61 protein-coding genes, 1 tRNA gene and 1 pseudogene are annotated in these 53,571 nt (G+C 68.2%); 40 read left to right on the top strand and 23 right to left on the bottom strand.

The features are described from left to right. Positions 1–563: 563 nt before the first annotated feature. Positions 564–749, top strand: coding sequence for a hypothetical protein (locus tag B3D50_RS10900; RefSeq protein WP_286951208.1), 186 nt, complete (start codon positions 564–566; stop codon positions 747–749). A 113-nt stretch (positions 750–862) separates the two neighbouring features. After that, on the top strand, positions 863–1,189 hold the full coding sequence (locus tag B3D50_RS10895; RefSeq protein ID WP_003166105.1) for a hypothetical protein: 327 nt from the start codon (positions 863–865) through the stop codon (positions 1,187–1,189). A gap of 131 nt (positions 1,190–1,320) precedes the next feature. Here B3D50_RS10895 and B3D50_RS10890 read toward each other — a convergent pair whose 3' ends face one another. From B3D50_RS10890 to B3D50_RS10855, 8 genes are all read right to left on the bottom strand, one after another. After that, positions 1,321–1,611: a GNAT family N-acetyltransferase gene (locus tag B3D50_RS10890; RefSeq protein ID WP_003166106.1), complete on the bottom strand. Its 291-nt coding sequence runs from the start codon at positions 1,609–1,611 to the stop codon at positions 1,321–1,323. 25 nt (positions 1,612–1,636) lie between these two features. Then, positions 1,637–2,011 (bottom strand): hypothetical protein, encoded by a 375-nt coding sequence (locus B3D50_RS10885; protein ID WP_286951206.1) that lies wholly within the window; start codon positions 2,009–2,011, stop codon positions 1,637–1,639. Positions 2,012–2,024: 13 nt separating this feature from the next. Beyond that, positions 2,025–2,399, bottom strand: a complete 375-nt coding sequence (locus B3D50_RS10880) for a serine/threonine protein kinase (RefSeq protein ID WP_286951204.1) — start codon at positions 2,397–2,399, stop codon at positions 2,025–2,027. Between the two features lie 57 nt (positions 2,400–2,456). Beyond that, positions 2,457–2,846, bottom strand: a complete 390-nt coding sequence (gene folB, locus B3D50_RS10875; protein WP_286951203.1) for a dihydroneopterin aldolase — start codon at positions 2,844–2,846, stop codon at positions 2,457–2,459. Next, positions 2,843–3,379 (bottom strand): 6-pyruvoyl trahydropterin synthase family protein, encoded by a 537-nt coding sequence (locus B3D50_RS10870; RefSeq protein ID WP_286951201.1) that lies wholly within the window; start codon positions 3,377–3,379, stop codon positions 2,843–2,845. The genes folB and B3D50_RS10870 overlap by 4 nt, the downstream gene beginning before the upstream one ends. Positions 3,380–3,459: 80 nt before the next feature. Then, positions 3,460–4,197, bottom strand: coding sequence for an SDR family oxidoreductase (locus B3D50_RS10865; RefSeq protein ID WP_286951199.1), 738 nt, complete (start codon positions 4,195–4,197; stop codon positions 3,460–3,462). Between the two features lie 31 nt (positions 4,198–4,228). Beyond that, positions 4,229–4,360 carry a hypothetical protein gene (locus B3D50_RS10860; RefSeq protein ID WP_286951197.1) on the bottom strand — a complete coding sequence of 44 codons (132 nt, stop codon included), beginning with the start codon at positions 4,358–4,360 and terminating at the stop codon, positions 4,229–4,231. A gap of 8 nt (positions 4,361–4,368) precedes the next feature. Beyond that, entirely contained in the window at positions 4,369–5,076 is a 708-nt protein-coding gene (locus B3D50_RS10855) for a DUF6624 domain-containing protein (protein WP_286951195.1), read from the bottom strand. 79 nt (positions 5,077–5,155) lie between these two features. On the opposite strand from B3D50_RS10855, the gene B3D50_RS10850 reads away from it, so the two are divergent. The 5 genes from B3D50_RS10850 to pgsA all read left to right on the top strand — a co-directional run bounded on the left by B3D50_RS10850 (position 5,156) and on the right by pgsA (position 9,372). Beyond that, positions 5,156–5,629 carry an NUDIX domain-containing protein gene (locus B3D50_RS10850; protein WP_286951193.1) on the top strand — a complete coding sequence of 158 codons (474 nt, stop codon included), beginning with the start codon at positions 5,156–5,158 and terminating at the stop codon, positions 5,627–5,629. An 8-nt stretch (positions 5,630–5,637) separates the two neighbouring features. Continuing rightward, the gene (locus tag B3D50_RS10845; protein ID WP_003166115.1) at positions 5,638–6,084 is read left to right on the top strand and encodes a DMT family transporter; all 447 of its coding nucleotides are present in this window, start codon (positions 5,638–5,640) and stop codon (positions 6,082–6,084) included. Between the two features lie 16 nt (positions 6,085–6,100). Beyond that, positions 6,101–7,999 (top strand): excinuclease ABC subunit UvrC, encoded by a 1,899-nt coding sequence (uvrC, locus tag B3D50_RS10840; protein ID WP_286951191.1) that lies wholly within the window; start codon positions 6,101–6,103, stop codon positions 7,997–7,999. A 54-nt stretch (positions 8,000–8,053) separates the two neighbouring features. After that, entirely contained in the window at positions 8,054–8,668 is a 615-nt protein-coding gene (locus B3D50_RS10835; RefSeq protein WP_269298723.1) for a carbonic anhydrase, read from the top strand. Positions 8,669–8,745: 77 nt separating this feature from the next. Then, a complete protein-coding gene (pgsA, locus tag B3D50_RS10830) occupies positions 8,746–9,372 on the top strand; it encodes a CDP-diacylglycerol--glycerol-3-phosphate 3-phosphatidyltransferase (protein WP_003166118.1) in 627 nt (208 codons plus the stop codon). A gap of 175 nt (positions 9,373–9,547) precedes the next feature. Here pgsA and B3D50_RS10825 read toward each other — a convergent pair whose 3' ends face one another. Then, positions 9,548–10,075, bottom strand: coding sequence for a GNAT family N-acetyltransferase (locus B3D50_RS10825; RefSeq protein ID WP_286951185.1), 528 nt, complete (start codon positions 10,073–10,075; stop codon positions 9,548–9,550). Further along, positions 10,072–12,168: a S46 family peptidase gene (locus B3D50_RS10820; RefSeq protein WP_286951183.1), complete on the bottom strand. Its 2,097-nt coding sequence runs from the start codon at positions 12,166–12,168 to the stop codon at positions 10,072–10,074. The genes B3D50_RS10825 and B3D50_RS10820 overlap by 4 nt, the downstream gene beginning before the upstream one ends. Positions 12,169–12,356: 188 nt before the next feature. Between B3D50_RS10820 and B3D50_RS10815 the strand changes: the two genes are divergently transcribed. Next, a complete protein-coding gene (locus tag B3D50_RS10815; protein ID WP_286951182.1) occupies positions 12,357–12,668 on the top strand; it encodes a YdeI/OmpD-associated family protein in 312 nt (103 codons plus the stop codon). A gap of 69 nt (positions 12,669–12,737) precedes the next feature. Here B3D50_RS10815 and B3D50_RS10810 read toward each other — a convergent pair whose 3' ends face one another. Beyond that, positions 12,738–14,831: a S46 family peptidase gene (locus B3D50_RS10810; protein ID WP_286951181.1), complete on the bottom strand. Its 2,094-nt coding sequence runs from the start codon at positions 14,829–14,831 to the stop codon at positions 12,738–12,740. Between the two features lie 183 nt (positions 14,832–15,014). Here B3D50_RS10810 and B3D50_RS10805 point away from each other — a divergent pair, with 183 nt between their 5' ends. The 3 genes from B3D50_RS10805 to B3D50_RS10795 are packed head-to-tail and all read left to right on the top strand — an operon-like array spanning position 15,015 to position 17,993. Then, positions 15,015–16,187 carry an ABC transporter permease gene (locus tag B3D50_RS10805; RefSeq protein ID WP_269298712.1) on the top strand — a complete coding sequence of 391 codons (1,173 nt, stop codon included), beginning with the start codon at positions 15,015–15,017 and terminating at the stop codon, positions 16,185–16,187. Between the two features lie 5 nt (positions 16,188–16,192). Then, on the top strand, positions 16,193–16,951 hold the full coding sequence (locus tag B3D50_RS10800) for an ABC transporter ATP-binding protein (RefSeq protein ID WP_003166124.1): 759 nt from the start codon (positions 16,193–16,195) through the stop codon (positions 16,949–16,951). A 25-nt stretch (positions 16,952–16,976) separates the two neighbouring features. Next, positions 16,977–17,993 carry an HlyD family secretion protein gene (locus tag B3D50_RS10795; RefSeq protein WP_003166125.1) on the top strand — a complete coding sequence of 339 codons (1,017 nt, stop codon included), beginning with the start codon at positions 16,977–16,979 and terminating at the stop codon, positions 17,991–17,993. 98 nt (positions 17,994–18,091) lie between these two features. On the opposite strand, the gene B3D50_RS10790 is transcribed toward B3D50_RS10795, so the two are convergent. After that, on the bottom strand, positions 18,092–18,889 hold the full coding sequence (locus B3D50_RS10790; protein ID WP_286951179.1) for a crotonase/enoyl-CoA hydratase family protein: 798 nt from the start codon (positions 18,887–18,889) through the stop codon (positions 18,092–18,094). A gap of 126 nt (positions 18,890–19,015) precedes the next feature. Next, entirely contained in the window at positions 19,016–19,177 is a 162-nt protein-coding gene (locus B3D50_RS10785) for a hypothetical protein (protein ID WP_162938831.1), read from the bottom strand. A 165-nt stretch (positions 19,178–19,342) separates the two neighbouring features. Here B3D50_RS10785 and B3D50_RS10780 point away from each other — a divergent pair, with 165 nt between their 5' ends. Together B3D50_RS10780 and B3D50_RS10775 are read left to right on the top strand one after the other, a co-directional pair. Next, positions 19,343–19,561 carry a DUF1289 domain-containing protein gene (locus B3D50_RS10780; RefSeq protein ID WP_046652252.1) on the top strand — a complete coding sequence of 73 codons (219 nt, stop codon included), beginning with the start codon at positions 19,343–19,345 and terminating at the stop codon, positions 19,559–19,561. A 75-nt stretch (positions 19,562–19,636) separates the two neighbouring features. Continuing rightward, on the top strand, positions 19,637–20,128 hold the full coding sequence (locus B3D50_RS10775; RefSeq protein WP_286951177.1) for a retropepsin-like aspartic protease family protein: 492 nt from the start codon (positions 19,637–19,639) through the stop codon (positions 20,126–20,128). A 7-nt stretch (positions 20,129–20,135) separates the two neighbouring features. Here B3D50_RS10775 and B3D50_RS10770 read toward each other — a convergent pair whose 3' ends face one another. Continuing rightward, entirely contained in the window at positions 20,136–20,975 is an 840-nt protein-coding gene (locus B3D50_RS10770) for an LD-carboxypeptidase (RefSeq protein WP_286951176.1), read from the bottom strand. 79 nt (positions 20,976–21,054) lie between these two features. Between B3D50_RS10770 and B3D50_RS10765 the strand changes: the two genes are divergently transcribed. The 5 genes from B3D50_RS10765 to B3D50_RS10745 all read left to right on the top strand — a co-directional run bounded on the left by B3D50_RS10765 (position 21,055) and on the right by B3D50_RS10745 (position 26,326). Beyond that, positions 21,055–22,443, top strand: a complete 1,389-nt coding sequence (locus tag B3D50_RS10765) for a UDP-N-acetylmuramate--L-alanine ligase (protein ID WP_286951175.1) — start codon at positions 21,055–21,057, stop codon at positions 22,441–22,443. Between the two features lie 117 nt (positions 22,444–22,560). Beyond that, a complete protein-coding gene (locus B3D50_RS10760; protein WP_286951174.1) occupies positions 22,561–24,162 on the top strand; it encodes an ATP-binding protein in 1,602 nt (533 codons plus the stop codon). Between the two features lie 64 nt (positions 24,163–24,226). Continuing rightward, the gene (locus B3D50_RS10755) at positions 24,227–24,676 is read left to right on the top strand and encodes a PepSY-associated TM helix domain-containing protein (RefSeq protein WP_409516075.1); all 450 of its coding nucleotides are present in this window, start codon (positions 24,227–24,229) and stop codon (positions 24,674–24,676) included. A gap of 11 nt (positions 24,677–24,687) precedes the next feature. Then, positions 24,688–25,203, top strand: a complete 516-nt coding sequence (locus B3D50_RS10750) for a DUF2271 domain-containing protein (RefSeq protein WP_286951173.1) — start codon at positions 24,688–24,690, stop codon at positions 25,201–25,203. A gap of 55 nt (positions 25,204–25,258) precedes the next feature. Then, positions 25,259–26,326, top strand: a complete 1,068-nt coding sequence (locus B3D50_RS10745; protein ID WP_286951172.1) for an FAD:protein FMN transferase — start codon at positions 25,259–25,261, stop codon at positions 26,324–26,326. A gap of 7 nt (positions 26,327–26,333) precedes the next feature. Here B3D50_RS10745 and B3D50_RS10740 read toward each other — a convergent pair whose 3' ends face one another. From B3D50_RS10740 to B3D50_RS10730, 3 genes are all read right to left on the bottom strand, one after another. Further along, entirely contained in the window at positions 26,334–27,011 is a 678-nt protein-coding gene (locus B3D50_RS10740) for a Fe2+-dependent dioxygenase (protein WP_286951171.1), read from the bottom strand. An 83-nt stretch (positions 27,012–27,094) separates the two neighbouring features. Then, positions 27,095–29,359, bottom strand: a complete 2,265-nt coding sequence (locus tag B3D50_RS10735; protein WP_286951170.1) for a TonB-dependent receptor — start codon at positions 29,357–29,359, stop codon at positions 27,095–27,097. Between the two features lie 111 nt (positions 29,360–29,470). Then, positions 29,471–30,685, bottom strand: a complete 1,215-nt coding sequence (locus tag B3D50_RS10730) for an NAD(P)/FAD-dependent oxidoreductase (protein ID WP_286951169.1) — start codon at positions 30,683–30,685, stop codon at positions 29,471–29,473. Positions 30,686–30,789: 104 nt separating this feature from the next. On the opposite strand from B3D50_RS10730, the gene B3D50_RS10725 reads away from it, so the two are divergent. From B3D50_RS10725 to B3D50_RS10665, 13 genes are all read left to right on the top strand, one after another. Continuing rightward, positions 30,790–31,086 carry a YerC/YecD family TrpR-related protein gene (locus B3D50_RS10725; RefSeq protein ID WP_376784140.1) on the top strand — a complete coding sequence of 99 codons (297 nt, stop codon included), beginning with the start codon at positions 30,790–30,792 and terminating at the stop codon, positions 31,084–31,086. A gap of 9 nt (positions 31,087–31,095) precedes the next feature. Beyond that, the gene (gene hisG / locus B3D50_RS10720; protein ID WP_286951167.1) at positions 31,096–31,977 is read left to right on the top strand and encodes an ATP phosphoribosyltransferase; all 882 of its coding nucleotides are present in this window, start codon (positions 31,096–31,098) and stop codon (positions 31,975–31,977) included. Next, the gene (hisD, locus tag B3D50_RS10715) at positions 31,977–33,284 is read left to right on the top strand and encodes a histidinol dehydrogenase (RefSeq protein ID WP_286951166.1); all 1,308 of its coding nucleotides are present in this window, start codon (positions 31,977–31,979) and stop codon (positions 33,282–33,284) included. The genes hisG and hisD overlap by 1 nt, the downstream gene beginning before the upstream one ends. Positions 33,285–33,444: 160 nt before the next feature. After that, positions 33,445–34,878 carry an imidazoleglycerol-phosphate dehydratase HisB gene (gene hisB / locus B3D50_RS10710; RefSeq protein WP_286951165.1) on the top strand — a complete coding sequence of 478 codons (1,434 nt, stop codon included), beginning with the start codon at positions 33,445–33,447 and terminating at the stop codon, positions 34,876–34,878. Then, a complete protein-coding gene (gene hisH / locus B3D50_RS10705; RefSeq protein WP_286951164.1) occupies positions 34,875–35,474 on the top strand; it encodes an imidazole glycerol phosphate synthase subunit HisH in 600 nt (199 codons plus the stop codon). Before hisB ends, hisH begins: the two co-directional genes overlap by 4 nt. Further along, positions 35,471–36,205 carry a 1-(5-phosphoribosyl)-5-[(5-phosphoribosylamino)methylideneamino]imidazole-4-carboxamide isomerase gene (hisA, locus tag B3D50_RS10700; protein ID WP_286951162.1) on the top strand — a complete coding sequence of 245 codons (735 nt, stop codon included), beginning with the start codon at positions 35,471–35,473 and terminating at the stop codon, positions 36,203–36,205. The genes hisH and hisA overlap by 4 nt, the downstream gene beginning before the upstream one ends. Further along, on the top strand, positions 36,202–36,969 hold the full coding sequence (gene hisF / locus B3D50_RS10695) for an imidazole glycerol phosphate synthase subunit HisF (RefSeq protein ID WP_286951160.1): 768 nt from the start codon (positions 36,202–36,204) through the stop codon (positions 36,967–36,969). Before hisA ends, hisF begins: the two co-directional genes overlap by 4 nt. 166 nt (positions 36,970–37,135) lie before the next feature. Continuing rightward, a complete protein-coding gene (hisIE, locus tag B3D50_RS10690) occupies positions 37,136–37,762 on the top strand; it encodes a bifunctional phosphoribosyl-AMP cyclohydrolase/phosphoribosyl-ATP diphosphatase HisIE (protein WP_286951158.1) in 627 nt (208 codons plus the stop codon). Positions 37,763–37,809: 47 nt separating this feature from the next. Then, complete coding sequence (gene zwf / locus B3D50_RS10685) at positions 37,810–39,264, top strand: glucose-6-phosphate dehydrogenase (RefSeq protein ID WP_286951157.1); 1,455 nt, start codon at positions 37,810–37,812, stop codon at positions 39,262–39,264. 178 nt (positions 39,265–39,442) lie between these two features. After that, complete coding sequence (gene pgl, locus B3D50_RS10680; RefSeq protein ID WP_286951156.1) at positions 39,443–40,165, top strand: 6-phosphogluconolactonase; 723 nt, start codon at positions 39,443–39,445, stop codon at positions 40,163–40,165. Beyond that, positions 40,165–42,054, top strand: coding sequence for a phosphogluconate dehydratase (gene edd, locus B3D50_RS10675; protein WP_286951155.1), 1,890 nt, complete (start codon positions 40,165–40,167; stop codon positions 42,052–42,054). The genes pgl and edd overlap by 1 nt, the downstream gene beginning before the upstream one ends. Positions 42,055–42,065: 11 nt before the next feature. Beyond that, positions 42,066–43,034 (top strand): glucokinase, encoded by a 969-nt coding sequence (gene glk / locus B3D50_RS10670; RefSeq protein ID WP_286951154.1) that lies wholly within the window; start codon positions 42,066–42,068, stop codon positions 43,032–43,034. 74 nt (positions 43,035–43,108) lie between these two features. Next, complete coding sequence (locus B3D50_RS10665) at positions 43,109–43,411, top strand: hypothetical protein (protein WP_040346192.1); 303 nt, start codon at positions 43,109–43,111, stop codon at positions 43,409–43,411. Between the two features lie 74 nt (positions 43,412–43,485). Here B3D50_RS10665 and hmgA read toward each other — a convergent pair whose 3' ends face one another. From hmgA to B3D50_RS10645, 4 genes are all read right to left on the bottom strand, one after another. Further along, complete coding sequence (hmgA, locus tag B3D50_RS10660) at positions 43,486–44,778, bottom strand: homogentisate 1,2-dioxygenase (RefSeq protein WP_286951153.1); 1,293 nt, start codon at positions 44,776–44,778, stop codon at positions 43,486–43,488. Positions 44,779–44,868: 90 nt separating this feature from the next. Further along, positions 44,869–45,987, bottom strand: coding sequence for an acyl-CoA dehydrogenase family protein (locus tag B3D50_RS10655; protein WP_286951151.1), 1,119 nt, complete (start codon positions 45,985–45,987; stop codon positions 44,869–44,871). 4 nt (positions 45,988–45,991) lie between these two features. Beyond that, positions 45,992–47,176: an acyl-CoA dehydrogenase family protein gene (locus B3D50_RS10650; RefSeq protein ID WP_286951149.1), complete on the bottom strand. Its 1,185-nt coding sequence runs from the start codon at positions 47,174–47,176 to the stop codon at positions 45,992–45,994. Positions 47,177–47,240: 64 nt separating this feature from the next. Further along, entirely contained in the window at positions 47,241–47,498 is a 258-nt protein-coding gene (locus B3D50_RS10645; RefSeq protein WP_040347054.1) for an Lrp/AsnC ligand binding domain-containing protein, read from the bottom strand. Positions 47,499–47,548: 50 nt separating this feature from the next. Here B3D50_RS10645 and B3D50_RS10640 point away from each other — a divergent pair, with 50 nt between their 5' ends. Together B3D50_RS10640 and B3D50_RS10635 are read left to right on the top strand one after the other, a co-directional pair. After that, the gene (locus B3D50_RS10640; RefSeq protein ID WP_286951148.1) at positions 47,549–48,388 is read left to right on the top strand and encodes an alpha/beta hydrolase; all 840 of its coding nucleotides are present in this window, start codon (positions 47,549–47,551) and stop codon (positions 48,386–48,388) included. Between the two features lie 31 nt (positions 48,389–48,419). Continuing rightward, the gene (locus B3D50_RS10635) at positions 48,420–49,091 is read left to right on the top strand and encodes a bifunctional 4-hydroxy-2-oxoglutarate aldolase/2-dehydro-3-deoxy-phosphogluconate aldolase (protein WP_286951147.1); all 672 of its coding nucleotides are present in this window, start codon (positions 48,420–48,422) and stop codon (positions 49,089–49,091) included. Positions 49,092–49,362: 271 nt separating this feature from the next. Here the strand turns inward: B3D50_RS10635 and ppa are convergent, their stop codons facing one another. After that, entirely contained in the window at positions 49,363–49,920 is a 558-nt protein-coding gene (gene ppa, locus B3D50_RS10630) for an inorganic diphosphatase (protein ID WP_003166163.1), read from the bottom strand. 125 nt (positions 49,921–50,045) lie between these two features. On the opposite strand from ppa, the gene B3D50_RS10625 reads away from it, so the two are divergent. After that, positions 50,046–50,732: a DUF599 domain-containing protein gene (locus B3D50_RS10625; RefSeq protein ID WP_286951146.1), complete on the top strand. Its 687-nt coding sequence runs from the start codon at positions 50,046–50,048 to the stop codon at positions 50,730–50,732. 241 nt (positions 50,733–50,973) lie between these two features. On the opposite strand, the gene B3D50_RS10620 is transcribed toward B3D50_RS10625, so the two are convergent. Further along, positions 50,974–51,795: an N-formylglutamate amidohydrolase gene (locus B3D50_RS10620; RefSeq protein WP_286951145.1), complete on the bottom strand. Its 822-nt coding sequence runs from the start codon at positions 51,793–51,795 to the stop codon at positions 50,974–50,976. A gap of 130 nt (positions 51,796–51,925) precedes the next feature. Between B3D50_RS10620 and cpdR the strand changes: the two genes are divergently transcribed. The 6 genes and pseudogenes from cpdR to B3D50_RS10590 form a co-directional block, all read left to right on the top strand. Continuing rightward, positions 51,926–52,282 carry a cell cycle two-component system response regulator CpdR gene (gene cpdR / locus B3D50_RS10615; protein WP_003166166.1) on the top strand — a complete coding sequence of 119 codons (357 nt, stop codon included), beginning with the start codon at positions 51,926–51,928 and terminating at the stop codon, positions 52,280–52,282. Positions 52,283–52,397: 115 nt separating this feature from the next. Continuing rightward, positions 52,398–52,472: transfer RNA gene (locus B3D50_RS10610), tRNA-Val, on the top strand. Between the two features lie 226 nt (positions 52,473–52,698). Next, entirely contained in the window at positions 52,699–52,860 is a 162-nt protein-coding gene (locus tag B3D50_RS10605) for a hypothetical protein (protein WP_286950477.1), read from the top strand. After that, the gene (locus B3D50_RS10600; RefSeq protein WP_286951143.1) at positions 52,857–53,087 is read left to right on the top strand and encodes a hypothetical protein; all 231 of its coding nucleotides are present in this window, start codon (positions 52,857–52,859) and stop codon (positions 53,085–53,087) included. The genes B3D50_RS10605 and B3D50_RS10600 overlap by 4 nt, the downstream gene beginning before the upstream one ends. Next, a complete protein-coding gene (locus B3D50_RS10595; RefSeq protein WP_286950479.1) occupies positions 53,084–53,362 on the top strand; it encodes a hypothetical protein in 279 nt (92 codons plus the stop codon). Before B3D50_RS10600 ends, B3D50_RS10595 begins: the two co-directional genes overlap by 4 nt. 20 nt (positions 53,363–53,382) lie before the next feature. Continuing rightward, a pseudogene (locus tag B3D50_RS10590) lies at positions 53,383–53,571 on the top strand (SOS response-associated peptidase); the annotation flags it as partial.

Here is a 53,571-nt window from a genome sequence, read left to right as displayed (position 1 = left end):
CGGGAGCGGATGGAGCGGGGTTCTTGTCGGACCGCGCGGCGTCCGTCGCGGTCTCCGGTCAAGGGCAGAGCCCAGCGGACAGGTCGCGGCGGGCTCTGGCGCGCGGTTCACAGATGCAGCGGACGGAGCCAGGGCGAACGCCTGAACCTTCGCCCCGTGGTCTCAAGTAGCGCGCAAGCGCGATAGACCACAGCAGCAAGACAAGAAGCCGACGGGGCCTAGCGACGGGGCGTTCGACCCGTCCGTCAGAGAGGTTCCGGCCAGGGTCGCGGGGGTTACGCGGACCGTTCCGGGAGGCCTGTCGCAAGCAGGCCCCCGCCCGCCGCGGGCGCCGGGGGTAGCCGATAAGACCGGCGCCTGCCCCGAGCTCGTGGAAGCCCGTCCGCGCGGAGCGTCTGTCGGCGTCGAAACGGTAATACACATCACACTCCGGGCGTCGGCCCGGCGCTCCGCCCAGCCCTCCAACCGCCCGCCGAAAGGCGCGGCGGCCATCCGCGTTCCTTCTCCTCTTGTGGGAGAAGGAACGCCTGCGCCGACTGTTCAGCAAAGAGAAAGAGACCCCCATGACCCGTCCCCGACCGCCGCGCGCCGCTGCGCCCCCGCCTGTCCCCGACGACGACCGCCCCCTGCATCCGGCCGAGGAGCGTCGGCTGCGACGCGAGCTGGCCAGCCGCATCGACCACCTGTGGGCCATCGCCGAGCGGCGTCGCGCGCGCTGGGCGACGCCGCCCTTCATCCCCGATTCATGAGGCCCGGATCATGAGGCTTACGGGCAACATGGCCGCGCGCCCTCGAGCTTGGCCGCAAAATGGGATGCGACCTTGCGGCGAAAATGCGGCATGATGCGTTCAGGAGAGACTCGATGACCAAGTCCAGCAATGAATCCGACGCCCGCGCCGCCCTGCGCGTGGTCTCCTCGCCGGAAGCCGAGGTCTATGACCTGATGCGCGCGCCCGAAACCACCGCCGAACGGGTCAAGCGCCTGCAGGCCGAAGCCCGCGCCCTGGCGCTCGAACAGGTCGAGGCCCTCGAAGCCGCCCTGTGCAAGGCCGCCGACATGGCCAAGGAGATCGCCGACGGCGGCGACGCCTATCCCGTCGGCGCCCGCGAACTGGCCGCCCGCCTGGTCCAGGATCTGCCCGCCAAGGCCGAGACCATGAAGGCCATCGTGGCGAAAAGTCATCCTTAATTTAGGGGCGCTATCGCTCGCGACGCGGTCGCTCGCTACTTGAGCGCCTGCGCGAAGCGCCGGGCCGCGTCGGGTCGACCCGCAGGGCGGCGCGAAGCAGCCACAAGGCGCAGCCTTCTGACCGCGGCCCGCTAAGAACCGAGGACGTCCTCGTACTCGGGATGGCGCTTCAGCCAGGCCACGGCGTAGCTGCAATGGGGAATCAGGGTCAGCCCCTCGGCGCGGGCGTGCTCGGCCAGGGCCTGCATGAAACGGCCCGCCGCCCCCGCGCCGCGCAGGGCCGGGTGGGCCTCGACGTGCAGGATGACGCGGGCGCGGCCGCGCACCGCATACTCGGCCCAGACCGGATGCTCGGTCCCGTCCGCGTCGGCGAACATCTGCTGGAAGCGGCGGTCGGCCGCATGGTCTTTAAAGGCGGGCACGGCGGCTCCTCCCGAATGGATCAGTTCAGGCCGGCCGGTCGCTCAGCAGGGCCAGCAGCCCCAGAACGCTTTTCACCGTGAACCAGATCGACACCAGCAGCAAAAGAAGTCCGGAGACCAGGAGAACCGGGAGGCCGATCAAGAAAGGCGACGTGACGAGGCCGATGATGAACAACACCCACAGGACGGCGCTGATCCAGAACACCGACCAGAACAGCCTGATCTGCGCCTCGACGTGCTGGGCCGCCAGCCCTGTCGCCGAACCCCGGTTCACATAGGCCAGCACCAGCCCGACCAGCACCAGCACGTTCGCGCTGGGGATCGACAGGATGTAGAGGATCCACGCCACCACGGCGCCGTCTCGGCCCGCGACCGGCGCGGCGGTGTTCTGATCGCTCATGACGGCGGGCCTTTCAGTAGAAGAGACGACGCGGCTCGGCGATGGGCCGCCCGGTCAGCAGATCCTTCAGCCCCAGAGCGCCGCGCACGATGGTCCAGACCGCCATGACGAACAGGACGAAGACCCCGACGTTGACCAGAATCAGCACTGCGCCGGCGATGATGGCGCACACCGCCGCCAACAGGGTCCGCTGCTGGAAGACGAAGTGGCTGCGCAGCATGGGATCGGCGGGCGCGGCCCGGCGCCACACGCGCAGAAGGCCGATCGCCGCCGCCGCCCCGAAGGTCGGCGCCGCCAGCAGGATCAAGGCGTAACCCGCATAGAGGCCCGCCAGATCGGCCGTGACCTCGCCGCCGCTGTTGCTGCTGTAATCGCCGGACTGGACCATCGGAACCTCTTGTCAGGCTGGGATGATGGCGGGACGGACGATCCCGCGCAACCGGCCTCAGCGGGAATAGGCGACTTCGCAGGCGGCGGCCGCCGCATCGGGAATGGCGCCAGGCTTCTCGACCCGCACGACGACGCTCTGCACGCGGGGATCGGCCAGGCAGGCGACGGCGACGCGCTCGGCGAAGGTCTCGATCAGGGCGATGTGCGGCCCCGCCGCCAGTTCGCGCACGATGCGGGCCACGCCGTCGTAATCCAGCGTATCGGCCAGCCGCTCGACCGGGGCGGCGCCCAGGTCCAATGCGACGTCCACCACCAGGGGCTGCAGCCGCCCATGCTCATGATCGTAGAAGCCGATGGAGGCCTCGACCTTCAGGGCGCGGACCATGACCTTCAGGCCCAGGCGGCGCGGCTCGACGGACGGCAGGGGGGTGACGACGGCGCTCAAGACCAGGTCTCCGACGGCAGAAGATCATTGATGCTGAAATCGGCCCGGTCGCACCAGGCGCCCAGTTCCCAGGCCCGCTCCGCCTCGGTCAGGCCGCGCGTCAGGACGGTGTTGGTCGGCGTCTCCTCGATGGCCAGCTCGGCCAGGCGGAAGGGCAGGCCTTCGGCTTTGAGGATGGCTTCCAGCTTGCGCCACAGGGCGATGACCAGGGCCTCGGTCGTCGGATCGCCGTCCACGGTCAGCACCTGGTTCAGGCGGTGCGGCTCATGCTGCTGGAACCAGGCCAGCAGGGGGTCGGCGCGGTTCAGCTGGAAGGCGTGGTCCAGACTGCGGTCGACGAAGCCGTGCCAGCGCGCCTTCAGCCGCTCGAACGAAGCCGCGTAATTGGCTCCGCCGAAATCGATCTCGGCCGTCGGCTCCAGCGTCACCGTCACGAACTCATTGTGCCCATGCGGCACGGCGCATTTCGACCCCGCATCGGCGATCAGCCGGTGCGCCATCGAGAAGCGGCGAGTGAAACGGACAACGGGCATGAAGGTCTCAGAATGAACGGCGGCAGCTAAGGCGCCAACTTATCGGCAAATAAAGGTCATGTGGCGGCGAACGCCCTCCCTCAGGCGAACTCCAGATCGCGGTCGCGGCGGGTCAGGCCGGCGCCGGCGTCCACCACCAGGTTCTGCCCCGTCAGGCTGGGCGCCGTCAGGATGAAGGTCAGGGCGGCCGCCAGATCCTCGACCGCCACCGGCCGCTTCAACGGCGTGGCCTCAGCCCCGGCCTCATAATCGGCCTCGGGCCAGCCGGCCGAGGGCAGGGTCAGACCCGGCGCGATGCCGCAGACGCGGATGCGCGGCGCCAGGGCCAGCGCCAGGGCTCCGGTCATATGGGCGATGCCCACGCGGCTGACGGTATAGGAGAAGAAGTCGGGGTTCGGCGCCGTGACCTTATAGTCCAGCATATTGACCACCACGCCTTCGTCCCCTTCAGGCAGACGCGCGGCGAAGTCGCGGATCAGGGCCAGGGGCGCCAGGACGTTGACCTCGTGATGGAGGCGCAGATCCGCCTCCAGGAAGGTCTCCAACTGGTCATAAACAAACAGGGAGGCGTTGTTGACCAGCACCCGCAACGGCCCGAAGGCGGCGGCCTGATCCATCAGGGCGGTCCGCGCCCCGGCGTCCGTCAGCTCGGCCTGGACGGCGACGGCGCGCCGCCCCATGGCCTCGATGGCATGGACCACGGCCTGCGCGCCTTGCGCGTCCGAGCGATAGTGGACGACGACGTCATGGCCCGCCTGGGCCGCCGCCTTCGCCAGCACCGCCCCGATCCGGCGCGAGGCGGCCGTGACCAGCGCCACGCCCTTCGAAGGGGCGTCAGCCGACCTCGGCTCAGTCAACCCGGCCGAACTCGAAGTAGTTGAAGGCGGCGACGACGGCGATGAAGGCGAAGATGGTGGCGATGGCCAGCATGATGGGTCTCCTGTTCCGCCCCCGAATAGGGGCAAGCGCGCCCCCGTTCAAGCCATGGCTCAGTCGTCAACGACCATGCCGGGCGGAGGGGGCGTCAAGGTCTGCGGACATTGCGGCTGACTTTCAAAGTGCGCGCGATAGTCGGCGAAGGGGACGGGGAAGGCCATCTCCTCGCGGCGAGCCTCCAAGTCTTCGACACTCTCGATCGGATAGGGCCGCCATTTGCCGTTGTCGCAACGAAACTGCGTCCCATAGCGCTGGGGCCGTCCCTCGGATGTCGCCAAGCGATCAAACATCATGGCGTAGCTCTGACCGTCGATTTCGCCCGTCGCGACCAGCGGCTCCAGTACGGGAAGGAAACGCCGCCACAGACCCTCGTCCGAGTGCTGGATAATGTGGAAAGCAGCCGCAGAGGCTTTGTCGCCATATCGACTTTTCAAAAACCAGCCTTCGGGCGGCGTCATCGCCAGCAGCGCCTGCTGATTTTCCTGGTCCACCGCTTCGATCACTGCTCCCGCAGCTCGAACCGCCGCCATGCGCTCCGTGTCCGGTATGCGCGAGAAATCCAAGCGGGTAATGACCTGCCGTCCCGCCTGATCCAACTCCCCCATCCGCTCCAGGCGCGCCCTGTCGTCAAGCGCCGTCCCAAGGAGGGCGTGCCGCGCGCGCACCTCTTCAATCGCCATGCTCACTGGCGCGATGATTTCCTGCGTCTCAGGCGAAAGCGCCTGAAGTTGAAGCCCCAACATGACCGCCGCCAGCAACATCGTCGCCCCCCGTTCTTCTTCATAGCAGACTACCACAAGCCATGGTGCGCCTTACCATCCGCCATGCCATGCTTGCCGAATGACCACCTGGCGCACTCGCATCGAACCCTTCACCCGGCCGCTGTTCTTCGCTTGGTCGCGGATCAGCCGGGGCATGACGCTGGGCGTGCGCGGCGTCGCGGTCGACGCAGGGGGTTGCGTCCTGCTGGTCAAGCACACCTATCTGGCGGGCTGGTGGCTGCCCGGCGGCGGGGTGGACAAGGGCGAGACGACGCAAGGCGCCGTCATCCGCGAACTGCGCGAGGAGGCCGGACTGATCGTCAGGAGCGAACCGCGCCTGCTGTCGGTTCACTCCAACGAACGCTTCTTTCCCGGGGATCACGTCCTGGTCTTCCGCATCGACGCCTTCGACCTGACCGAGCGGACCAGCCACGGCGAGATCGCCGAGATCGGTTGGTTCCGTCCGGACGCCCTGCCCGAGGACACGACCCGCGCCACCCGCGATCGCCTGGCCGAAATCTTCGGCGGCGCCGCGCCCGATCCGAACTGGTGAGACCATCAATGCAGCTTCCCGTCCTCGCCCTGCTGGCCATGATCCTGGGCGGCGCCGCCACCGCCCTGCAGGGACCGACCAATGCGCGGCTGGCCAGCGCCGTGGGATCGCCGGTCAATGCGGCGCTCGTCTCCTTCTTCGTGGGAACCGTCGCCCTGGCCCTCGTCGCCGTGACGCTGCAGGCGCGGCCGGACGTGCAGGCGATGAAGGCCCTGCCCGCCTGGGCCTGGCTGGGCGGCCTGTACGGCTGCGTCTTCGTGGTGGCCGCCGCCTGGGGCGTGCCCAAGATCGGCGTGGCGCTGACCATCACCCTGATGGTGGCGGGCCAGTTGGCGTTGAGCCTGATCCTCGACCATTTCGGCGTGATGGGCGTGCCGCAGCAGCCGATCAGCCTGACCCGCATCGCCGGGGTGCTGCTGGTGATCGGCGGGGTGCTTCTGGTCCGGCGCGGCTGAGCCTATATCCCGCCTGATGACCGACCCGACGCCCGACATCCCGGGGACGCCCGACTCGCAGGCGAACGCCCTTCCGCTTCAGGCCGCCGAACTGATCGCGGACGAGGCCCGGCGCGCGCCCGACAAGCCCGGCGTCTATCGCATGTACGGCGAGGACGGCGCCTGCCTCTATGTCGGCAAGGCCAAGTCGCTGAAGAAGCGGGTGGTCCAGTATGCGCAAGGGCGTTTCCACACCCAGCGCATCGGCCTGATGGTGTCGCTGACCCGCTCGGTGGAGCTGGTGGTCACGGCGTCCGAGACCGAGGCCCTGCTGCTCGAATCGAACTTCATCAAGAAGCTGAAGCCGCGCTTTAATGTCCTGTTGCGCGACGACAAGTCCTTCGCCGAGCTGATGATCCGCCGCGACCACCGCGCGCCCCAGGTCCGCAAGCATCGCGGCGCCCACACCATTCCCGGCGACTATTTCGGCCCCTTCGCCTCGACCTGGGCGGTCAATCACACGCTGAACACGCTACAGAAAGCCTTCCTGCTGCGCTCCTGTTCGGACAGCGTCTATGAGACGCGCACCCGCCCCTGCATGCTGCACCAGATCAAGCGCTGCTCGGCGCCCTGCACCGGCCTGATCTCGCTCGAAGATTACGGCGATCTGGTCACCGAGGCGGAGCAGTTCCTGCGCGGCAAGTCGCGCGCCGTCATCGGCCGCCTGTCGCAGGAGATGCAGGCGGCGTCGGACGACCTGGACTTCGAGACCGCCGCCCGCGTGCGCGACCGCATCCGCGCCCTGTCGGCCATCGCCATGGAGAGCAGCGTCAACGCCGACGGGGTGGCCGAGGCCGACGTATTCGCCCTGCATTCCGAAGGCGGTCAGGCCTGCGTCCAGGTCTTCTTCTATCGCGCGGGCCAGAACTGGGGCGGACGCGCCTATTTTCCGCGCGTGGACAAGAGCGACAGCGACCCGGAAATCCTCGCCGCCTTCCTGGGCCAGTTCTATGAGGACAAGCCGGTCCCGCGCCTGATCCTGTCCAATGTCCGCCCGCACGAGCTGGAACTGCTGGAGGAAGCCTTCAGCATGAAGGCCGAACACCGGGTCGAGATCGCCCGCCCCCAACGCGGCGGCAAGGCCAGTCTGGTCGACCACGCCCTGACCAACGCCCGCGAGGCGCTGGGCCGCAAGCTGGCCGAGAACTCGGCCCAGTCGAAGATTCTGGACGAGGTGTGCGAGGCCTTCGGTCTGGACGCCCGGCCCGAGCGGATCGAGGTCTATGACAACGCCCATATTCAGGGGACCAACGCCGTTGGCGGCATGATCGTCGCGGGGCCGGAGGGCTTCCGCAAGAACCAGTACCGCAAGTTCAACATCCGGGGCGAAGACCTGACGCCCGGCGACGACTACGGCATGATGCGCGAGGTCATGCGTCGTCGCTTCGGCAAGCTGGTCAAGGACGAGGAGGCCGGAGAGGCGGTCGAACGCCCCGACCTGCTGCTGGTCGACGGCGGGGCGGGCCAGTTGGCCGAGGTGCTGGCCGTCATGGCCGATCTGGGCGTCGACGACATCGCCGTGGTCGGCGTGGCCAAGGGGCCGGACCGCGACGCGGGCAAGGAGCATTTCTTCATGCCCGGCAAGCCGCCCTTCATGCTGCCCCTGAAGAGCCCGGCCCTCTACTACATCCAGCGGCTGCGGGACGAGGCGCACCGCTTCGCCAACGGCGCCCACGCCAAGCGCCGCTCCATGGACATCAAGAAGAACCCGCTAGACGAAATCGAGGGCGTCGGGCCGGGGCGCAAGAAGGCCCTGCTGCACGCCTTCGGCTCGGCCAAGGGGGTCAGCCGCGCCTCGGTCGCCGATCTGGTCAAGGTGGACGGCGTCAATCAGTCGCTGGCCGAGCGCATCCACGGCTTCTTTCACAAGTCGTGAAACACATGCATTTGCGGTTGAGCGACCAACCGTCGCGGGTTTAGGAAGCGCCTCATGACCAACGAATTGACCAAGGGCTATCACCGCTTCCGCCAGAACCGGTGGCCGTCCGAACGCGCCGAATATGAAGCCCTGGCCGCCAACGGTCAGAAGCCGCACACCCTGGTCGTGGCCTGTTCCGACAGCCGCGCCGACCCGGCCCTGATCTTCGACACGGCGCCGGGCGAGCTGTTCGTGGTGCGCAACGTCGCCAACCTGGTCCCGCCCTATGAGCCGGACGGCAAGCTGCACGGCGTCTCGGCGGCGCTGGAGTTCGGCGTCAATGTGCTGAAGGTCAAACACGTTGTCGTCATGGGCCACGCCTCGTGCGGCGGGGTGAACGCCATGATGAACGGCGCCCCTTCCAACTGCCAGGACTTCGTCGCTCCCTGGGTCGCTCAGGGCGTGCCCGCCGTCAGCGCCGCCCTGGAAGGCGTTCCCGCCGACGATCGGGAGACCGTGGCCGAGGAGGCCGTGGTGCGCCTGTCCCTGGACAACCTACGCACCTTCCCCTGGATCGCCGAGAAGGAAGCGGCGGGCGAACTGCGTCTCAGCGGCCTGCACTTCGGCATCGCCGCCGGCATCCTGACCAAGCTGACGAGCGCGAAGCGGTTCGAGCGCCTGGACTGAGACGTTCGGTCCGGCGCGGCGCCCTCGCCTCTGGCCGCGAACCGTGGCACACCCGGCGTGTTGCAACGGAAGACGTCATGGCCCCTGCCTACAAAGCCATCCCCAACATCCTGACCAGCCTGCGGCTGGCGGCCGGGATCGTCATGTTCCTGCTGCTGGCGGGCGCGACCAGTGGCTTCCCCTTCGTCTCGGCCTGGCTGAGCCCCGACGATCAGTTCGCCATGTACCGGACGGGCTTCTGGATCTTCGTCATCGCCGCCTCGACGGACTGGATCGACGGATACCTGGCCCGCCGCTGGAACGCCACCACGCGCTGGGGCGCCATCCTGGACCCAATCGCCGACAAGATCCTGGTCACCGGCGCCGTGCTGGGCGTTCTGACGAGCGGCTCGGTGCAGCAGATCATCATCCCTTGCGGCCTGATCCTGTTCCGCGAGTTCGCAGTCTCGGCGCTGCGTGAAACCATGGCTGGGCGCATCAACCTGCCCGTCACCCTGGCCGCCAAATGGAAGACGACGCTGCAGATGGTGGCGCTGGGCTGCCAGCTGTTCGCCCGTAACTGGGACGGCTGGGGTCTGCCGTTCGACTACCTGCCCGCCTTCCAGCTGTTCTCCGACGCCCTGATCTGGCTGGCCGCCATCGTCACCCTGTGGACCGGCTGGCAGTATTTCAGCGCCGCCCAGAAACAGATGCGCGATCTGTAAGCCCTTCTCCCCTTGTGGGAGAAGGTGGCAGGCGGAGCCTGACGGACGAGGGGTGTCGGCGGCGCGGGTTGAAATTCAGCCTCCGCAGCCTGCACCCTTTTTTCTTGCCGTCGCGCTCACACCCCTCATCCGAGCACCTTCGGCACCCACCTTCTCCCTCAAGGGGAGAAGGACGTCAGAGCGCCTTCTCGAGCACCACGAACTCCAGTTCGCGCGTCTGAGGCAAGCCGAAGCGTTCGTCGTCCAGCGGAAACGGCCGCGTCTCGCCGGTCAGACGATAGCCGCGCCGCTCGTACCATGCGATCAGCTCCCCACGCTGCCGGATGACCGTCATCTCCATACACTTCGCGCCGAAACGGTCGATCGCCTCGGCTTCGGCGGCGGCGATCAGCCAACGACCAAGACCGCCCGCCTGGCGCCGCGGATCAACGGTCAGCAGGCCGAGATAGGCTAGGCCTTCGCCCTGTTTGGCCACCTGGACGCAGCCGGTCAGGACGCCGTCGATCTCGGCCAGCAGCAGCACCCGCGACGCATCGGCCAGGATGTCGCGCAGCTCCGCCTCATCCGTGCGCTGGCCGCCCAGAAGATCGGCTTCATGGGTCCAGCCCGCCTTGGCGCTGTCGCCGCGATAGGCGCTCTCGATCAGACGGTGCAGCGCCGGAACATCGTCCGGCGCGGCGGGACGGAAGGTCGCTTCGCTCACTGGACGCCCAGTTCGCTGAGCAGGTGATCCATGTCGTAGACGTCGCGCAGGGCCGTGGTCACGGCCTGGGTGGTGACGATGACGCTGCGGTTGACGTTGCGGTCATAGCCGTAGGCGTTGCGCTGGGTCAGGACAGTGGAGTCGAAGTTTGCGCCGATGATCTCGCCCTTGGCGTTGACGGCGGGCGAACCCGACGAGCCGCCGATGGTGTCGGACGAGACGGCCATGTTCATCACCGCATTGAGGTCGATTCGGTCCTTGGCGGCCAGCAGCTTGGGCGCGACGTTGAAAGGCTCGGCGCCCGTCGCCCGGTCCCACAGGCCCGCGAAGGTGGTGAAGGCAGGGATGCGCTGGCCCGGAACATCCGTGCCCTCGACCCGGCCGTAGGTCAGGCGCAGCGTGCCGGTGGCGTCCGGATAGACCGCGTCGCCGAAGACGGCGAAGCGGGCGGCGGCCAGTTGCGCGGAGGCGCGATCGGTCGGGGCCTTGACCTTGTCATCCCACTCGGTGCGGACGGCGCGGGCGTCGGCGTCAATGGCCAGGACATACTGGATCAGCGGATCGGTCGAGGCCTGGACGGCGGGCAGACCGCCTTCCCACAGAGCGCGGCGCACGGCGGGATCGGCCAGCCTGGTGCCCTCGATCAAACGCGCGGACAGGGCCTCGGGGCTTTCCTTGCCCAGCAGGGTGCGGACGTATGGGCTGTCGACGGTCAGCCATTCGCGGGTCTTGGACAGCCACCACTCCAGACGGATCTGCTCCAGTTCCGGATAGGTCGGGCGCTCGGCGAACAGGCTGGACTGCACGCCCGGCAGACGGCTGTCGGCGAACTCGGGCAGGCGCTGGTCCGACGGCTTGGCGCGTTCCTGGGCCCCGCGCACGATGGCCCGCGCCCAGTTGAACAGCGGCGAGCCGCCCGCGACCGAGGTCGTGCCCATGCCGGTGCCGCCTTCCAGCAGGGCCATCGGGGCATAGAGCTCGCGCGCAATCGGTTGCACCTCGGCCAGGGCGGCCCAGGGATCGCCGACTTCGGCCGACAGGGCTTCATTCTCGGCGACGCGGCGATGGAAGACGGTCTCCTGACCGGCCAACTGGTCCATGAAGGCCGGGTCGATCAGGGCGGCCATGCGCCCGCGTCCGCGCTTGTAGGTGTTCTCGACGCCGACGATCGGGTCCATGGCGATGAAGGCCTGTTCCTCGCCCTCTTCCGAATAGCGGATCAGACGGCCGCGCAGCTCCGACGCGATCAGCTGATCCAGCGGCAGCACCACGTCGCGGATGGTCATCAGCTGGGCCTGCGTCAGCAGGCGCTGGGTCGAGCCGGGGTTGCCGGTGACGAAGACGGGCTCGCCCTCGGTCGGCTTGTTCGGGTTCCAGGTGAAGTGGGTCGGCGTCGCGGCGGGCTTGCCGTCTTCATACAGACGGATGAAGGCCGCATCGATGGCGAAGCGCGGGAAGGAGAAGTTGTCCAGGTCGCCGCCGAAGGTCGCGGCGCGGTCTTCCGGCGCCCAGGCGAGGCGCACGTCGGAGTATTTGCGGAACTTGTAGAGCTTGAACTGACCCCCGCGATACAGGCTGACGACCTGGCAACGGATCTTGGGGTCGTTCCCGCAGGCTTCGGTTTCGATGCGGCCCGCCTCGGCCTCACGCGCCTGAGTATAGGCCTGGCCGTCCAGGCCCTCGCCGGCCTTCTGCACACGCGCGGTGACGTCGGTGATGTCGGTCAGGATCTCGGCCGAGCCGCCGGGGCAATTCAGCTCCTCCTCGCGGCTCTTGGGCGTGAAGCCGGTCTCGGCGTATTGCAGCTGAGGCGTGGACAGGTTCGCGACGCAGGTGGCGACGCAGTGGTTGTTGGTCATCACCAGCCCCTCGGCCGAGATGACGCCCGCCGAGCAGCCGCCGAACTTCACCGAGGACTGGCGGACGCGGTCCAGCCAGGCCTGGTCGATGCTGGTGCCCAGCGTCTGATTGGCGCGGGCGATCGGGAAGTTGTCATAGGTCCACATGCCCTCCTCAGCCTGGGCCGACGAAGCGGCGGCGAAGGCCAGGACGGCGGCCGAGGCGAAAAGCGAAAGGGTGTGAGCAGGGCGCATGAAGTATCCTCGGCGTCGCCGCCTCGACCGTCGTCGAGGCCCAGGTTGCGGCTTCTGGAAGCCAGAGCCGCCTTGCGGTCAGTCTGAACAGAACCTGGAGTGAAACCGCAACCCCTGCCGGGCGCATTCACAGGGCGCGTTCGCAAGTCTAGATTCAGCGAATGGCGAAACGAGACAGGGTTGAGGCGATGGCTGACGACTTCCCCCAGGGCGTGGCGCATCTGGTCCCGGACGACATGCGGGCGCGGCTGTCCTTCGATCCCGCAAGCCTGGAGCTGTGGCGAAGCCTGACTCCGCTGGGCCGCAATGAGTTCATCTGCTGGGTCGAAGACGCCAAACAGGCCGCCACCCGTCAGAAACGGATCGAGCGTGCGGTCGAGGAACTGCACGAAGGCAAGCGCCGACCCTGCTGCTGGGCGGGCTGCATCCACCGCACCGACAAGGCGCCCAGCCGCTGGCAGCAGGCCGTACTCATCGAGAAGAAGGGCAAGCCGCAGTAGTCCTGAGCGGACAAAGAAAAAGGGGCGCCCGAAGACGCCCCTCAAATCTCGGACCTGAATCCGACAGGCTTAGCGACGCACGCCCAGTTCGCGCAGCAGGCGCGGCTGGTTGTAGACGGTGCGCAGGGCCTCGGTGACGGCGGCGGTCGAGACCGACACTGTGCGATTCAGTTCGCCGTCGTAGCCGAACGAGCCGCCCAGCGAGTGGATGTTGCCGTCGAAGGCGGCGCCGATCACTTCACCCTTGGCGTTAATCACCGGCGAGCCGGAGTTGCCGCCGATGATGTCGTTGGTCGAGACGAAGTCGTAAACGACGTCCTTGTTGATCCGGTCCTGCGCCGCGACGAAACGCTCGGAGGCGTTGAACGGCTCGGCGCCGGTGGCGCGCTCGTACAGACCACCCATGTAGGTGAAGGACGGCACGGTCACGCCGCGATAGGTCCAGCCCTTCACCTGACCGTAGGACAGGCGCAAGGAGAAGGTCGCGTCGGGGTACAGGTTGTCGCCATAGACGGCGAAGCGGGCCTGGGCGACCTTTTCTGCGGCGCGGGCGGTCGGAGCGTTGACGCCCGCGTCCCACTGGGTGCGAACGGCTTGCGCCGCATCGTCGTTGGCCAGGACGAAGGCGATCATCGGGTCGCCCGAAGCGGCCAGCTGCTCCGGCGTCATGGCCAGGGCCTCGGTGCGGAAGGCCGGGTCGATCAGGCGGCTCTGCACCAGGCGGGCGGCGATGACTTCGGGGCTTTCGGCGCCCAGCATGGCCTTCACGTCGGCGCTGTCGACCGTCAGATACTCGCGGGTCTTCAGCATCCAGTGCGACAGCTGGATCTCCTCGACGCCCAGCGGGATCGGCGCTTCCGAGGCCAGGCGACGGCCCAGGGCGGCGATGTCGCTGTCGGCGTAGCCGGCGCGGCGCTCAGCTGCGGGCTTGGCGCGCTCCTTCGACGCGCGGACGATCGACCGGGCGTAGGAATACAGGGTCGAGCCGCCGCCGGCGTTCGCCTCAAGCTGGCGATAGGGCAGGTAGAGGTCGCGGGCCGTGACCTGCACCTTCTCCAGATCGCCCCACGGGTCGCCGATGCGCTCGGCCACGGCCGGGTCGGCGGCGACGCGTTGACGCAGTTCAGCCTCTTCCTGGCGCTTCTTGCCCATGAAAGTCGGGTCCGTCAGGGCGCCCTGCTGGCCGTAGTAGACCTTGAAGCTGTTCTCCAGACCGAAGATGGGGTCGAGGGCGACGCGCTTCTCTTCCTCGCCGGTCGTCGAATATTCGACCAGACGGCCGCGCAGTTCGGCGCTCTGGATCAGGGTGATCGGGATCTGCTGGTCGCGCAGACGCTCCAACTGGCTGATCGTCAGCAGGCGCGAGGTCGAACCGGGGTTGCCGGCCACGAAGGTGACTTCGCCGTCGACCGGGGCGTTGGGGTTCCACTTCAGGTGGTTCGGCGAGGCGACCGGCTTGCCGTCCTCATAGGCGCGCAGGAAGGCGGCATCGAGGGCGTAGCGCGGGAAGTTGAAGTTGTCGGGGTCGCCGCCGAAGAAGGCCGCCTGGAACTCCGGCGCGAAGGCCAGGCGCACGTCTTCGTACTTGCGGAACTTATAGAGGGCGTATTTGCCGCCGCGATAGAAGCTGATGACCTGGCAGGTCAGCTTGCGGTCGTCGCCGCAGGCTTCCTTCTGGATGGCGTCGATCTCGGCCGAGCGGGCGGCGACGAAGGCCGCGCCTTCTAGGCCCGAACCGGCGCCCAGGACTCGCTCGGTCACGTCGGTGATGTCGGTCAAGACTTCGGCCGTCTGGCCGGGGCAGATCTTCTCTTCCTCGCGCGTAGCGGGCATCCAGCCGTTCTTGACGTAGTCGTTCTGGGCCGTCGACAGATCCTGGACGCAGGAGATGACGCAGTGGTGGTTGGTCAGGATCAGGCCTTCGCCCGACACGAACGACGCCGAGCAGCCCTGCAGGCGCACCGCCGCGTTCCGCACGCGATCCAGCCACGACTGGTCGATGCGCGTGCCGTATTTGTCGTTCACCGTCTGGATGGGGAAGTTGTCGAAGGTCCACATGCCCTCGTCGGCGCGAGCAGCCGAAGCGGGGGCGTTGACCACCACGACGGCCATGCCGAGGGCGGCCAGGGAAGCCGTGAACGAAAGAGTGCGGCGAAGCGACATAGGCGTCTCCGAATAGGCGGGACACCACGCCACGCCTTGCTGTTGCGCGTCACTAGCCTTGCCGGGGGCGCTTCCTCAAGCCCCGTAACAAATCCGGCCGAGCCAGCCTTACCCCGATTTAACTTGGCCCAGGGCCGAGGCGCGGTCAGATAACAGCGCAAGTCAGGGGAATGAATACGCGTCATGTCGCTCGCGCTATCCACGCTGCTCTTCGAGTGGCGCCGCTATATGGCCGCCGTCATGGCGCTGGCCCTTTCGGGTCTGCTCGTGCTGGCCATGACCGGTGTCTTCATCGGCATCGGCAAGGGCTTCACCGCCCAGATCGAACGTTCCGGTGCGGACATCATGATCCTTCAACCGGGCGCCAAGAGCTTGATCAACGGGCCGTCGGGCGTGCCGCGTCGCTTCATCCCCTTGGCCTACAACCATCCCGAGGTGGTCGAGGTTCAGCCCCTGGACGGCGCCGGCGGCACCTTCCAGTCGGTCAATGAAGTCGACCCCACCCGCAGCCAGGCCGACAACGCCAAGCAGGGCGCTCCGCGTCTGAAATTCGTCCAGTCCAGCATCATCGACACCACGCCCGGCTCGGTCACCATTCCGACCGACTATTCACGCGAACTGGTCGACGCCCTGCGCCAGCCTTACACCGTCGCGGTCGATGAAACGGCGCTGACGACCCTGGGCGTCAAGCTGGGCGACAAGGCCCTGTACAACGGTCAGACCGTCACGGTCGTCGGCGTCACCCGCGGCTATCCCAACATGATGCAGCCCGGCGTGGTCATGTCGCGCGACACCCTGCGCATGCTGGGTCAGGCCGACACCGGCCCGCGCGTCGGCCCCCTGATGATCAAGATCAAGGATCCTGCCCGCGCCGCGATCGTGGTCGCCCAGCTGAACACCATGGGCAACGGCCAGTGGAAGGCCTGGACCCGTCAGGATCTGGCCGACGCCAACGCCGGCGCCATGTTCGAAGAAGGCATCCTGGTCATCATCATCGGCGGCTGCGTGGTGCTGGGCGTCATCATCGGCGTGGCCATCACCTGGCAGACCCTGCGCGGCGCCATCATGGCCAACATCAAGGAGTTCGCCTCGCTGCGCGCCCTGGGCGTGGGCATGGGATCTTTGCGCCGCATCGTCATGGAGCTGAGCTTCTGGGTCGGCGTGGTCGGCGTGGCCGCCGCCATCGGCCTGACCTGGCTGCTGTCCCTGTTCGCCATGTCCAAGGCGGTCATCATCGCCCTGCCCCTGCCGCTGCTGATCGTGGTGGGCGGCGGTCTGATCGCCATCGCCATGCTCTCGGGCTTCCTGTCCATGGGCATCCTGAAGAAAAGCCAGCCTGCGGACCTGCTGCGATGAACACTATGGCTTTTGGACACACGAAAGTTCACGGCAAGCATGGCGAGTTCGCCATCGAGGCCAAGGGGCTGATCAAGCGGTTCAAGTCCGGCAAGAACTACGTCGAAGTTCTGAAGGGCGTGGACTTCGACGCACGCCACGGCGACCTGACCATGGTCATGGGGCCGTCCGGTTCAGGCAAGTCGACGCTGATCGCCGCCCTGTCCGGCCTGCTGCGCCCCGAGGAAGGCCGCGTCGACGCCCTGGACGTGGACGACATGTGGAAGCTGTCGTCCGGCCGGATCGACAAGTTCCGTCTGGATCACTGCGGCTTCATCTTCCAGGGCTTCAACCTCTTCCCCTCGCTCAGCGCCCTGCAGCAGGTGACGACGGTGCTGAAGTTCCAAGGCCTGACGTCCGATCAGGCGAGGAAGCGCGCGACCCTGGCGCTGGAGGAGGTCGGCCTCGGCCATCGCCTGCACCAGCGTCCGGCCGCCCTGTCCGGCGGCGAGAAGCAGCGCGTCGCCATCGCCCGCGCCCTGGCCAAGGATCCTCAGATCCTGTTCGCCGACGAGCCGACCTCGGCCCTGGACGGCGAGAACGGCCAGGTCGTGATCCGCCTGTTGCGACGGGCGGCGACCGAGCACGGCGCCGCCGTCATCTGCGTGACCCACGACCCGCGCCTCGAGGCCTGGGCCGACCGGGTCATCCACATCGAAGACGGCGTGATCATCGACGATCAGCGCCGCACCCCCAATCCCGACGCCGTTCTGGCCTCGCACTGACACCGATCCTCTGAGGACGCCTCACATGCCCGCTTTCCTGAAAAACAAATGGCTCTGGATCGGCCTCGCGCTGCTGATCGTGCTGCTCGTCGGCTTCACCATGGTCCGCTCCGCCGGCGCCGCCAAGAAGGCGGAAGCCGCCGCCGAGGCCGAGAAGAAGGTCGAAAGCCCCTATGCCGCCATCGCCAACGGCAAGGTCGACGTCGAGGGCGGCATCATCCAGATCGCCGCGCGCCGCGGCGGCGTAGTGCGCGAAGTCCTGGTGCAGGAAGGCGACCGCGTGACCGCCGGCCAGATCCTGGCCCGCCAGGAAGACGACGAGCCTCGCCTGGCGCTGCAGACCGCCGCCGCCAATCTGTCGGAAGCCGAGAGCCAGCTGCGCCTGATCAACGTCGACATCGCCACGGCCCAGCGCGAGTACGACCGCTTGCAGAAGCTGGTCTCGACCAACTTCGTCGCCGCCCAGCGCCTGGACCAGGCCCGCGACGCCATCGCCTCGGCCCAGGCGCGGCTCGGCTCGCAGCAGTCAGCTGTGCAGACCGCCCGCGCCCGCCGCGACGAGGCCGCCTACAACGTCGAGCTGACGGTCATCCGCGCCCCGGCTGACGGCCGCATCGTGCGCCGCTACGCCAACCCCGGCGCCGGCGCCTCGACCCTGAACGTGTCGAACATGTTCGATCTGGAGCCCGACGCCCCCCGCATCGCCCGCGCCGAGATCGTCGAGGCCGACATTCCGAACATCACCGCCGATCAAGCCGTGGAGATCACCCCGGAAGGCGACCCGTCGAAGGTCTATGTCGGCAAGGTTCTGCGCCGCGCCGCCGTCTTCGGCGCCCGCAAGCTGGCGTCGGACGACCCGTCGCAACGCACCGACGAGCGCGTGGTCGAGGTGGTGGTCGCCGTCGACGAGGCCCCGCTGCTGATCGGCCAGCGCGTTCTGGTCAAGTTCATGAAGCCGGGCGAGACGGCCGGCGCCAAGCGCGACACCAGCATCGCCGGCGTCCCCGCCAACCGCTCGATGCAGACCCCGGCCCGCCGCTAACGCTGACGGAAACGAATACGGAAAGGGGCCTCGCGAGAGGCCCCTTTTTTACTGTCCAGTCTCTCCCGCCCCTCCCGACGGCGAAGGACTTTAACGGATCATGCGCCTGTAAATTCCCCCGCCCTCTTCTCCAGCACCGCCGTCACGCCCTCGATGTGGTCGTCGGTCAGATGGGCCAGGGCCTGCATGGCGGCCGACAACTCCAACATCTGGTCGAAATTCATATCGCGGCCCTGACGCAGCAGGGTCTTGGCCATGCGCAGAGCCTGGGGCGGCTGGGCGGCGATCTGACCGGCCGTCTCCATCGCCTCGTCCATCAGGGACTCATGCGGAACGACGCGATTGACCAGCCCCCACTGCTCGGCCGTGGCGGCGTCGATCGAGCGGGCCGTGAACAGCAGTTCGGCGGCGCGATTGTAGCCGATATTGCGGGGCAGCAGCCACGAGCCGCCGTCGCCGGGAATGATGCCCAGTTTCATGAAGGGCACGCCGAAGCTGGCGCGGTCCGAGGCGATGCGGATGTCGCCCAGTCCGGCGATGTCGCAGCCCAGCCCCATGGCCGGGCCGTTGACGGCGCTGACCAGCGGAACCTCAAGCCCGTAGAGGGCGCGCACGATGCGGTGGACGACGCGGCGATAGCGTTCGCGGATGGCGGCGCCCGAGCCCTCGAACAGATCGCGGCGGTCCTTCATCGCCTTCAGGTCGCCGCCCGCCGAAAAGGCGCGGCCGGCCCCCGTCATCACCACGCAGCGGATCGACGGGTCGGCGTTGACGGCGTCGCAGGCGGCGGCGAAGGCCTCGCCGTCCTCAAGGTCCGGCAGGGCGTTCAGACGGTCGGGCCGATCCAGGGTCCAGACCATGACCGCGCCTTTGCGCTCTTCGACGATCAGACCCATGCCGCGCTTCCTCTTCTCCAATGAAGCCGTGGGTGTCGGCCAGGGCGCGGCGGGATGGCAAGGGCGGAATTGAAAAACCCCGGTCGTTCTGACCGGGGCTTCTGGTTGGATCATCCAGTCTCGCGACTACGCGCGCGGCCGTTTGATCGTTATGGGCACGAAGTTGGACGGATGGCTGACCACGCGGTCGCCTGCGCCGTTCATCTGCTTCGTGTTCACCAGCATCCCGCCGAATAGGGCGAAGGACAGCATGGCGTGCTGGAGATTGCGCTCTTTGTTTTCGTTCATTTTTGGCGTCTCCTTTCGCTGAACGATGAAAGAAGACACGTCGTGCTTATTGGGACTCTCACCCTGTCAGTCGTTTCGCGTCGACGATGAAGATAGCGAAGCTGTGGAAAAAGTCAAGAATTATAGTCCGTTCTCGGACTCATTGTAGCGATAGCGTCACGAATCATGACCGAAGCCCCCGCTCCTCGCCCGCCGCGCCCCGTCGCCAGCCCATGCGTCATGGTCTGCACCGTCGACGGCGCGTCGGGCCTGTGCCTTGGCTGTTTCCGCACGCTTCAGGAGATAGCGACCTGGAGCCGGATGACGGACGAGGCCCGCGCCGCCGTCATGACCGACCTGCCGGGCCGCAAGGGGCGGATCGATCCCCGCCTGCTGGGCGAATGAAGACCCTGGGTCGTCAACCTTTCGTTCGCCACGTCGCTTCACCGCATGGGAAGACCAAGGCGGCATAGTCCGCTCATGATCCGCTTTGACCCGCGCTCCGCTGTCGTTTTCGCCGCCGCCCTGGCGTCGGCGTCGGCGTGCATCGGCGCCCTGATGTGGTGGGAAGGCCCGGCCCAGGCCTACGCCGCCGTGGCCCTGAAGAAGGCGCCGTCGGTGACGCGCGCGGCCGACGGCCACTACTGGGCGGAAGCGATCGTCGAGGGGCGGCCGATGCGGATGCTGGTCGACACCGGCGCCAGCGTGGTGACGCTGAGCCGCGCTGACGCCGAACGGCTGGGCGTGCGGCTGAAACCGCATGACTTCAATCAGACGCTGAACACCGCCTCGGGCCAGGTGCCCGCCGCGCGGGTGCTGCTGACCTCCCTGTCGGTGGCGGGGGTCGAAATGACCTCGGTCGAGGCCCTGGTGGTCGATCGCGACCTGCCCGCGGCCCTGCTGGGCATGAGCTTCCTGGGCCGGCTGTCAGCCTTCGAGGCGCGGCCCGACGGCCTGATCCTGAGGGGCTGAACGCGCCTCAGCCGCGCCGCCCGAAGGGCACGACCTTGTTGTGCCGGTCATGGCCGATGTCGGCGGCGCCCAGATAGGCGATCCCCGACCGCACGCACCAGTAGCGCACGATCTCCTCCGCCGTCAGGCCGAAGTCGGGGTCGTTGGCGGTGACGTCCGACACCCGGCCCAGACGGATGCCCGCGACACGGCGGATCGAGGCCTGGCCGGTCAGGTGGAACATCATCCGGTCGACGCGATAGAGGGCCTCGGACACCTCTTCCAGCATCAGGACGTGGCCGCTCAGGTCCGGCTCGATCGCCGTGCCGACCAGTTCGTTGAGAATGGTCAAGTTGAAGCCGACGGCAGGCCGAGGATCGGTCAGCAGGGACGGCTCCAGCGAGGCCGCGTCGCCGCTCCGCAGCCAGTTCACCGCCCGTAGGCCCGTGGCGTCATGGCGCGACCCGTCCGAGGCCATCGGCCCGTGCGCGACATGGGGGAAGCCCGCGCGATACAGCGCCGCCAGCAGGCTGCCCGCGTCGGAATAGCCGAGGTAACGCTTGGCGTAGGCGTGGGCGGTCAGTTCGGGGATCACCGCCTCGGCGATGCGGCAGGCGCCGTAACCGCCGCGCGCGAACCAGACGGCGTCGATCTCGGGGTCGTTGGCGGTCTCGACGAAGGCGCGGGCGCGGGTGGCGTCGTCGCCGCCGAAATGGCCGTGCGCCTCGAACAGAGCCGGATGCAGCACCAGCTCGACCTCGCCGCTCGGCCAGGTCGCCGCCGCCCAGGCCCGGATCGCCTCGCCCCGCGCGGGGTCCAGACGGGAGCTGGCGTTGACGACGCCGATTCGGAACGGTCTGGTCTGCATGGACGGGGTGGCCTCGGGCGCCTCACGTGCTAGTCAGGCCGCCGGACATTCCCCGGTTTCCAGCCCTGAAATCAAGCCGATGAACAAAGACTATTTCTTCTGCGGCGTCGGCGGCTCCGGCATGCTGCCCCTGGCGATGATCGTTCAGGCGCAAGGCCACCGCATCGCCGGCTCCGACCGCGCGCTGGATCAGGGGCGCACGCCGGACAAGTTCGACTGGCTGCGCGCCCACGGCGTCACGCTGCACCCGCAGGACGGATCGGGCGTGGTCAGCAAGGAGCAGGTGGTCGTCGCCACCGGCGCGGTCGAGGACACCGTGCCCGACATCGGCGCGGCCAAGCGCGTCGGCGCCCTCATCAAGACCCGGCCCCAGCTGCTCAGCGAACTGTTCAACGCCGCTCCGACTTCGATCGGCGTGGCGGGCACCAGCGGCAAGTCCACCATCACCGGCATGATCGCCTGGATCCTGGATCAGGCGGACCGCGCCCCGACTGTGGTCAACGGCGCCGTGATGAAGAACTTCGCCGACGCCGACCACCCGTTCGCCAGCGCCCTGATCGGCGGACCCGATCTGTTTGTGGCCGAGGTGGACGAGAGCGACGGCTCCATCGCCCGCTATGACGCCACGGTGGCGGTCGTCTCCAACATCTCGCTGGACCACAAGTCGATGGAGGAGCTGCGCGACCTGTTCGGCGGCTTCGTCGGCCGGGCGACGACAGCGGTGCTGAATCTCGACAACCCCGAGACGGCGGCGCTGGCGCAAACGCTGGAGACGGGCAAGGCGATCACCTTCGCCCTGGGCGAGGAAGAGGCCGATCTGTCGGCGCACGACCTGCAACCGCTGCCCACCGGCATGACCTTCGAACTGCGCGTGCGCGGCGAGGCGGCGCGGGCCGCGCGATTGAATGTGCCGGGCGCGCACAATGTCGCCAACGCCCTGGCGGCGCTGGGCGCGGTTAAGGCCCTGGGCGTCGGCATGGATCAGGCGGTCGCGGCGCTGGAGACCTTCAGCGGCATCCGGCGGCGGCTGGAGGTGGTGGGCGCGCGAAACGGCGTCACTGTCATCGATGACTTCGCCCACAACCCGGACAAGATCGCCGCCACCCTGAAGACCCTGCACGCCTTTGACGGGCGGTTGCTGATCCTGTTCCAGCCGCACGGCTTCGGCCCGCTGAAGCTGATGAAGCAGGAGTTCATCGAAGGCTTCGCCGGGCTGATGCGGCCGGACGACGTGCTGCTGATGCCAGAGCCGGTCTATTACGGCGGCACCACCGACCGCAGCATCGGCAGCGAGGACATCGCGGCCGGCGTGCGCGCGGCGGGCCGTCAGGCGCAGGCCCTGGCCACCCGCGCCGACTGCGGCGACCGCATCGTCGAGATCGCCCAGCCCGGCGACCGGGTGGTGGTGATGGGCGCGCGCGACGACAGTCTGTCGACCTTCGCGGCCGAACTGCTGGCGCGTCTCTGATCTTCCGCTCTCGGAGCATATGTCAGATTATCCTTGCAAAACATTCACTTCCGGCAAAGCGCCTGTTAAGCGCCCTGGCCTAACCCTGCTCGCGCAAAACGCAGGGGACGGCTGGGAATGGCCAGAATCGGAGATTTCGTGGACGCCTCGGCGCCCATGGCGCCGGACGCGCCGGGGGCCGACGCCCTGGCCCGTTTCGAGGCCGAACCCGAGACCCTGGTCATCGCCGTGGCCGACGCTGACGGACGCCCCGTCGGCCTGATCGAGCGCAACGCCTTCACCCTGAAGCTGGCCGCCGAGTTCGGCCGCGCCCTTTACGCCCGGCGCCCGGTCTCGGCCCTGATGGACCCGGCGCCCATGATGGTCGAAGCCGACGCCTCGGCCGATGTCCTGTTCGCCTCAATGGACACGGCGGGGCTCGGCGCCCTGCTGAAGGGGTTCATCGTCGTCTCGCGCGGCCGCTATGTCGGGGTCGGCGCCGGGCTGCACGTGCTTCAGGCCGGGGTGGCGATCCACAAGCGCCGCGCCGAAGCCATGGCCGAGCTGGCCCAGAACCTGGTCCGCGCCGAGGCCGAGGCGCGCGCCTCCAGCCGGGCCAAGTCCGAATTCCTGGCCGTCATGAGCCATGAGATCCGCACGCCTTTGAACGGGGTGCTGGGGGTGGCCGCCCTGATGGAGCGGCAACTGACGCAGGAGGCTCTGCGCCCCCACGTCCGCACCATTCTGGACTCCGGAAACAGCCTGCTGCGCCTGCTGACCGATGCGCTGGACATGTCGCGCGCCGAGGCGGGGATGCTGACGCTGGAGCCCGCCCCGCTGGACCTTCAAGCGATGACGGCGGACCTGTCGGCCCTGTGGAGCCCGCGCGCCGAGGAGAAGGCGCTGGACCTGCGCGTCCACGGCGATCTGCGCGTTGCGCGCTGGATCGTCGGCGACGAGATGCGGCTGAAGCAGCTGCTGAACAATCTGATCGGCAACGCCCTGAAGTTCACGGAAGGCGGCGCCGTCGAGGTCCGCCTGGATACGGCGTTGGAGGACGGACAGGTGCGCCTGTCCGCCACGGTCGACGACAGCGGCCCCGGCGTCAGCGAGGACGCCGCGCGCGCCATCTTTGAACCCTTCAACACCGGCGACGCGGGCCGCCAGGGCGCGGGCGCGGGGCTGGGTCTGGCCATCTGCCGCCAGATCATAGACCGCATGGACGGACGCCTGGCGGTCGAACGATCACCCCAGGGCGGGGCGCGCTTCCGCTTCGAGCTGCGCCTGCCGCTGGCCGAGGCCGATGGACGCCGCAACGACGGCGCCATGGCCGATCCCACCGCCCACCCGACCCTGCACGTCCTGGTGGTGGACGACAACGCCGCCAATCGCTTCGTGGCGGGCAAGGTGCTGGAGTTGTTCGGCTGCACCCACGAAACGGCCGAGAACGGCCGACAGGCGGTTGAGCGCGCGACGACGGCGCCCTTCGACCTGATCCTGATGGACGTGAAGATGCCGGTGATGGACGGGGTCGCCGCCACCCGCGCCATCCGCGCCCTGCCCGGCCCGGCGTCCGCCCTGCCGATCCTTGCGCTGACGGCCAACGCCGACCCGCGCGACGAGGCGGATTATCTGGCGGCGGGCATGGACGGAGTGGCGCAGAAGCCGATCCAGCCTGAGGCCCTGCTGAACGCCATCCGCCTGGTCCTGTCGCGCGAACAGACCGCTCAGGCCGCCTGACCGGATCAGCGGCGCCGACAGTCGTCGGTTGCAAATCATTTGCATTTCATGGCAAGGCCAAGGCGTGACCGACGCCGCACTGCTGGCGCGGCTGGCGGCGTTTCCCCAGGAGAGGACCGATCCCGCGCCCGACGCCGTGGCGCGCTGGGCGGACGCGGCCTTCGACGTCCGCATCGCTGGAAAGCCGACCGAGACGACGGCCGAGGAAATCTATGTCGCCCTGCCAATGCCCGGCGGAGACGGCTGGCTGACCATCGACCGGGCGACGGGCGATGCCCTGCATGAGAAGACCACGCGCGGCTGGATCGCCTGGCTCAACGACCTGCACAAGGGGCGCAACACCGGCCGGGCCTGGTTCTGGTTCATCGACGTCTTCGCCGTCGCCTGCATCGTCTTCACCCTGACGGGGCTGGGCCTGTTGTGGCTGCACGCTTGGCGTCGCCCCTCGACCTGGCCGCTGGTCGGGCTGGGGCTGCTGATTCCCGCCGTGCTCGTCCTGTTCTTCATCCATTGAGGAGCCGCTTCATGCGCCCGCTTCCCCTGATCCTGACCGCTGCGGGTCTTTCGGCGGCCGCTGCGCCCGCCCTGTCCGCCGATCTGTCGGTGTCGATCGAACTGCCGCGCATCAACAGCGCCGCCTATCATCGCCCCTATGTCGCCGTCTGGATCGAGAAGCCTGACCAGACCGCGGTGCAGACCGTGGCCGTCTGGTATCACCCCGGCAGCCGCAACAGTCAGGGCGACGGCGCCGACTGGCTGCGGGATCTGCGCGCCTGGTGGCGTAAGGGCGGCCGGGCGATGGCCATACCCGCGGACGGAATCTCCGGGCCGACCAAGGCCCCCGGCCGCCATGCCGTCACCGTGCCGGGCGCGCGCCTGCGCAACCTGCCCGCCGGACATTACACGCTGGTCGTCGAGGCGGCGCGCGAGATGGGCGGGCGCGAGTCCGTGCGCGTGCCCTTCCGCTGGGGCGCGGCCAATACCGCCGCCGGGACGGGGTCGTCCGAACTGCGCGCCGTGCGTGTCGCCGTGACCCGCTGAACGATCCCGGTCATAAGGGGGGCTTCGTCCTCTCAGCCAGACCGTTGCGCGCCCCATGAAACGTTCCGCCTCCGCCCCGTCGCCGATCCTCATCGGAAGTGCGGACGACAGCCGACGCGACGACCGCGTCCTGATTCCGCCGATGACCGGCGCGCCCGAACGACCGCCCAGCGATCTGATCTGGTCGCTGTCGGGCGAGACCATGGGCACGACCTGGTCGGTGCGGCTGGTCCCGCCGCCGGGCGCCGCCCAGGGCGACTTCGCGGCGGCGATCGAGGAAGAACTGGCCCGCATCGTCGCCGTCTTCAGCCCGTGGGAGATCGACAGCGAGATCAGCCGCTTTAACGCCGCTCCGGCCGGAACCTGGGCTCTGTCGGACGACTTCTGGGCCCTGTTGACCCAGGCGCTAGACCTGGCCGACGACGTCAACGGCGCGGTCGATCCCAGCCTGGGCGCCCTGGTCGACCTATGGGGCTTCGGCCCGTCGGGACCGCGCTCGGTTCTGCTGCCCCTGCCGTCCGACGAAGAGATCGAGGCGGCGCGCGCCGTCTCCGGCTGGCAGAAGCTGCGGCTGCACCGCGAAGCTCAGGCGGCGATCCAGATCGGCGGCATGAAGCTGGACTTCTCGGGCATCGCCAAGGGCCATGCGGTCGATCGCGTCTCGGACCGGCTGAGCGCCCTGGGCGCGACCTCGCACCTGGTCGAGATCGACGGCGAACTGAAGGGGCGCGGCGTCAAGCCCGACGCCCAGCCCTGGTGGGTCGAGATCGAGGCCGTCGCCGGATCGCCCGCGCCGCGTACGGTGGCGGCTCTGGTCGACCTGGCCATGGCGACCTCGGGCGACGGGCGCCGCGCCTTCACCCATGAGGGGCGGCTCTATTCGCACATCCTGGACGGCGCGACGGGGCGGCCGGTCGACAACGGCCTGGCCCAGGTCACGGTCTTCGACGCCTCGGCCATGCGCGCCGACGCCCTGGCCACGGCGTTGACCGTGCTGGGACCGATCGAGGGGCCCGAACTGGCCGAGGCCCTGGGCTTGGCCGCTCATTTCACGCAACGCACGCCCGACGGCCTGATCGAGCGCATGACCCCCGCCTTCGCCGCCATGCTGGACGACGCCTGAGGGAGCGTCAGACCTCCGACCAGCGCCGCAGCAGGTTGTGATAGACGCCGGTCAGCTCGATCACCGCCGCGTCCTTCGGTCCCTTGTCCAGATTGACGCGCTGGATCGCCACGTCGAGGCGGAACAGGGTCTCGCGGTCGGCGTCGTCGCGGATCAGGCTTTGCAGCCACATGAAGCTGGAGACACGCGCGCCGCGCGTCACGGGCGTCACCCGGTGCAGGCTCTTGGACGGATAGAGGACCAGATCTCCCGCCGGCAGCTTGACCGACTGGGCGCCGTACATCTCCTCGATGATCAGTTCGCCGCCGTCATAGTCCTCAGGCTCTGACAGGAAGAGGGTCGCCGACAGGTCGCTGCGGATGCGATGGCCGTCGCGTTGGCGGATGGCGTTGTCGACGTGGGTGCCGAACTCGCCGCCGCCCTCATAACGGTTGAACAGGGGCGGAAAGATCGTGTGCGGCAAGGCGGCCGAGACGAACATCGGATTGGCGTTCAGGGCCTGGACGACCAGGGCCGACACCTCGCGCGCCTGGGCGCTGTCCTCGGGCAGTTGCTGATTGCGCTTGGCGCTCGCCGACTGATGGCCCGAGGTCATGTTGCCGTCGGCCCAGGGGCCGGCGTCCAGCGTCCGACGCAGGGCCTTCACCTCGGCCTTGGTGAAGACTTCGGGGATGTGCAGCAGCATGGCTCTCTCACCGTCTGGAAACGCGTCGGCCCCGCCGCTCGAACGAACGACGGGGCCGACATGATGGCGCGAAACGCGGCCTCTTAGTAGCGGACGTTCAGCGTCAGGATCGCCTGGCGCGCCGGGGCGACATCGGCGTGATGCACGCCGTTGGTGCGGATGATGTACTCCTCATCCCCGGCGTTCTGGACGTTCAGCTGCAGCGAGGCGCGGTCGTTGATGTCGTAGGAGGCGAACAGGTCGACGTGGGTGTATTCCGGCGCATAGACGCGGTTGGCGCCGCCGCCGGCCCCGCCCTGGTTCCCGCCCCAGGACTTGGAGACGTAATAGACGCCGCCGCCCAGGCTCAGCTTGGGCAGAACACGATAGGTGGTGAACAGGCTGGCGCTGTGCTCGGGCGTATTGGCCAGAGGATCGCCCAAGTTGACGCTGCTGTAGGCGCCGCGCACCAGTTCGGAGTCCATCCAGGTGTAGCCGCCGAAGACCTGCCACTTGTCGGTGATGTTGCCCGACACGCCCAGCTCCACGCCCTGGACCCTGGTCTCGCCCGCCTGTTCGAACAGGCCCGGCGCCACTTCGATGGCCGCGTCCTTGCGCGTCAGGTGGAACAGGGCGCCGCTGAGCGCCAGACGGTCGTCGAACAGATTGGCCTTGGCGCCGATTTCGAAGCTCTCGGTCTGCTCCGGATCCAGCACCGTGCTGGCCAGGTTGCCGCTGCCCACGCCGCCGACGCCGTTCTGATCGCCCGCCGAGATCGTGGGCGGCGTCGAAGCGGTCGAGAAGGAGGCGTAGACGCTGCTGCTCGCCGTCGGCTTGTAGACCAGACCCACCTGATAGTTGACAAAGTCCCAGTCCGCCTCGCGCATGATGGGCGACGTGGCGCCGCGCGGCAGTTCCGTGCCCTCGACGTCATAGCGGTCGTAGCGCAGGCCCAGGTTCAGCTTCCACCGCTCGCCCAGGCTGACGGAATCAAAGGCGTAAAGCCCCAAGGCATCCGTGTCCGAATAGGTCTCCGGCCCGCGCGTGATCGTACCCGTCCACGGGTCGTTCGGGTTCGGCGCATAGACCTGGGTGCAGTCCAGCCCCGTCAGCGGCGCCGGGCAGGCCGTGCCGGTCAGGGTCGTCACCGTATAGGAGGCGTTACGGTTCTTCTCGCGCGACAGCTCCAGACCGACGTCGAAGTCATGCTTGACCGACCCGGTCAGGAAGGAGCCGTGCAGGTCGGTGACGTTGGCCAGGGTCTCGGCCGGATTCCAGCGCGATTTCAGACCCCGCTTCATCCACCAGACGCCGTTGATCTGGTGGGCCGCGCCGCCGTCGCCGGGGTTGGTGACGACATAGTCGTTCAGCGTCTGCGCGTAGCGGGTGACGTTGCGCAGGGCCAGGGTGTCGCTGAAGCGGTGCTCGATCTCGAGCGTCAGGCTGTCGATCGTATTGTTCAGATAGTCGCGCGCCTTCAGGCCGTAGAAGCTGTCATAGGGCACGTCCAGGATGCCCGAAGCGTCCGGACGCGGCGCGTTCGCCCCGCCCAGCTTGGTGTAGAGCGGGACGCCGTAGTCGGGCGTCTGATTGCTGTCGAGATGGTAGTAGCTGGCCGTCAGCGTCGTCGGCGCGCCCAGACCCACGGCGACCGCAGCCCCCACGCCCCACTTGTCGAAATCGACGCCGTTGCGACCCGGCACATCGCCCTGCGAAGCCATGACGTTCAGGCGCATAGCGGCGGTCGGCCCGACCTGCCAGTTGGCGTCCACCGTGCCGCGCAGATAGTCGTCCGTGCCGACGCCGGCCGAGCCGTGGACGAAGTGGGTCAGACGCGGCGACTTGGAGCCCAGATTGATGCTGCCGCCGCCCGAACCGCGGCCCGAATAGACGGAATCGGCGCCCTTGATGACCTCGACCTGCTCCAGGTTGAAGACCTCGCGCTGCTGGCCGCCGGTGTCGCGGATGCCGTCAACGAAGATGTTGTTGCCCGACGCCTGACCACGGATGAAGGGCCGGTCCGCCAGGGGCTGGCCGCCCTCGCCCGCCCCGAAGGTGATGCCCGGCGAGGTGCGCAGAATGTCCTGCAAGGAGGTTGCGGCGGTCTGTTCGATGATCTGCTGCGGGATCACCGTCACGGTGCGCGGCGTGTCGACCAGGGGCGTAACGAACTGCGGATCCTTCGGCTCGCGCTTCACGCGATGGCCGTGCACGTCCACCGTGCCCAGGTTGGTGGCGTCCTGACTGATCACCCCATCGGCGGGCGCGGCCTCGTCAGTCGCCGCGATCGCCGGCGCGGCGCACAGCATCCCGGCGGCGCTGGACGCGAACAGGAGCGCCTTGAGGGCGGCGGAGCGGGTGTCGGACATGAGGAGGAACCGATCAATGAATGAGACCGGCTCGCATTAGCATCATTTCAGGGTGCGACAATCTGACTCTTGCGACTAAATCGCACTTGCGGATCAGGTGTCACACGCAGGTCACACCTGGGGCTTGGCGACCGCCTTGATCGACACTGTCGGATCGGCCAGCAGGGCGTCGTCCACCGGCGCCCCCTTCCCGATCAGCATCCGCCCGCCCATGAAGTCGGCGGGGGCGTTGACCGCCTCCACCGCCACGATCCTGTCGCCGCTCAGGTGGAAGACCGAGAAGGCGCCGCCGGCCGGATCGCCGCGCACCAGCTGACGGTCGGCGTCGAAGGGCACGCCGGCGATCTGCAGCTTGACGTCATACTGGTCGGACCAGAACCACGGCACTTCGGGCGCCGGAGCCGCGCGGCCGACGATGGCGCTGGCCGCCTGTTTGGCCTGTTCCAGGGCGTTGGGCACGCTCTCCAGCCGGTGCATGACGCCGCCGTGGACCGGAATCGGCCGCCGCGTCACATCGCCGATGGCGTAGATGTTCGGGTCGCTGGTGCGGGCCGTCTCGTCCACCACCACGCCATTGTCGCACGTCAGTCCCGCCGTGCGCGCCAGGGCCTCGCAGGCGAAGGCGCCGACGCCGACCAGCACCGCATCCGCCGCGATCAGCGTCCCGTCCGCCAGACGCACGCCTGCGTCCTCGAACCCCGCGACCTCGACGCCCGTCAGGATCTCGACGCCATGCTTTTTGTGTAGGTCGGTGAAGAAGGCCGACAGGGGCTGAGACGCCACGCGGGCCAGCACCCGGTCCATGCGCTCGATCACCACCACCTCGGCGCCCAGGGCGCGGGCCGAGGCCGCCGCCTCCAGCCCGACATACCCGCCGCCGACCACCGCCAGCCGCTTGCCGGGGGCGAGAACCGCCTTCAGCCGTTCGGCGTCGTCGAGGGTGCGCAGCTCCAGCAGATCGGGTCGGTCCGCGCCGGGAAGGGTCAGCTTGCGCGCCGTCGAGCCGGTGGCCAGGATCAGCACGTCGTAAGGCTCGACCGTTCCGTCGGCGAAGGTCACGGCCCTGGCGTCCGCGTCGATGGCGCTCGCCGTGACGCCGGTGCGCAGCGCGATGTCCTGCTCGGCGTAGAAGCTCTCGGGCCGCAGCAGCAGGTCTTCCAGACCCGCCTCCCCCTTCAGCCAGGCTTTCGACAGGGGCGGCCGCTGATAGGGCGGCGCATCCTCCTGCCCCGCCAGGACGATCTCGCCCTCATACCCATACTGCCTCAGCAGCGCCGCCGCCGAGCCCCCCGCGTGTCCCGCGCCGATGATCACAACCTTGCTCATGACAGCGCAGATAGAGACGCCGGAAGCGAAGCGCCACCGCCTTTGCACCCATTCTCCACGCACCAGATCGGAAAGCGGGTTGACCGTTCCATTGTTACAGCATAATGGAACGCACCATGAGCACCGACGCCGCCAAGACCGCACTGCTGGACGCCCTGCTTTCGCTGAAGACGCGAGCGGAGGCGGACGCCTTCCTGGCCGACCTGTGCACCCCGGCCGAGCTGCGCGCCATGGCCGAGCGGTGGCAGGTGGCGCGGATGCTGGACACCGGGGACAAGACCTATCGCGAGATCGCCGCCGAGGCGCCGGCCAGCCCGACCACTGTCGTGCGCGTCGCGCGCTCCCTGAAGGACATGCCGCACCAGGGCTATCGACTGGTGCTGGACAGACTGAAAGCCTGAGTTGAGATCATGAGCACGGTTCAGGGGCGGCTGCGTATCGCCGTCCAGAAATCCGGCCGCCTGGCCGAACGCAGCCTCGATCTGGTCCGCGATGCGGGCCTGCGCGTGGTCAAGGGAAACAACGACCTGCTGTATCGGATCGAAAACTATCCGATCGACCTCTTGCGGGTGCGCGACGACGACATCCCGACCTTCGTGGCGGACGGGGTCTGCGATCTGGGCATCGTCGGCGAGAATGTGCTGGAAGAGGTCAGGAACGGCGGGCCGAATGCAGAGGTGGTCATGCCGCTGGGCTTCGGGCGCTGCACGCTGAAGATCGCGACGCCGCCGGGGCTGGACTACGCCGGGCCGTCGTCGCTGCAGGGGCTGCGGATCGCCACCTCCTACCCCAAGATCCTGCGCCGCTTTCTGGATGAGGCAGGGGTACAGGCCGACATCGTCACCATGCGCGGCGCGGTCGAGGTGGCCCCCCGACTGAAGCTGGCCGCCGCCATCTGCGATCTGGTGTCGACCGGGGCGACGCTGGAGGCCAACGGCTTGAGCGCGCGCGAGACGGTGCTGGACAGTCAGGCCGTGCTGATCAAGGCGCCGACGCCGCCCGAGGCGGGGCTTCAACACCTGCTGGACTCCATCGTCGAGCGAATGGCGGGCGTGGTGTCCTCGCAAGGGGCCAAATACGTGATGCTGAACGCGCCGCGCGCGGCGCTGGACCGGATCACCGCCCTGCTGCCCGGCGCGGGGTCGCCGACCGTCATGCCCCTGTCGGGGCGCGACGACGCCGTGGCCGTCCACGCCGTCTGTCAGGAGGCGGTCTTCTGGGAGACGCTGGAGAAACTGAAGGCGGAAGGGGCGTCGGCCATCCTGGTCCTGCCCATCGAGAAGATGATGTGATGAAGCGTATCGACTGGAACCAACTCGACGCCGCCGGACGCAAAGCCGCCCTGGCCCGGCCGCAGCGCCGCACTGAAGGCTTCGTCTCCAGCGTGGTGCGCGAGATCTTCGACGACGTGCGGGCGCGCGGCGGCGAGGCCGTGACCAACTGGGCGACCCGACTGGACGGCGCCCCGCCGCGCCGTATCGAGATCACCGAGGCCGCCGCCGCCCAGGCTCGCCGCGACCTGCCGCCCGCCGCCGCCCGCGCCCTGCGCGTCGCCGCCGACAATGTGCGCGTCTTCCATCAGGCGACCCGGCCAGAGGACACGCCCTTCATCGAGACGACGCCGGGCGTAAAGTCGAAACTGGTCTGGCGGCCCATCGGCTCGGCCGGCCTCTATGTTCCGGGCGGGACGGCGCCGTTGTTCTCGTCGCTGCTGATGCTGGCCATACCGGCGAGCGTGGCCGGGGTGGGGCGGCGCGTCGCCGTGACGCCGCCGTCCAAGGACGGCTCGGTCCACCCCGCCATGATCGCCGCCGCCGCCGAGGCGGGGCTGGAGGAACTGTGGCTGCTGGGCGGGGCGCAGGCCATCGCCGCCCTCACCTTCGGCGTCGAGCTGGAAGACGGGATCATCGCCCCCGTCGACAAGCTGTTCGGCCCCGGCAACGCCTATGTGGCCGAGGCCAAGCGATACGCCGCATCCCTGCCCGGCGGCCCGGCCTGCGACCTGCCTGCGGGTCCGTCGGAGCTGCTGATCATCGCCGACCGCGACGCCGATTTCGAGATCGCCGCCGCCGACCTGTTGAGCCAGGCGGAGCATGACGCGGACGCGCAGGTCATCCTTGTCTCCGACAGCGGCACGGCGCTGAGCGAGATCATCGCCGAGGTCGAGCGTCAGATCGAAGGCCTGCCGCGCGCCGCCATCGCCCGCGCCTCGCTGGCCGAGGCCCGCGTCATCCGCGTGCGCGACATGACCGAGGCGTGCGAGATCGCCAACCTCTACGGCCCCGAACACCTGTCGATCCAGACGCAGGAAGCCGAGCGGCTGGTCGAGCGGATTAGCGCGGCAGGCGCCGTCTTCGTCGGGCGCTGGGCGGCGGAAACGCTCGGCGACTATGCGGCAGGACCGAGCCACGTCCTGCCGACCGACGGCGCGGCGCGGACGCTGGGCGGGGTCACCACCGCCAGCTTCATGACCACCATGTCGGTGCAGACCGTCAGCGAACAAGGCGCCGCCGCCCTGGCCCCCGTCGCCGCCGCCCTGGCGCGGCTGGAGGGGCTGGAAGCCCACGCCAGGGCCGCCGATCTGAGGAGCGCGGGATGACCAACGACCTCTTCCTTCTCCCCTTGTGGGAGAAGGTGGGCGCCGGAGGCGCTCGGATGAGGGGTGTGCTGGCTTCGCCCTCCTCCGTCTCGCCTATGGAAACCACCCCCTCATCCGTGTCGCTGCGCGAGCCACCTTCTCCCACGAGGGGAGAAGGATCATGACGCTGCCCGCCCCCTATCCGCCGCTCGTTTCCGGCGGCGACGGTCTGGATCGCTATCCGGTCGAGCCTGCCGCGCTGGCGGCCCGCATGGGCGCCCTCTACGGCGTCGGCGCCGATCAGGTGCTGCCGACGCGTGGGCTCACGCACGGGCTGGAGTTGGTCTGGCGCCTCGCCGCGCGCGACGGGCTGAAGGTGCAGGCGCCCGACGCCGAGCCCTATACGCAACTGGCCGCCCTCTACGCCCGGCCGGCCGCCGAAGCCGACATCGCCGCTGTAATCATCCGCGCCCTCGGCTCGCCCGACGCCGTGGCCGAGATGGCCGAGCGCGTCGCCCCCACCCTGCTGGTCGTGGATGAAGGGCTGGTCGAGTTCGCCGAGACGCCGTCCGCTGCCGCCGTGGTGAAGGACCACGCCAATCTGATCGTCCTGCGCAGCCTGTCGCTGGCCTATGGGCTGGCCGGAGCGCGGGTCGGGGCCACGGTCGCGCAGGCGCAGACGCTGGCGCGGCTGGCGGATGTGCTGGAGCCCTACGCCCTGCCCGAGGTCTCGGTGCGGCTGGCCATGCAGGCGCTGGACCCGTCGCGGATGATCGAGACGGCGTCGCGTATCGACGCCGTGCGCCGCGAACGCACCCGCGTCACGGATGCCCTGTCGCGCATCATGGCGCTGGAGGCCGGGGTCGGGCCGGTGATCATCGCCAAGCCCTCCGACCCGGCGCACGTGGTTGAGGCCCTGCGTCGCTATGGTCTGGTCGCTGATCCGGCGGGCGAGCGGGTGCGCCTGCCCGTCTCGCTGAAGCCCGAGGTCAATGACCGGCTGCTGACCGCCCTGGGCGCCGCCAGCCCCGGCGTCCGCCGCAGCCGCGTCGGTCAGGCCATCCGCGACACGAAGGAGACGCGCATCGTCTGCGCCGTCGATCTTGACAGCGCCGGGCCAGTGAAAATCGAAACCGGCGTCGGCTTCTTCGACCACATGATCGAACAGGTGGCGGCGCACGGAGGCTTCTCCATCCGCCTGTCGTGCGAGGGCGACCTACACATCGACCCGCACCACACGATCGAGGACTGCGCCATTGCGCTGGGTCAGGCGCTGAAACAGGCGCTGGGCGAGCGGCGCGGCATCGGCCGCTATGGCTTCCTCCTGCCGATGGATGAGGCCGAAGCGTCGGTCTCCATCGACCTGTCCGGGCGACCCTATCCGGTGTTCGAGGGGGCGTTCGCGACGCCGATGCTGGGCGATTATCGCACCGATCTGACGGCGCACGTCGTGCGGTCGCTGGCTGAGAATCTGGGCGCAGCGATCCATGTCCGCGTCACCGGCGACGACGACCACCACAAGACCGAGGCCGTGTTCAAGGCGCTGGGCCGCGCCCTGCGTCAGGCGATCCGGGTCGAGGGCGATGTGGTGCCCAGCACCAAGGGGGTGCTGTGAACGCCACCTTGATCGGTTACGGCTCGGGCAATGTGGCCTCGGTGCGGTTCGCGTTGGAGCGGCTGGGCGCGCGGGTGCGGATCACCGACGATCCGGCCGATGTGGCTGAAGCCGAGCGGATCATCCTGCCCGGCGTCGGCGCGGCCGGTTACGCCATGCAGAGACTGCAGGCGCTGGACCTGATCGAACCGCTGCGCCGGTTTCCACGTCCGCTGCTGGGCGTCTGCCTGGGCCAGCAGCTGTTGTTCGACGCCAGCGCAGAAGACGGCGGGGCCGACCTGCTGGGGCTGATCCCCGGTCGGGTCGAGGCCATCCTTCCCGCCCCGTCGCGCCCGTCGCCGCATATGGGGTGGAGCCGTCTGACGATCCGCCGCGACGACCCGCTGCTGTACGGGGTGAAAGACGGCGACTGGGCCTATTTCGTCCACGGCTATGTCTGCCCCGACGGTCCGGCGACCCTGGCCGCCGCCGACTATGGCGCGCCCGTGCCCGCCGTGGTCAACAGCGCCAACCGCTGGGGCTGCCAGTTCCACCCGGAACGGTCGGCCGCGCTCGGCGCGCGTATTCTAAAGAACTTCCTGGAGTTGCCCGCGTGATCATCTATCCCGCCATTGACCTGATCGAGGGCCATGCGGTTCGCCTGTTGCACGGCGATTTCAATCACGTGACTCGCTATGATTCCCACCCCGCCAACCGGCTGGCGGCCTTTGCCGCCGAGGGCGCCGAGTGGATTCACGTCATCGATCTGGATGGGGCCAAGGCAGGCGAGGCGCGTCAGTATGAGTTGATCGGCGACATGGCCCGGGCCGTGCACATCAAGGTCCAGTCGGGCGGCGGCGTCCGCTCGGCAAAGGATATCGAGCACCTGCTGGGCGCCGGGATCAGCCGTGTCGTCATCGGCTCGCTGGCCGTCACCGACACGGATCAGGTGCTGAAATGGCTGGAGCAGTTCGGCCCCGACGCCATCGCCTTGGCCCTGGACGTCCGCTACGAGGACGGCCTGCCCGTGCCCGCCCTGAAGGGCTGGACCCAGTCGTCAGGCGTGGATCTGTGGAGCGTGCTGGAGCGCTATCCGGTCGGGATGCTGCGCCACATCCTGATCACGGACGTCGGTCGCGACGGCGCCCTGACCGGCCTGAACCAAGAGCTGCTGTCCGAGGCCATCCGTCGTCGCCCCGAGCTGGAGATTCAAGCCTCGGGCGGGGCCGCCGGTCTGGACGACCTGATCGCCGCCAAGGCCATCGGCTGCGCCGGCGCCATTACCGGCCGCGCCCTCTACGCCGGCCGCTTCACCGTGGCCGAGGCGCTGAAGGCGGTCGCCCAATGACGGCGAGACGCATCATCCCCTGCCTCGACGTCAAGGACGGCCGCGTGGTCAAGGGCGTGCGGTTCGAGGGCCACGTCGACATGGGCGACGCCGCCGAACTGGCCGCGCGCTATCGCGATCAGGGCGCCGACGAACTGGTCTTCTACGACATCACCGCCAGCCCGGAAGGGCGGACGCTGGACTATGGCTGGGTGCAGGACATCGCCCGCCTGCTGGACATCCCCTTCTGCGTGGCGGGCGGCATCCGCACGGTGGAGCAGGCGGCGCGCTGTCTCGACCACGGGGCGGACAAGGTGTCGATCAACTCGCCCGCGCTGGAGCGGCCCGAACTGATCAGCGAGATGGCCGCGCGGCTGGGGCGCCAGTGCGTCGTCGTCGGCGTCGACAGCGCCTTTCAGGGCGGCGAATGGCGGGTGCACAAATACACCGGCGATCCGAACGCACGCCGCGGCGCCGGGCGGCTGACGATGGAGTGGATCGTCGAGGCGCAGGGGCTGGGCGCGGGCGAGATCGTGCTGAACTGCATCGATCAGGACGGGGTGCGGCGGGGCTATGACCTGGACCAGTTGGCCGAAGCGCGGCGGCGGTTGACCATTCCGCTGGTGGCGTCCGGCGGGGCGGGCGCGGTGGAGCATTTCCGCGACGTGTTCGTGGTGGCGGAGGTTTCGGGCGCGCTGGCGGCGAGCGTGTTTCACTCGGGTGCGATCACAGTGCCGAAGCTCAAGCGTTACCTGAATGAGCAGGGCGTGGAGGTGAGGATATGACGGCTTTCGATTTCCTTCTCCCCTCGTGGGAGAAGGTGGCCTGCGGAGCAGGTCGGATGAGGGGGCTCTGGCCGCAGGCGAGACGGCTGACGTTGAGAGCGGAGCGGACCTCCCCCTCATCCGTCTCGCTTCGCGAGCCACCTTCTCCCACGAGGGGAGAAGGAAGATGAACCTCGACATCTCCTCCATCGACTTCGCCAAGGGCGGCGGCCTGATCCCGGCCGTGGTGCAGGACGCTGACACCCTTCAGGTGCTGACCCTGGCCTATATGGACGAGGCGGCGCTGCGCGAGACGCTGGACAGCGGGCAGGCCACCTTCTTCTCGCGCGCGCGCGGCGGGCGTTGGCGCAAGGGCGAGACCTCGGGCGACGTCCTCAACGTCGTCTCGGTGACGCCCGACTGCGACGGCGACGCCGTGGTGGTGAAGGTGCGCCCGGTCGGAAACGCCTGCCACCTGAATCGCATCAGCTGTTTCGGCGAGGAGGATGCGCCGGGGCTCGGCCGCATCGGGCGGCTGGAGCGGACCATCCATGTCCGAGCCCAGGCCGATCCCAACGACAGTTGGACCGCCCGCCTCATCGCCCAGGGGCCGAAACGCGCGGCCCAGAAGGTCGGGGAAGAGGGCGTCGAGACGGCACTGGCCGGGGCGGCGGGAGATAATACGGAACTCGCCAGCGAGGCGGCGGATTTGATCTATCACCTGCTGGTGCTTCTGCACGCGCGTCACATGGTGTTTCAGGACGTGCTGGACGTCTTGGCCCAGCGGGCGGAACCGGCCAATCACTCTGGCTGATCACGGTCACGCTTGGCGGGCCGATCTTCTGCAAGGGAGGCCTCAAGATGGCGGCTTTGATCCTGTTCGGCGGCGGCGGCGACCTGGCCATGCGGATGCTTTTGCCGTCGCTCTACTTTCTGGATCATGACGGGCTTCTGCCGCCGGAGCTGAAGATCATCGGCGCCGCCCGGTCGCAGGAAACCGCCGAGGAGTATATCGCCAAGGTGCGCCAGGCGGTGCAGCCCCGCGCCGAGGCCGATGGCGCTTGGGACGAGACGAGTTGGGCGCGCCTGACCCAGCGGCTCGATTACCTGGCGGTGGACGCCACCGACGCCGAAAGCCTGCGCGCGGTGAAGGCGCTGACGAGCGATGGCCCGATCACCTCTTTCCTGGCTGTGTCGCCTTCGCTCTACGGCCGTATCGTCACGGCGATGAAGACGGCCGGTCTGGCCGGTCTCGACGACCGCATCGTGCTGGAGAAGCCGGTCGGACGCGATCTGGAAAGCTTCCGCGCCATCGACGACGCCGTGGCCCACGCCTTTGACGAGCGACAGGTGTTCCGCATCGACCACTATCTCGGCAAGGAGACGGTCCAGAACCTGATCGCCCTGCGCTTCGGCAACGCCATCTTCGAGCCGTTGTGGAACAATCTGACCATCGACCATGTGCAGATCACGGTCGGAGAAACGGTCGGCGTCGGCGACCGCTGGCCCTATTATGACGAATACGGCGCCCTGCGGGACATGGTGCAGAACCATATGCTGCAGCTGCTGTGTCTGGTGGCGATGGAGCCGCCCAGCGATCTGGACCCGGACTCGGTGCGCAATGAGAAGGTGAAGGTGCTGCGCTCGCTTCGCCCCGTCACCGCCGAGGACGCCGAACGCGTCACCGTGCGCGGCCAATATACGGCCGGGGAGGTCGAGGGTCGCCCGGTCGAGAGCTATGAGGCCGAACGCGGCCAGAAATCAGACACCGAAACCTTCGTCGCCATCCGCGCCGACATCGACAACTGGCGCTGGGCGGGCGTGCCATTCTTCATGCGCACCGGCAAACGGCTGGCCGAAAAGCGCACCGAGATCGTCATACAGTTCAAGCCGGTGCCCCACTCCATCTTCGGCCACGGAGAGCGCGGCGACATCTATGACAACCGCCTGGTGATCGAACTTCAGCCGGACGAGGACATCTCCCTGTCGGTGATGAACAAGAAGCCGGGGCTGGAGCAGCGCATGCAGCTTCAGCCGATCCGAATGAGCCTGTCGTGGGGGCAAGACGGCAAGGACGGCGCCCCTCCGCGCCGCCGCATCGCTTATGAGCGGCTGCTGCTGGACGCCCTCAACGGCGACTCCACCCTGTTCGTGCGTCGGGACGAGGCCGAGCAGGCCTGGAAATGGGTCGATGAAGTCGCCGACGCCTGGACGTGTCGCGAGTGCAAACCGCTGGACTATGCGGCGGGCGGTTGGGGACCGGAGGCGGCCGATCTGCTTCTGTCGCGCACGGGGCGGAAATGGAACGCGCGATGAGAAACGCAAACACTCTTCCTTCTCCCCTCAGGGGAGAAGATGGCCTGCGGAGCAGGACGGATGAGGGGGCTGTGTCCGCCCGCTCGACCGTTGACGTCGCGTCTGTATCCGGCCAGCCCCTCATCCGAGCCGCGCTGCGGCCCACCTTCTCCGCCGAGGGGAGAAGGAGCGTGTCGGCATGATCGAGACCTTTCCTACCATCGACGTATGGGCGGACGCCGCCGCACACCGACTGACGTCGGCGCTTGAAGAAGGCCTGCGCGACCCCGCGCAGAACGGCTGGGCGGTATTCGCTGGCGCCGGAGGCTCTACGCCCGAACCGATCTATCAACGCCTGTCCAAACTGCGCTCCTATCCCGCCTGGCAGCACACCTTCGTCACCCTCGTAGACGAGCGTTATGTGCCGGAGACATCACCAGAGTCGAACGCCGCCCTGCTCAAGCGCACCCTGCTGAGACATGAGGCCAAGGGAGCTGAGTTCCTGCCCCTGTTCCGCTCCGCCGTGACGGTGGATCGTGCTGCGGCGCTCGCGACCCATGAACTGACGGTCGAACTGGAGAACAGCCGTCTAGACGCCGTCCTGCTGGGCATGGGCGAGGACGGGCATATCTGCTCGATGTTCCCCGGCAGCCCGACGCTGACCACCCTGCTGACGCCCAGCCTCAAGCCTGCCGTCTACGGCGTGCCGGCCGGACGCGACGGCGCCGCGCCGCCGCAGGAGCGGTTGACGCTCAACCTGCCGTGGCTGGCTGGGGCTCGATGCGTGGTGCTGGCCCTGACCGGCGCCAAGAAACGCGCCGTGTTCGAGCGTGAGGCGGCGGGCGATCCCGCCGTCAGCCCCATCGCCGCCCTGATCGCGGCGAACGCCCCCCTTGAAGTCTTCTGGACGGAGGCCGACTGATGGCGCTCAATCCTGTGGTGGCCGAAGTCACCGCCCGCATCGTCGAACGCAGCCGCAAGACCCGCGCCGACTATCTGCGCCGCATGGATGCGGCGGCCGACTCAGGGTCCGGACGGGCCAAGCTGTCCTGCGCCAACTGGGCCCACGCCTTCGCCGGGCAGACGGTGGCGGACAAGCTGACCGCCATGACCGGCGCCCAGCCCAACCTCGGCGTCGTCACCGCCTATAACGACATGCTGTCGGCGCATCAGCCGTTCGAGCGCTTTCCAGAGGTTATCCGTCAGGCCGCGCGCGAGATCGGCGCCACGGCCCAGGTAGCGGGCGGAACTCCGGCCATGTGCGACGGCGTCACCCAGGGGCGCCCCGGCATGGAGCTGAGCCTGTTCAGCCGCGACGTTATCGCCATGTCCACAGGGGTGGCCCTGACCCACGACGCCTTCGACGCCGCCCTGATGCTGGGGGTGTGCGACAAGATCGTGCCGGGCCTGTTCATGGGGGCGCTGGCGTTCGGCCATCTGCCGGTGGTCTTCGTCCCGGCGGGGCCGATGCCCAGCGGCCTTCCCAACGCCGAAAAGGCCCGCATCCGCGCCGAATACGCCCAAGGTCTGATCGACCGCGCCGAACTGCTGAAGAGCGAGATCGCCTCCTATCATTCGCCCGGCACCTGCACCTTCTACGGCACGGCCAACTCCAACCAGATGATGATGGAGATCGCCGGGCTGCACCTGCCCTCGACCGCCTTCGTCCATCCCGACACCGGCCTGCGCGACGCCCTGACGGCGGCGGCGGCCAAGCGGGCGATCGAACTGGCGCGCGAGGGGCGCGGACGCATGGCCGACGTCGTGTCGGAAAAGACCATCGTCAACATGATCGTCGCCCTGCTGGCCACCGGGGGCTCGACCAACCACGCCATCCACCTGGTCGCCATGGCGCGCGCGGCGGGGGTGCGGATCGACTGGACCGACATGGACCAGTTGTCCTCGGTCACGCCTCTGCTGGCGCGGGTCTATCCGAACGGCTCGGCCGATGTGAACGCCTTCCAGGCGGCGGGCGGGGTCGCCTTCGTCACCCGCGAACTGGTCCAGGCAGGCAACCTGCACGCCGACGTGACCACCATCATGGGCCAGGGGCTCGAGCCGTACTTCAGGGAGCCCCGGCTGGAGGACGGCGCACTGGTCTGGCGCGACACGGTGAAGGAGAGTCTGGACCTGAGCATCCTGCGCCCCGCCTCGGACCCGTTCGACCGCGAGGGGGGCCTGCGGCTGGTGCAGGGCGATCTGGGCCGGGCGGTCATCAAGATCTCGGCCGTGAAGCCTGAGAACCGCATCGTCGAGGCCCCCGCCGCCGTGTTCGAAACCCAGGAAGACGCGCTGCAGGCCTTCAAGGACGGCGAGCTGAACCGCGACGTCGTGGTGGTGCTGCGCTTCCAGGGGCCGCGCGCCAACGGGATGCCGGAACTGCACAGCCTGTCGCCTGCGCTCAGCGTGCTGCAGGACAAGGGCTTCAAGGTCGCCTTTGTCACCGACGGCCGCATGTCGGGCGCCAGCGGCAAGACGCCCGCCGCCATCCACGTCAGCCCCGAAGCGCTGGCGGGCGGTCCCCTGGCCCACATCCGCGACGGCGACGTCATTCGTCTGGACCCCGAGGCCGGGGTGCTGACCATCGTGGGAATCGACGACCTGGCCGCGCGCCCGGCGGCGACGCGCTCGCGCGCCCATGCCGAAGGCTCTTCCTGGGGGTATGGCCGCGAACTGTTCGGCGCCTTTCGCCAGGTTGTTTCGACGGCGGAGGAAGGGGCCAGCGTCTGTTTCACGGCCCCTATCGGCGCGAACGGCCATGACGACGGCCCGCCCGATCCCAACGTCGTAGACCGCGCCGTGGACGCCTGAAGGAGGCCTGTATGACCAATCCCCTGTTTCTGGTCGGCGACGTCGGCGGCACCAACGCCCGCTTCGCCCTGGCCCGCAACGTCGAAGGCCGCCCCGTGCTGGAGCATGTCGAGAGCTTCCCCGCCGAAATCCACCCGACCTTTCTGGACGGCGTGAAGGCCTATCTCGACGGATGCCCGCTCAAGCCGACGGGCGGCGTCATCGCCGTGGCGGGGCCGGTGACGGACGGCGCCATCGATCTGACCAACTCGCCCTGGCGCGTGTCGGAGGACGAACTTCAGACGCTGGGGTTGAAACCGATCCGGTTGATCAACGATTTTGAGGCCCTGGCCTGGGGCGCGCCGGTCGTGCCCGAAGACGAACTGGCGTCTCTGGGCGGTCCGGCTCAGGGCGATCCCCACGCCGCCATCGCCCTGGTCGGACCGGGCACGGGCTTCGGCGTCTCCGCCCTGGCGCGCGACGCCCACGGCCGCGAGATGGCCCTGCCCAGCGAGGGCGGCCACGCCTGTTTCGCGCCTGGCGATGAAATCGAGGACGAGGTGCTGCGCATCCTGCGCCGCCGCTACGACCGCGTCTCGATCGAACGGCTGATCTGCGGGCCGGGCCTGCTGAACCTGCACCGCGCCCTGGCCGAAATCGACGGCCGCGAGACCCATATCGACGACCCCGCCCAGATCACGGCCCAGGCGCTGGAGGATCCGACCAGCCCCTGCGGCGCCACCTTGGCCCGTTTCTGCGCCATGCTGGGCGCGGTCGCCGGGGACATCGCCCTGACCACCGGCGCGCGCGGCGGGGTCTATATCGCAGGCGGGATCGCGCCGCGCATCCTGCCCTTCATCCAGGCCAGCCCCTTCCGCCGTCGGTTCGAGCGCAAGGGTCGGTTCCAGGACTATATGGCCGCCATACCGACCAAGGTGATCCTGCATAAACACGCCGCCCTTCTGGGCGCCGCGCGCGTGGCCTTCGCCGAGGCGGGCTGAAAAATGTGATCACGGGTGCGTGAACCGAATGCGAATCTGGGCGTTTCCAAGGCTCAATCATCTGGAGCACCAACATGCGCAAACTTGTTCTCGCCGCCGTCTCCGTCGCCGCCCTGACCGGTCTGGCCGCCTGCCAGAACCCAGCCGAAAAGGAAGCCGACGCCCGCGCCGACGCCGTCGAGGCTCAGGCTGATGTGACGGCGACTCAGCTTGAGAACCAGGCCGACGCCGCCCCGACTGACGCCCAGGCCGACGCCCTGAACGCGCAGGCGGACGCCGTGGAGAAGAAGGCCGATGAGAAGGCCGACGCCATCAAGGCCGAGGCCGGCAACGTCGACGGCGGCATGACCACCTCGAACACGCCGCCGAAGTCCTAAGCAGACCTCACGCAGAAGAAGGGCCCCGTCGCGATCGCGGCGGGGCCCTTTTTATGTCGAACTAGAGGAAGGCTTCAGACCTTGCCCTTTTCAAAGCCGGTCCAGCAGTCGTCGTAGTCCAACTGCATCAACGGCGTCTGTTCCGCCCAGGCCGTGGTGCGGATCGGCATCCGCGTCTCGAACATGAAGGCCAGGGTGTTCTCGATCTTGTGCGGTTTCAGGTCGGCCTTGGTCGCGCCGTCCCAGCTGGCTTGATCCGGGCCGTGGCCGCTCATGCGGTTGTGCAGGCTCGCGCCGCCGGGGGCGAAGCCGCCCGCCTTGGCGTCGTATTCGCCGAAGATCAGACCCATGAACTCGCTCATGACGTTGCGATGGAACCACGGCGGGCGGAAGGTGTCCTCGGCCACCATCCAGCGCGGCGGGAAGATGACGAAGTCGCAGTTGGCCGTGCCCGGCGTGTCGCTGGGCGAGGTCAGGACGGTGAAGATCGACGGGTCCGGGTGGTCGAAGCTGACCGTGCCGATGGTGTTGAACCGCGCCGTGTCATAGCGATAGGGGGCGTAGTTGCCGTGCCAGGCGACCACGTCCAGCGGACTGTGGTCGAAGGTCGTGGCCCACAGCCGGCCGCCGTATTTCTGAACGCACTCGGTCGAGCGATCCACGTCCTCGAAAGCGGCGACCGGCGTCTCGAAATCGCGCGGATTGGCCAGGCCGTTCGATCCGATGGGCCCCAGGTCCGGCAGGCGGAAGGGCGCGCCGTAGTTCTCGCAGACATAGCCGCGCACCTCACCATCGATCTCGACACGGAAGCGCACGCCGCGCGGGATGACGACCACGTGGCCCGGCGCCGCCTCGATCACGCCCATCTCGGTGACGAAGCGCTGCGCCCCCTGCTGCGGCACGATCAGCAGCTCGCCGTCGGCCGAATAGAAGACGCGATCGACCATCGAACGGTTGGCGACATAGAGGTGGACGCCCACGCCCGTTCCGGAATCGGCGTCGCCGTTGCCGCCATAGGTGGTCAGCCCCTCGACCCAGTCGGTCGGCTGGTCCGGCATGGTCAGCGGATCCCAGCGTATCCGGTTGGGATTGGGCGGCGTCTCGGTGAAGGGGCCGGAGCGCACGCGGCCTTGCGCGAACGGCTGATACGGCCCGTGCTGGGCCGAGGGCCGCAGACGATACAGCCAGCTGCGCAGGTTGTGGTCGCGCGGAGCGGTGAAGGCCGCGCCCGACAGCTGTTCTGCATAAAGGCCCAGCGCCGGGCGCTGCGGCGAGTTGCGGCCGACCGGCAGGGCGCCGTCCACCGCCTCGGTGGCGAAGTGGTTGGCGAAGCCTGTCTGATAGGCGGGCGCGTTGGATCGCGTCATGTGATTTCTCCCTTACCGCGAGATGTAACGAGAGAATCCCGCCCCGTCATCCTGAGCCGCACGGCTTTGCCCTGGATCAAACGGGAAGCGTCAGAATCCTTGCGCGCGGGCCAGGCGTTCAGCGTGGAAATGGGCGTCGCCAAGCAGTTCGTTCAGGACGCGGACGCGCTTCATGAACAGGCCGACGTCGAACTCGTCCGTCATGCCGACGCCGCCGTGCATCTGGACCGCCTCCTGCACCGCCAGTTCGGCGACGCGGCCGGCCTTGGCTTTGGCGATTCCGGCGGCCTGTTCGGCGTCGGGGCGGCCCGCGTCGATGGCCTGAAGCGCGGCCAGCGTGGCCGCCTTGGCCAGCTCCAGCTCGGTGAACAGATGGGCGGCGCGGTGCTGCAGGGCCTGAAACTCGCCGATCAGTTTGCCGAACTGCTTGCGGGTTTTTAGGTAATGCAGCGTCGTCCTGAACGCCTGATCCCCCGCCCCGACCAGGGACGAAGCGGCGCAGGCGCGGCCCAGCGTCAGGGCGGCGTCCAGCGGCCCTTGCCCCTCGCCTACAGCGCCGATGACGGCGTCGGCGTCGATCTGAACGTCGGTCAGGGTCACGCGGGCGGCGTTGTGGGCGTCGACCATGACGGTGCGCTCGACCGTCACGCCCGGCGTCGCCGGATCGATCAGGAACAGGGTCAGGCCGTCGTCGGTTTGCGCCGCCACGATCAGGGCGTCGGCGACGTGGCCGTCCAACACGAAGCCCTTGGCGCCGTTCAGTTTGAGGCCGTTGCCCGAGCGTTCGGCGCGCGCGGCGATTTTCGCGGGGGCGTGTTTGGGCCCTTCGTCAACGGCGAGGCTGAGAATAGCCTCGCCCGCTGCGATCCGGCCCAGCCAAGCCTTCTGCGCATCAGACCCCGCCGCCTTCAGCACCGTCGCCGCCAGTACGGACGAGCCCATGAAGGGCGACGGCGTCAGGGTGCGGCCCAGACTTTCGGCGATGACGCCCGCCTCGACGGCGCTGAGGCCCGAGCCGCCGTCCTCCTCGGGAATGACGACGCCGGAAAAGCCCATCTCGCCGAACGCGCTCCAAAGGTCGCGCGAGACGCCGTCCGCATCGCGGCTGTCGCGCAGCCGGCGCAGGTGGGCGATGGGCGCGTTTTCGTTCAGGAAGCCGTCGGCGGCGTCCTGAAGCAGGGTCTGCTCTTCGGTCAGAATCAGGGGCATGGGCTCAGGCTCCCGGCAGTTGCAGCAGGTGTTTGGCGATGATGTTCAGCTGGACTTCGCTGGTGCCGCCCTCGATCGAGTTGGCCTTGGTCCGCAGCCAGTCGCGGGCGGCCTGACCGTCATTCGAGCGCTCGCCCTCCCATTCCAGCGCGTCTGATCCGCCCGCGGCCATGGCCAGTTCGTGGCGACGCTTGTTCAGTTCCGAGCCGTAGTATTTCAGCATGGAGGCGATCGCCGGGTGGGCCTGTTTCGCCTTCATCTGATCGCCCGCCCGCTCCATCGCCAGACGGAAGGCGGCGGCGTCGATGTCATATTCGGCGATGCGGGCGCGCAGCAGCGGCTCATCCAGCCGCCCGGCCTCGTCCAGCCCCAGATTATCGGCCGCGACCTGCCCCAGCGGGCGGCCGACCCCGGTATCCCCCATGGCGCCGATCATGGTCCGCTCATGCGCCAGCAGGGCCTTGGCCACGTCCCAGCCCCGGTTCAGCGCGCCGATCAGATTCTCCTTTTCGACCCGCACATCGTCGAAGAAGGTCTCGCAGAAGGGCGACTTGCCGCTGATGAGCGTGATGAGCCGCGTGGTCACGCCCGGCGTCGCCATGTCGAACAGGACGAAGCTGATGCCCAGATGCTTGGGCGCCTCGGGGTCGGTGCGGACCAGGCAGAAGATCCAGTCGGCCTTGTCGGCGTAAGAGGTCCAGATCTTCTGGCCGTTGACGATCCAGTGGTCGCCCTGATCGACCGCGCGGGTCTGGATGGAGGCGAGGTCGGACCCGGCGCCCGGTTCGGAATAGCCCTGACACCAGCGGATTTCGCCGCGCACGATGGGCGGCAGGAAGCGCTGCTTCTGTTCTTCCGTGCCGAAGGCCAGAAGGGCCGGCCCCAGCATCCAGACGCCGAAGCTGTAGAGCGCCGGATGGGCCTTGATGCGGCGCAGCTCTGCGGCCAGCACCTTGGCCTCTTCGCGGTTCAGCCCGCCGCCGCCGTATTCGCGCGGCCATTCCGGCGCGGTCCAGCCGCGTTCGGCCATGCGCTCCAGCCAGACCTTGTGTGCGGGCGTCGGATAGACGGCGTTGCGCCCGCCCCAGACCATGTCCGCCTCAAGCGGCGGCGCGCCGCGACACTCCGGCGGGCAGTTCGCCTCCAGCCAGGCGCGCGTCTGCGCGCGGAACGTCTCCAGATCGGCCATGGCCGCCCTCCCTCGCGTTCTTGCTCGGGAAGGACGCTAGCCGGTCCTTTTTGAAAACGGAACCCTACTTCTTCGAGGGCAGGAAGGGCGAGAAGGTGATGACGGTGAAGGTGTCGCGGATGTGCGGGCGCGTCTGCACCTGCTTGGTCACGAAGGTGCCGATGTCAGCGTCCTTGGGCAGCTGGAACTTGGCCAGCAGGTCATGCTGGCCCGACGTCGAATAGACCTCGCTCACATTCTCGACATTATCGACCAGATCGGCCGCAACATCGTTGGCGTAGCCCAACTCGCATTTGATGAAGACGAAAATGGCGGTCATCATGGCCTTCAAGCCTCCCGTTCAAGCGGAGGTCTCTAGCGGATGGAGACGACATGGGTAAGGCTTTGTCGCCCGAGGCGACGCAGATGGAACGGGCCGCGGCCTATGAGGCGGCCTATAACAACCGCGCCCGCGTGCCGGGCCACCCCGCCATTCTGGATCGCTGGCGCAAGGACTCGCTGCGGGTGATCGACGCCCGGCGGCCCGAGACGATCGAATACGGCCCGTCCGAACGGCAGAAGATGGAATGGTTCGACGCGGGCGCGGGCGCGCCCGTCGCCGTCTTCATGCATGGCGGCTACTGGCAGGCGCTGGACCGCGGCTGGTTCGCCTGGGTGGCGCCCGCCCTGCTGGAGCATGGGATCAGCATCGTCGTCCCCGGCTACGACCTGGCGCCCGCCGTCACGGTCGGCAAGATCATCGGCCAGATGCGCGAGGCGACGGAGTTCGTCCGCGCCCGCACCGGCAAACGGCCGCTGGTGTTTGGCCATTCGGTCGGCGGCCATATGGCGGCGGGCATGCTGTCCGAGGGCCGGGCGCGTGCGGCGCTGGCGATCTCGGGCGTGTTCGACCTGGAGCCGCTGGTCCACACCTCGCTGAACGAGGCGCTGAAGCTGGATACGCCGGTCGCGCGCGCCCTGTCGCCGATCCACTGGCCCGCGCCGAACGGCGCGACGCCCGGCGGCACCGCCCTGGACTGCTGGGTGGGCGGCAACGAAAGCAATGAGTTCGTCCGCCAAAGCCGCGAGATGGCAGCCGCCTGGGGCGGCAAGGGCGCCGACACCCATGTCGAGATCGTCGAGGGGGCCGATCACTTCACCGTTCTGGACCCTCTGGCCGATGCGGACAGCGCCATGGTGAAGCGGCTGGTGGAACTGGCGACCGCCGAATAGGCTTCGATCCATCAGGCCGTAAGGAGTTTTCATGCGTCACGACCGCCTCGCCGTGCTGACCGCCATCGAGACGCAAGGGGTGGTGCCGGTCTTCTATCACCCCGACGTCGAGGTCTGCGCCGAGGTGATCCGCGCCTGCGCCCGCGGCGGCGCGCGGGCCGTGGAGTTCACCAATCGCGGCGACTTCGCCTGGGAGACGTTCACCGCCCTATCGAAGGAATTCGCGCGGACCGACCCCGACATCATCATGGGCGTGGGCTCGATCCTGGATGCGCCGACGGCGGCCCTCTACCTGGCGTCAGGCGCGCGTTTCGTCATCAGCCCCTGTCTGGTTCCCGAGGTGGCGCAGGTCTGCAACCGCCGCCAGACAGCCTATTCGCCCGGCTGCGGCTCGGTGCGCGACATCTCCGAGGCGCAGGAGCTGGGCTGTGAGATCGTCAAACTGTTCCCCGGCGCCTCCGTCGGCGGGCCGGACTTCGTCAAGGCTGTGCTGGGCCCCATGCCCTGGAGCAAGATCATGCCGACCGGGGGCGTCGACCCGGACGAAGCCTCCATCGCCAAATGGTTCGGCGCCGGCATCGTGGCGACCGGAATGGGGTCCAAGCTGATTACCGAGACCGCCATTCAGGCGAAGGACTGGGCGGGCATCGAGAGCAAGGTGCGCCAGACCGTCGAGGCGATTGCGGCGTTCCGGGCGAAGTAGAAACGGCTCTCCCTCCCCTTCATGAGGAGGGCGGCTGAGGCCGTCAGGCCGACCCGAAGGGCGGCGCGGAGCAGCCAAGTCGGTGGGGACGGCCGGTCATTCAGGCCAAGGTCAGGATCGCCTCGCCCTCCCCACCCGGTCTCCGCTTCGCTCCGACCACCCTCGCCAAGAAGGGGAGGGAGAAGCGCCGCGCTCAAGCAGAACCACCGCGCCCAAGAAAAAGGCCCCGCCGTTTCCAGCGGGCCTCTACATATTCAGACGCAAGCGCCAATCAGGCGGCGACGTCGCCCTTGGCGGCCAGCTTGGCCTGATGGGCGGCCATGCCGGCGGCGATCAGCTCGGCGGCCTCGCCAGCGTCGCCCCAGCCCTTGACCGTGACCGATTTGCCCTTCTCCAGATCCTTGTAGCGGGTGAAGAAGTGCTCGATCTGCTCGATCAGGATGGCGGGCAGCTGACGGTAGCTGGAGACCTCGGTATAGTAGGGGTTCAGCTTGTCGACCGGCACGGCCAGGATCTTTTCGTCGCCGCCGGCTTCATCGACCATCTTCAGCACGCCGATCGGACGCGAACGGATGACGCAGCCCGGCACCACCGGCGTCGGGTTCAGCACGATCACGTCGCAGGGATCGCCGTCGTCCGACAGGGTGTGCGGCACGAAGCCGTAGTTGCCCGGATAGTACATGGCTGTGTGCAGGAAGCGGTCGACGAACAGGGCGCCCGATTCCTTGTCCATTTCGTACTTCACCGGCAGGCCGCCCTGCGGGATCTCGATGATGACGTTGATGTCCCACGGCGCGTTGGGGCCGACCGGGATGGCGTCGATGTTCATGATACGCTCTTGTTGCAGGTGCGAACGGGGAGAATTGACGCGCGTGATAAGCTTTGCGCGGCTTTACGGCAAGCGTCGCGGCGATCACGCTTGCCTTGCAGCGGCTGACGTGGCGTCAATCAGGCATGAGTCTGTTCGATTGGATCGCCCTGTTCGTCTTTGTCGTCGCCTGGCTGGGCTACGGCCCGCTGATCCGCCTGGTGGCGCGGCGCAGCGGTTCGCTCAACATGGACATGCTGGCGGTGCGCGACGCCTGGATGCGCGCCATGACCCACCGCGAGATGCGGCTGATCGACAGCCAGCTGATGGGCCATTCGATCAACTCCGGCTCCTTCTTCGCCTCGACTAATCTGCTGTTGATCGCCGCCGTGGCCGGGGTGCTGTTCGGGGGCGAAGCGGCCCTGCGCGGTTTCGCCGCCGTCGGCGCCGAGCCCGTCACGCCGCGCCTGATGGAGGCCAAGCTGGCCCTGGTGCTGCTGTGCCTGGCGCGCGGCTTCCTCGACTTCATCTGGTCGCTGCGTCAGTTGAACTACACCGTCGCCCTGATCGGCGCCGCGCCGGAAATCCACGAGGAAGCCGACCGCGTCGCCTATGGCCGCGCTGTGGCGCGGGTGCTCAACCCGGCCCTGACCAACTTCAACCAGGGCGTTCGCGGCTATTATTTCGCCCTGGCCGCCGCCGCCTGGCTGTTCGGGCCGCTATGGCTGATGTTGGGAGCGGTGTCGGTGTTCGCCCTCCTGGCCTGGCGCCAGCTGGCCTCGCCCGCCGCCAGCGCCATTCGACAGGCTCGCCGTCTGCTGGAGCGGGGCTGACCATCTCGCAACTGCGAAATCAACGAAGCGCGCCCCCATTTCAGGATCATCGGATTGAGCGTCGAACTTCGTAACACCCCGTGATTGTATATGATTGAATCGGGGCTTGTGTTTTTGTGCGCTGCAAACTAACTTGGCTTTCGACGCTTTCGAGCGTCTTGCCCTTCCTGGGCGTTTCCTCCCTATAGACTTTCCAAAGCCGCGCCGTTTGGCGCGGCTCTTTTTTCGTCTCGACCGCCGCTCAGGCGCGCTGGTCGGCGCAAAGCTCGGCGATCACCCGCCGCAGGGCCGAGCGGCAGCGCTTCCATCCCGGCGACGGCGCCCAGGCCGCCTCATCCCAGTACAGTCCCCGGCTCAGCTCCACCTGAACCGCCTGAAAACCCTCGTCCGGCCGCCCCCAGATTTGGGTCGCATAGCCGCCCGCATAGGGCCGGTTCAGCCCGACCGTCAGCCCCTGCGCCTCGAACAGCCGCCGCAGACGCCGCGTCAGCAGCGCCTCGCAACTGGTCCCGTGCCGGTCGCCCAGCACCACGTCCACCGCCCCGTTCGTCGCCCGTGCGGGCATGGAATGCCAGTCAATCAACACCGCCCGCCCGAACTCGGCCCGCGCCGCCTGCATCATCTCCGCCAGGGCCGCGTGATAGGGGGCGTGCACCCGCGCCACCCGCGCCTCCGCCTCGGCCCGCGTCAGCCGTCGCCCATAAAGCGGCGTCCCATCCCCCGCCAGCCGCGCCAGCACGCCATAGCCGGCCTGGGCCTTGGCGCTGACGCGCGACGCGACCGCATCGACGATCAGGGCCGGATCCCACTCGTCCGGCGCCCGGTTCAGATCGACATAGGCCCGACCGACGCGCGCCGCGATCAGGCTCGCCCCCTCCTCGGGCCCGCAGTCGATCAACTGATCCACCGCCGCGTCTTCGGCGCTGCGGACCGCGCGCGTCGAGGCCGTCGTCCCTATGTCCTCGGGGTAGAGATCGCCCGAGTGCGGCGAGGCGAACACCAGAGGCGTCGCCCGCCCGGCGTCCGCCGGAACAATCCAGAAGGGCGGCTGAGGCGCATCCATGCCTTCGCCATAGCCTGCTTCGCAGCGGAAGGCGCGCCCCGATGCCGCCGCGCGCCCGTTCGTCTTCATCGCCGGTTTACCCGGCTAGGCCTAGGTTGGTCGCCAATTCCCCAACGGTTTCGATACGATCATGGCGCGCATTCTTCTGGCCGAAGACGACAATTCTCTTCGCGGCTTCCTGACCCGCGCCCTGGAGCGGGCCGATCATGAGGTCGTGGCCTGCGAGAACGGCGACGACGCCATAGACGCTCTGGACCAGGGCCCCTACGATCTGCTGCTGACCGACATCGTCATGCCGGGCGCCGACGGCATCGAGGTCGCTCGCGTCGCCGCCGCCCGCCAGCCGGGCCTGCGCATCATGTTCATCACCGGCTTCGCCGCCGTCGCCCTCAGCGCCGCCCAAGCCTCCCCCCAGGCCAAGGTTCTTTCCAAACCCGTCCACCTGCGCGACCTGGTGAACGAGGTCGAACGCATGATCGCGGCCTAAGCGAAAGAAAAGTCGAAGAAAGGCGTCAAAGCCCCTTGCAGCCCCCGCAAATGGCGGGTTATAGACGCCGCCTTCCCGCCCACCGGCTCAACAGCCGAGGGGCCGCAGAACAGGCGGACGCGTAGCTCAGCGGGAGAGCACTACGTTGACATCGTAGGGGTCACAGGTTCAATCCCTGTCGCGTCCACCATTCTTTTCCCTTTTAAAATCAAGGCCATAGACCAGTCACCTCCCGGCGTGGCGCTGCTGGTTTCTGGCCTGCTGCCCAGAATACTCCCCAGATTGCCTCCTCCATAGCGATGGAGGGACTTAAGCCGCCCGCAACCGGAATTAGAACAAAACCAGAACAATTGACTCGCAATCTTCAATCTCCGGCCATAGGAGTCCGCCTCGGTCGGTGCTTGAGGAGGACGAAGATGGAAACGAAACCCCTTGGCCCAGACGAGGCCTTCGCTCGCGATCTGGAGCAACTGGACCGCGAGCTTGAACAGCGCGACGGAGCAGACATTCCCGCACCCACGGTCGAACTGATCGCCGGGCTGGTCGCGGGAATGCGGCTTGTGGGGCGCCCCCAATGAGCGACTTCGTGCCAACCGCTACCGAGCTTCAACTGGCGCAGATGGTCGCCGTCTGGCGCCAGGGCGAGGCCGCCAAGCACGACCCGGTGTTAGTCAGTATGCTGGCCCGCCACGCGGCCACGCTGAACCGGATCGCTCCAGGCGCTGCCGAGAAGGTTCTGGCTGCCTTTGAGGACATGAAAGCGCAGGGATTATCGCTTCGCGCCGCGTCAGGAGATCATCCATGACGCGATACAAGGGCATGTCGAGCAAGCAGGTGCTGGACGCGAACGACCTGGCGGAGCTGGACGACATCTACCGACGCCTCCAGCGACTTCATGGCCAGTTGAACCCGGTATCGTCTCAGCGCTTTCCGCTGATGGCCGCGTCGGCAACGGTGAAGGCCGCCTGGACCGACCTCAGCGGCGCTGCGTTTAGTTGGAGCTACCCTTACGAGGGCATGGCGCGCGCCGTCGATCGGTCCAGGAGCAAGCTTCAGGAGCCGGACTCCACAACCGGCTGAGGGCGTGAGAGGCTTCGCCCATGTGCAACAACTATCGCCTGCACGTCCCAGCCAACCAGATCGCGGCGCCGTTCCGCGACGCGGGCCGGACGCTCGTCTTTCCGAGCGGTCTGCCCAACTTGGCGCCGGCCGACTACCGCATCGGCGACGCCGCGCCCGTCGTCACCCAGGGCGCCGATGGCCCGCAGCTGACCATGACGCCCTGGGCG

Origin of the sequence: Brevundimonas sp. UBA7507, assembly GCF_002478355.1 — a bacterium.
Classification (GTDB): domain Bacteria; phylum Pseudomonadota; class Alphaproteobacteria; order Caulobacterales; family Caulobacteraceae; genus Brevundimonas; species Brevundimonas diminuta_D.
The sequence above is the reverse complement of the archived record's forward strand: the minus strand, read 5'-3'. Positions and strand labels throughout refer to the sequence as shown.

What these genes read in the sequence shown, in the direction of transcription:
- B3D50_RS10900 (WP_286951208.1), top strand. Translation starts at nt 564, where the DNA reads ATGACCCGTCCCCGACCGCCGCGCGCCGCTGCGCCCCCGCCTGTCCCC.
- B3D50_RS10895 (WP_003166105.1), top strand. Translation starts at nt 863, where the DNA reads ATGACCAAGTCCAGCAATGAATCCGACGCCCGCGCCGCCCTGCGCGTG.
- B3D50_RS10885 (WP_286951206.1), bottom strand. Translation starts at nt 2,011, where the DNA reads ATGAGCGATCAGAACACCGCCGCGCCGGTCGCGGGCCGAGACGGCGCC.
- B3D50_RS10880 (WP_286951204.1), bottom strand. Translation starts at nt 2,399, where the DNA reads ATGGTCCAGTCCGGCGATTACAGCAGCAACAGCGGCGGCGAGGTCACG.
- B3D50_RS10870 (WP_286951201.1), bottom strand. Translation starts at nt 3,379, where the DNA reads ATGCCCGTTGTCCGTTTCACTCGCCGCTTCTCGATGGCGCACCGGCTG.
- B3D50_RS10855 (WP_286951195.1), bottom strand. Translation starts at nt 5,076, where the DNA reads ATGTTGCTGGCGGCGGTCATGTTGGGGCTTCAACTTCAGGCGCTTTCG.
- B3D50_RS10850 (WP_286951193.1), top strand. Translation starts at nt 5,156, where the DNA reads ATGACCACCTGGCGCACTCGCATCGAACCCTTCACCCGGCCGCTGTTC.
- B3D50_RS10845 (WP_003166115.1), top strand. Translation starts at nt 5,638, where the DNA reads ATGCAGCTTCCCGTCCTCGCCCTGCTGGCCATGATCCTGGGCGGCGCC.
- uvrC (WP_286951191.1), top strand. Translation starts at nt 6,101, where the DNA reads ATGACCGACCCGACGCCCGACATCCCGGGGACGCCCGACTCGCAGGCG.
- B3D50_RS10835 (WP_269298723.1), top strand. Translation starts at nt 8,054, where the DNA reads ATGACCAACGAATTGACCAAGGGCTATCACCGCTTCCGCCAGAACCGG.
- pgsA (WP_003166118.1), top strand. Translation starts at nt 8,746, where the DNA reads ATGGCCCCTGCCTACAAAGCCATCCCCAACATCCTGACCAGCCTGCGG.
- B3D50_RS10820 (WP_286951183.1), bottom strand. Translation starts at nt 12,168, where the DNA reads ATGCGCCCTGCTCACACCCTTTCGCTTTTCGCCTCGGCCGCCGTCCTG.
- B3D50_RS10815 (WP_286951182.1), top strand. Translation starts at nt 12,357, where the DNA reads ATGGCTGACGACTTCCCCCAGGGCGTGGCGCATCTGGTCCCGGACGAC.
- B3D50_RS10810 (WP_286951181.1), bottom strand. Translation starts at nt 14,831, where the DNA reads ATGTCGCTTCGCCGCACTCTTTCGTTCACGGCTTCCCTGGCCGCCCTC.
- B3D50_RS10805 (WP_269298712.1), top strand. Translation starts at nt 15,015, where the DNA reads ATGTCGCTCGCGCTATCCACGCTGCTCTTCGAGTGGCGCCGCTATATG.
- B3D50_RS10800 (WP_003166124.1), top strand. Translation starts at nt 16,193, where the DNA reads ATGGCTTTTGGACACACGAAAGTTCACGGCAAGCATGGCGAGTTCGCC.
- B3D50_RS10795 (WP_003166125.1), top strand. Translation starts at nt 16,977, where the DNA reads ATGCCCGCTTTCCTGAAAAACAAATGGCTCTGGATCGGCCTCGCGCTG.
- B3D50_RS10790 (WP_286951179.1), bottom strand. Translation starts at nt 18,889, where the DNA reads ATGGGTCTGATCGTCGAAGAGCGCAAAGGCGCGGTCATGGTCTGGACC.
- B3D50_RS10785 (WP_162938831.1), bottom strand. Translation starts at nt 19,177, where the DNA reads ATGAACGAAAACAAAGAGCGCAATCTCCAGCACGCCATGCTGTCCTTC.
- B3D50_RS10780 (WP_046652252.1), top strand. Translation starts at nt 19,343, where the DNA reads ATGACCGAAGCCCCCGCTCCTCGCCCGCCGCGCCCCGTCGCCAGCCCA.
- B3D50_RS10775 (WP_286951177.1), top strand. Translation starts at nt 19,637, where the DNA reads ATGATCCGCTTTGACCCGCGCTCCGCTGTCGTTTTCGCCGCCGCCCTG.
- B3D50_RS10770 (WP_286951176.1), bottom strand. Translation starts at nt 20,975, where the DNA reads ATGCAGACCAGACCGTTCCGAATCGGCGTCGTCAACGCCAGCTCCCGT.
- B3D50_RS10765 (WP_286951175.1), top strand. Translation starts at nt 21,055, where the DNA reads ATGAACAAAGACTATTTCTTCTGCGGCGTCGGCGGCTCCGGCATGCTG.
- B3D50_RS10760 (WP_286951174.1), top strand. Translation starts at nt 22,561, where the DNA reads ATGGCCAGAATCGGAGATTTCGTGGACGCCTCGGCGCCCATGGCGCCG.
- B3D50_RS10750 (WP_286951173.1), top strand. Translation starts at nt 24,688, where the DNA reads ATGCGCCCGCTTCCCCTGATCCTGACCGCTGCGGGTCTTTCGGCGGCC.
- B3D50_RS10745 (WP_286951172.1), top strand. Translation starts at nt 25,259, where the DNA reads ATGAAACGTTCCGCCTCCGCCCCGTCGCCGATCCTCATCGGAAGTGCG.
- B3D50_RS10740 (WP_286951171.1), bottom strand. Translation starts at nt 27,011, where the DNA reads ATGCTGCTGCACATCCCCGAAGTCTTCACCAAGGCCGAGGTGAAGGCC.
- B3D50_RS10735 (WP_286951170.1), bottom strand. Translation starts at nt 29,359, where the DNA reads ATGTCCGACACCCGCTCCGCCGCCCTCAAGGCGCTCCTGTTCGCGTCC.
- B3D50_RS10730 (WP_286951169.1), bottom strand. Translation starts at nt 30,685, where the DNA reads ATGAGCAAGGTTGTGATCATCGGCGCGGGACACGCGGGGGGCTCGGCG.
- B3D50_RS10725 (WP_376784140.1), top strand. Translation starts at nt 30,790, where the DNA reads ATGGAACGCACCATGAGCACCGACGCCGCCAAGACCGCACTGCTGGAC.
- hisG (WP_286951167.1), top strand. Translation starts at nt 31,096, where the DNA reads ATGAGCACGGTTCAGGGGCGGCTGCGTATCGCCGTCCAGAAATCCGGC.
- hisD (WP_286951166.1), top strand. Translation starts at nt 31,977, where the DNA reads ATGAAGCGTATCGACTGGAACCAACTCGACGCCGCCGGACGCAAAGCC.
- hisB (WP_286951165.1), top strand. Translation starts at nt 33,445, where the DNA reads ATGACGCTGCCCGCCCCCTATCCGCCGCTCGTTTCCGGCGGCGACGGT.
- hisF (WP_286951160.1), top strand. Translation starts at nt 36,202, where the DNA reads ATGACGGCGAGACGCATCATCCCCTGCCTCGACGTCAAGGACGGCCGC.
- hisIE (WP_286951158.1), top strand. Translation starts at nt 37,136, where the DNA reads ATGAACCTCGACATCTCCTCCATCGACTTCGCCAAGGGCGGCGGCCTG.
- zwf (WP_286951157.1), top strand. Translation starts at nt 37,810, where the DNA reads ATGGCGGCTTTGATCCTGTTCGGCGGCGGCGGCGACCTGGCCATGCGG.
- pgl (WP_286951156.1), top strand. Translation starts at nt 39,443, where the DNA reads ATGATCGAGACCTTTCCTACCATCGACGTATGGGCGGACGCCGCCGCA.
- edd (WP_286951155.1), top strand. Translation starts at nt 40,165, where the DNA reads ATGGCGCTCAATCCTGTGGTGGCCGAAGTCACCGCCCGCATCGTCGAA.
- glk (WP_286951154.1), top strand. Translation starts at nt 42,066, where the DNA reads ATGACCAATCCCCTGTTTCTGGTCGGCGACGTCGGCGGCACCAACGCC.
- B3D50_RS10665 (WP_040346192.1), top strand. Translation starts at nt 43,109, where the DNA reads ATGCGCAAACTTGTTCTCGCCGCCGTCTCCGTCGCCGCCCTGACCGGT.
- hmgA (WP_286951153.1), bottom strand. Translation starts at nt 44,778, where the DNA reads ATGACGCGATCCAACGCGCCCGCCTATCAGACAGGCTTCGCCAACCAC.
- B3D50_RS10655 (WP_286951151.1), bottom strand. Translation starts at nt 45,987, where the DNA reads ATGCCCCTGATTCTGACCGAAGAGCAGACCCTGCTTCAGGACGCCGCC.
- B3D50_RS10650 (WP_286951149.1), bottom strand. Translation starts at nt 47,176, where the DNA reads ATGGCCGATCTGGAGACGTTCCGCGCGCAGACGCGCGCCTGGCTGGAG.
- B3D50_RS10645 (WP_040347054.1), bottom strand. Translation starts at nt 47,498, where the DNA reads ATGATGACCGCCATTTTCGTCTTCATCAAATGCGAGTTGGGCTACGCC.
- B3D50_RS10640 (WP_286951148.1), top strand. Translation starts at nt 47,549, where the DNA reads ATGGGTAAGGCTTTGTCGCCCGAGGCGACGCAGATGGAACGGGCCGCG.
- B3D50_RS10635 (WP_286951147.1), top strand. Translation starts at nt 48,420, where the DNA reads ATGCGTCACGACCGCCTCGCCGTGCTGACCGCCATCGAGACGCAAGGG.
- ppa (WP_003166163.1), bottom strand. Translation starts at nt 49,920, where the DNA reads ATGAACATCGACGCCATCCCGGTCGGCCCCAACGCGCCGTGGGACATC.
- B3D50_RS10625 (WP_286951146.1), top strand. Translation starts at nt 50,046, where the DNA reads ATGAGTCTGTTCGATTGGATCGCCCTGTTCGTCTTTGTCGTCGCCTGG.
- B3D50_RS10620 (WP_286951145.1), bottom strand. Translation starts at nt 51,795, where the DNA reads ATGGATGCGCCTCAGCCGCCCTTCTGGATTGTTCCGGCGGACGCCGGG.
- cpdR (WP_003166166.1), top strand. Translation starts at nt 51,926, where the DNA reads ATGGCGCGCATTCTTCTGGCCGAAGACGACAATTCTCTTCGCGGCTTC.
- B3D50_RS10605 (WP_286950477.1), top strand. Translation starts at nt 52,699, where the DNA reads ATGGAAACGAAACCCCTTGGCCCAGACGAGGCCTTCGCTCGCGATCTG.
- B3D50_RS10600 (WP_286951143.1), top strand. Translation starts at nt 52,857, where the DNA reads ATGAGCGACTTCGTGCCAACCGCTACCGAGCTTCAACTGGCGCAGATG.
- B3D50_RS10595 (WP_286950479.1), top strand. Translation starts at nt 53,084, where the DNA reads ATGACGCGATACAAGGGCATGTCGAGCAAGCAGGTGCTGGACGCGAAC.